50 protein-coding genes, 2 pseudogenes and 1 other annotated feature (2 of these 53 cut by a window edge) are annotated in these 57,671 nt (G+C 39.1%); of the genes and pseudogenes, 37 read left to right on the forward strand and 15 right to left on the reverse strand.

The window, feature by feature from the left end; all coding sequences use genetic code 11:
• Positions 1–309 carry the 3' portion of a prenylated flavin chaperone LpdD gene (lpdD, locus tag J2Z32_RS02620; RefSeq protein WP_245251116.1) on the forward strand. 21 nt of this gene lie to the left of the window's left edge, so 309 of the gene's 330 nt are visible here — the last part of the coding sequence; its start codon lies off the left edge, out of view; the stop codon is at positions 307–309.
• A 147-nt stretch (positions 310–456) separates the two neighbouring features.
• Here the strand turns inward: lpdD and xerS are convergent, their stop codons facing one another.
• The 3 genes from xerS to J2Z32_RS02635 all read right to left on the reverse strand — a co-directional run bounded on the left by xerS (position 457) and on the right by J2Z32_RS02635 (position 3,397).
• Complete coding sequence (gene xerS, locus J2Z32_RS02625) at positions 457–1,536, reverse strand: tyrosine recombinase XerS (protein WP_210087612.1); 1,080 nt, start codon at positions 1,534–1,536, stop codon at positions 457–459.
• Between the two features lie 18 nt (positions 1,537–1,554).
• Entirely contained in the window at positions 1,555–2,223 is a 669-nt protein-coding gene (locus tag J2Z32_RS02630) for a spermine/spermidine synthase domain-containing protein (protein ID WP_210087613.1), read from the reverse strand.
• Between the two features lie 247 nt (positions 2,224–2,470).
• A complete protein-coding gene (locus J2Z32_RS02635) occupies positions 2,471–3,397 on the reverse strand; it encodes an L-lactate dehydrogenase (protein WP_210087614.1) in 927 nt (308 codons plus the stop codon).
• Between the two features lie 384 nt (positions 3,398–3,781).
• On the opposite strand from J2Z32_RS02635, the gene J2Z32_RS02640 reads away from it, so the two are divergent.
• From J2Z32_RS02640 to J2Z32_RS02660, 5 genes are all read left to right on the forward strand, one after another.
• Positions 3,782–4,876: a polysaccharide deacetylase family protein gene (locus J2Z32_RS02640; protein WP_245251117.1), complete on the forward strand. Its 1,095-nt coding sequence runs from the start codon at positions 3,782–3,784 to the stop codon at positions 4,874–4,876.
• A 66-nt stretch (positions 4,877–4,942) separates the two neighbouring features.
• Positions 4,943–6,235, forward strand: a complete 1,293-nt coding sequence (locus tag J2Z32_RS02645) for a WD40/YVTN/BNR-like repeat-containing protein (protein ID WP_210087615.1) — start codon at positions 4,943–4,945, stop codon at positions 6,233–6,235.
• A gap of 155 nt (positions 6,236–6,390) precedes the next feature.
• Positions 6,391–6,579: a hypothetical protein gene (locus J2Z32_RS02650; protein ID WP_210087616.1), complete on the forward strand. Its 189-nt coding sequence runs from the start codon at positions 6,391–6,393 to the stop codon at positions 6,577–6,579.
• Positions 6,580–6,752: 173 nt separating this feature from the next.
• Positions 6,753–7,166, forward strand: a complete 414-nt coding sequence (locus tag J2Z32_RS02655; RefSeq protein ID WP_210087617.1) for a DUF2500 domain-containing protein — start codon at positions 6,753–6,755, stop codon at positions 7,164–7,166.
• A gap of 178 nt (positions 7,167–7,344) precedes the next feature.
• Positions 7,345–8,643, forward strand: a complete 1,299-nt coding sequence (locus tag J2Z32_RS02660; RefSeq protein ID WP_245251118.1) for a hemolysin family protein — start codon at positions 7,345–7,347, stop codon at positions 8,641–8,643.
• A gap of 78 nt (positions 8,644–8,721) precedes the next feature.
• Here the strand turns inward: J2Z32_RS02660 and J2Z32_RS02665 are convergent, their stop codons facing one another.
• Together J2Z32_RS02665 and J2Z32_RS02670 are read right to left on the reverse strand one after the other, a co-directional pair.
• Positions 8,722–9,954, reverse strand: coding sequence for an aminopeptidase (locus tag J2Z32_RS02665; RefSeq protein ID WP_210087618.1), 1,233 nt, complete (start codon positions 9,952–9,954; stop codon positions 8,722–8,724).
• A 96-nt stretch (positions 9,955–10,050) separates the two neighbouring features.
• On the reverse strand, positions 10,051–11,403 hold the full coding sequence (locus J2Z32_RS02670; RefSeq protein WP_210087886.1) for a TrkH family potassium uptake protein: 1,353 nt from the start codon (positions 11,401–11,403) through the stop codon (positions 10,051–10,053).
• Positions 11,404–11,508: 105 nt separating this feature from the next.
• Here J2Z32_RS02670 and J2Z32_RS02675 point away from each other — a divergent pair, with 105 nt between their 5' ends.
• From J2Z32_RS02675 to J2Z32_RS02710, 8 genes are all read left to right on the forward strand, one after another.
• Positions 11,509–11,784, forward strand: a complete 276-nt coding sequence (locus tag J2Z32_RS02675; protein ID WP_210087619.1) for a hypothetical protein — start codon at positions 11,509–11,511, stop codon at positions 11,782–11,784.
• Positions 11,785–11,808: 24 nt separating this feature from the next.
• Positions 11,809–12,924, forward strand: a complete 1,116-nt coding sequence (locus J2Z32_RS02680; protein WP_210087620.1) for an AI-2E family transporter — start codon at positions 11,809–11,811, stop codon at positions 12,922–12,924.
• 118 nt (positions 12,925–13,042) lie between these two features.
• Positions 13,043–13,510, forward strand: coding sequence for a hypothetical protein (locus J2Z32_RS02685; RefSeq protein ID WP_210087621.1), 468 nt, complete (start codon positions 13,043–13,045; stop codon positions 13,508–13,510).
• Positions 13,511–13,648: 138 nt separating this feature from the next.
• The gene (locus tag J2Z32_RS02690) at positions 13,649–14,092 is read left to right on the forward strand and encodes an Rrf2 family transcriptional regulator (RefSeq protein WP_210087622.1); all 444 of its coding nucleotides are present in this window, start codon (positions 13,649–13,651) and stop codon (positions 14,090–14,092) included.
• A 257-nt stretch (positions 14,093–14,349) separates the two neighbouring features.
• Complete coding sequence (locus J2Z32_RS02695) at positions 14,350–15,210, forward strand: VOC family protein (protein WP_210087623.1); 861 nt, start codon at positions 14,350–14,352, stop codon at positions 15,208–15,210.
• Positions 15,211–15,271: 61 nt separating this feature from the next.
• A complete protein-coding gene (locus J2Z32_RS02700; protein WP_210087624.1) occupies positions 15,272–15,910 on the forward strand; it encodes an NAD(P)-dependent oxidoreductase in 639 nt (212 codons plus the stop codon).
• A gap of 197 nt (positions 15,911–16,107) precedes the next feature.
• Complete coding sequence (locus J2Z32_RS02705; RefSeq protein ID WP_210087625.1) at positions 16,108–17,211, forward strand: DNA alkylation repair protein; 1,104 nt, start codon at positions 16,108–16,110, stop codon at positions 17,209–17,211.
• Positions 17,212–17,369: 158 nt separating this feature from the next.
• Positions 17,370–17,828, forward strand: coding sequence for a hypothetical protein (locus J2Z32_RS02710; RefSeq protein ID WP_210087626.1), 459 nt, complete (start codon positions 17,370–17,372; stop codon positions 17,826–17,828).
• Between the two features lie 4 nt (positions 17,829–17,832).
• Here J2Z32_RS02710 and pdxR read toward each other — a convergent pair whose 3' ends face one another.
• The gene (pdxR, locus tag J2Z32_RS02715) at positions 17,833–19,332 is read right to left on the reverse strand and encodes a MocR-like pyridoxine biosynthesis transcription factor PdxR (protein ID WP_210087627.1); all 1,500 of its coding nucleotides are present in this window, start codon (positions 19,330–19,332) and stop codon (positions 17,833–17,835) included.
• Between the two features lie 137 nt (positions 19,333–19,469).
• On the opposite strand from pdxR, the gene pdxS reads away from it, so the two are divergent.
• The 3 genes from pdxS (at position 19,470) to J2Z32_RS02730 (ending at position 21,777) form a co-directional block, all read left to right on the forward strand.
• On the forward strand, positions 19,470–20,351 hold the full coding sequence (gene pdxS / locus J2Z32_RS02720; protein WP_210087628.1) for a pyridoxal 5'-phosphate synthase lyase subunit PdxS: 882 nt from the start codon (positions 19,470–19,472) through the stop codon (positions 20,349–20,351).
• Positions 20,352–20,411: 60 nt separating this feature from the next.
• A complete protein-coding gene (gene pdxT, locus J2Z32_RS02725; protein ID WP_210087629.1) occupies positions 20,412–21,023 on the forward strand; it encodes a pyridoxal 5'-phosphate synthase glutaminase subunit PdxT in 612 nt (203 codons plus the stop codon).
• 148 nt (positions 21,024–21,171) lie between these two features.
• A complete protein-coding gene (locus tag J2Z32_RS02730; RefSeq protein WP_210087630.1) occupies positions 21,172–21,777 on the forward strand; it encodes a pentapeptide repeat-containing protein in 606 nt (201 codons plus the stop codon).
• 104 nt (positions 21,778–21,881) lie between these two features.
• Here J2Z32_RS02730 and J2Z32_RS02735 read toward each other — a convergent pair whose 3' ends face one another.
• A complete protein-coding gene (locus tag J2Z32_RS02735) occupies positions 21,882–23,558 on the reverse strand; it encodes an ABC transporter ATP-binding protein (protein WP_210087631.1) in 1,677 nt (558 codons plus the stop codon).
• Between the two features lie 172 nt (positions 23,559–23,730).
• Positions 23,731–24,013 (forward strand) — a binding site (T-box leader).
• Positions 24,014–24,080: 67 nt separating this feature from the next.
• Here J2Z32_RS02735 and J2Z32_RS02740 point away from each other — a divergent pair.
• Both J2Z32_RS02740 and J2Z32_RS02745 read left to right on the forward strand, forming a co-directional pair.
• Positions 24,081–25,736 (forward strand): 2-isopropylmalate synthase, encoded by a 1,656-nt coding sequence (locus tag J2Z32_RS02740; RefSeq protein ID WP_210087632.1) that lies wholly within the window; start codon positions 24,081–24,083, stop codon positions 25,734–25,736.
• A 75-nt stretch (positions 25,737–25,811) separates the two neighbouring features.
• Positions 25,812–26,195, forward strand: a complete 384-nt coding sequence (locus J2Z32_RS02745) for a hypothetical protein (protein ID WP_210087633.1) — start codon at positions 25,812–25,814, stop codon at positions 26,193–26,195.
• 71 nt (positions 26,196–26,266) lie between these two features.
• Here J2Z32_RS02745 and J2Z32_RS02750 read toward each other — a convergent pair whose 3' ends face one another.
• Positions 26,267–27,331, reverse strand: a complete 1,065-nt coding sequence (locus J2Z32_RS02750; RefSeq protein WP_210087634.1) for an ArsR/SmtB family transcription factor — start codon at positions 27,329–27,331, stop codon at positions 26,267–26,269.
• 226 nt (positions 27,332–27,557) lie between these two features.
• Here J2Z32_RS02750 and J2Z32_RS02755 point away from each other — a divergent pair, with 226 nt between their 5' ends.
• The 6 genes from J2Z32_RS02755 (at position 27,558) to J2Z32_RS02780 (ending at position 33,648) form a co-directional block, all read left to right on the forward strand.
• Positions 27,558–28,496, forward strand: a complete 939-nt coding sequence (locus tag J2Z32_RS02755) for a ring-cleaving dioxygenase (RefSeq protein ID WP_210087635.1) — start codon at positions 27,558–27,560, stop codon at positions 28,494–28,496.
• A gap of 29 nt (positions 28,497–28,525) precedes the next feature.
• Positions 28,526–29,140: a flavin reductase family protein gene (locus J2Z32_RS02760; RefSeq protein WP_210087636.1), complete on the forward strand. Its 615-nt coding sequence runs from the start codon at positions 28,526–28,528 to the stop codon at positions 29,138–29,140.
• Between the two features lie 14 nt (positions 29,141–29,154).
• Positions 29,155–29,757, forward strand: coding sequence for an alpha/beta hydrolase (locus tag J2Z32_RS02765; RefSeq protein ID WP_210087637.1), 603 nt, complete (start codon positions 29,155–29,157; stop codon positions 29,755–29,757).
• A 100-nt stretch (positions 29,758–29,857) separates the two neighbouring features.
• Entirely contained in the window at positions 29,858–31,474 is a 1,617-nt protein-coding gene (locus tag J2Z32_RS02770) for a protein adenylyltransferase SelO (protein ID WP_210087638.1), read from the forward strand.
• 132 nt (positions 31,475–31,606) lie between these two features.
• On the forward strand, positions 31,607–32,290 hold the full coding sequence (locus J2Z32_RS02775; protein WP_210087887.1) for a response regulator transcription factor: 684 nt from the start codon (positions 31,607–31,609) through the stop codon (positions 32,288–32,290).
• Positions 32,287–33,648 (forward strand): sensor histidine kinase, encoded by a 1,362-nt coding sequence (locus J2Z32_RS02780; protein WP_210087639.1) that lies wholly within the window; start codon positions 32,287–32,289, stop codon positions 33,646–33,648. Before J2Z32_RS02775 ends, J2Z32_RS02780 begins: the two co-directional genes overlap by 4 nt.
• Before the next feature lie 115 nt (positions 33,649–33,763).
• Here J2Z32_RS02780 and J2Z32_RS02785 read toward each other — a convergent pair whose 3' ends face one another.
• Entirely contained in the window at positions 33,764–34,885 is a 1,122-nt protein-coding gene (locus tag J2Z32_RS02785; RefSeq protein ID WP_210087640.1) for a GerAB/ArcD/ProY family transporter, read from the reverse strand.
• Between the two features lie 159 nt (positions 34,886–35,044).
• On the opposite strand from J2Z32_RS02785, the gene J2Z32_RS02790 reads away from it, so the two are divergent.
• The 4 genes from J2Z32_RS02790 (at position 35,045) to J2Z32_RS02805 (ending at position 39,212) form a co-directional block, all read left to right on the forward strand.
• Positions 35,045–36,547 (forward strand): spore germination protein, encoded by a 1,503-nt coding sequence (locus J2Z32_RS02790; RefSeq protein ID WP_210087641.1) that lies wholly within the window; start codon positions 35,045–35,047, stop codon positions 36,545–36,547.
• 14 nt (positions 36,548–36,561) lie between these two features.
• The gene (locus tag J2Z32_RS02795) at positions 36,562–37,782 is read left to right on the forward strand and encodes a Ger(x)C family spore germination protein (RefSeq protein ID WP_210087642.1); all 1,221 of its coding nucleotides are present in this window, start codon (positions 36,562–36,564) and stop codon (positions 37,780–37,782) included.
• Positions 37,783–37,787: 5 nt separating this feature from the next.
• Positions 37,788–38,018: a hypothetical protein gene (locus J2Z32_RS02800; protein ID WP_210087643.1), complete on the forward strand. Its 231-nt coding sequence runs from the start codon at positions 37,788–37,790 to the stop codon at positions 38,016–38,018.
• Between the two features lie 183 nt (positions 38,019–38,201).
• Positions 38,202–39,212 (forward strand): serine hydrolase domain-containing protein, encoded by a 1,011-nt coding sequence (locus J2Z32_RS02805; RefSeq protein ID WP_210087644.1) that lies wholly within the window; start codon positions 38,202–38,204, stop codon positions 39,210–39,212.
• Between the two features lie 125 nt (positions 39,213–39,337).
• Here the strand turns inward: J2Z32_RS02805 and J2Z32_RS02810 are convergent, their stop codons facing one another.
• Positions 39,338–39,970, reverse strand: a complete 633-nt coding sequence (locus J2Z32_RS02810) for a LysE family transporter (protein WP_210087645.1) — start codon at positions 39,968–39,970, stop codon at positions 39,338–39,340.
• A gap of 392 nt (positions 39,971–40,362) precedes the next feature.
• Here J2Z32_RS02810 and J2Z32_RS02815 point away from each other — a divergent pair, with 392 nt between their 5' ends.
• From J2Z32_RS02815 to J2Z32_RS02830, 4 genes are all read left to right on the forward strand, one after another.
• Positions 40,363–41,259 (forward strand): alpha/beta hydrolase, encoded by an 897-nt coding sequence (locus tag J2Z32_RS02815; protein WP_210087646.1) that lies wholly within the window; start codon positions 40,363–40,365, stop codon positions 41,257–41,259.
• Between the two features lie 308 nt (positions 41,260–41,567).
• Entirely contained in the window at positions 41,568–42,866 is a 1,299-nt protein-coding gene (locus tag J2Z32_RS02820) for an NCS2 family permease (protein ID WP_210087647.1), read from the forward strand.
• 213 nt (positions 42,867–43,079) lie between these two features.
• On the forward strand, positions 43,080–44,063 hold the full coding sequence (locus J2Z32_RS02825; RefSeq protein WP_210087648.1) for an alpha/beta hydrolase: 984 nt from the start codon (positions 43,080–43,082) through the stop codon (positions 44,061–44,063).
• Positions 44,064–44,334: 271 nt separating this feature from the next.
• Positions 44,335–46,626: a heavy metal translocating P-type ATPase gene (locus J2Z32_RS02830; RefSeq protein ID WP_210087649.1), complete on the forward strand. Its 2,292-nt coding sequence runs from the start codon at positions 44,335–44,337 to the stop codon at positions 46,624–46,626.
• 135 nt (positions 46,627–46,761) lie between these two features.
• Here the strand turns inward: J2Z32_RS02830 and J2Z32_RS02835 are convergent, their stop codons facing one another.
• Complete coding sequence (locus J2Z32_RS02835) at positions 46,762–47,127, reverse strand: ArsR/SmtB family transcription factor (protein ID WP_210087650.1); 366 nt, start codon at positions 47,125–47,127, stop codon at positions 46,762–46,764.
• Between the two features lie 226 nt (positions 47,128–47,353).
• Here J2Z32_RS02835 and J2Z32_RS02840 point away from each other — a divergent pair, with 226 nt between their 5' ends.
• Both J2Z32_RS02840 and J2Z32_RS02845 read left to right on the forward strand, forming a co-directional pair.
• The gene (locus J2Z32_RS02840; RefSeq protein WP_342453906.1) at positions 47,354–48,472 is read left to right on the forward strand and encodes an ArsR family transcriptional regulator; all 1,119 of its coding nucleotides are present in this window, start codon (positions 47,354–47,356) and stop codon (positions 48,470–48,472) included.
• A gap of 17 nt (positions 48,473–48,489) precedes the next feature.
• A complete protein-coding gene (locus J2Z32_RS02845; RefSeq protein WP_210087651.1) occupies positions 48,490–49,206 on the forward strand; it encodes a class I SAM-dependent methyltransferase in 717 nt (238 codons plus the stop codon).
• A gap of 858 nt (positions 49,207–50,064) precedes the next feature.
• Here the strand turns inward: J2Z32_RS02845 and J2Z32_RS02850 are convergent.
• From J2Z32_RS02850 to J2Z32_RS02865, 4 genes and pseudogenes are all read right to left on the reverse strand, one after another.
• Positions 50,065–50,214 (reverse strand): hypothetical protein, encoded by a 150-nt coding sequence (locus J2Z32_RS02850; protein WP_210087652.1) that lies wholly within the window; start codon positions 50,212–50,214, stop codon positions 50,065–50,067.
• A gap of 16 nt (positions 50,215–50,230) precedes the next feature.
• A complete protein-coding gene (locus J2Z32_RS02855) occupies positions 50,231–55,612 on the reverse strand; it encodes a sugar-binding protein (protein ID WP_210087653.1) in 5,382 nt (1,793 codons plus the stop codon).
• A 236-nt stretch (positions 55,613–55,848) separates the two neighbouring features.
• Positions 55,849–56,100 (reverse strand): annotated as a pseudogene (locus J2Z32_RS02860) (ATP-binding cassette domain-containing protein); the annotation flags it as partial.
• 237 nt (positions 56,101–56,337) lie between these two features.
• Positions 56,338–56,790 (reverse strand): MarR family winged helix-turn-helix transcriptional regulator, encoded by a 453-nt coding sequence (locus J2Z32_RS02865; RefSeq protein WP_210087654.1) that lies wholly within the window; start codon positions 56,788–56,790, stop codon positions 56,338–56,340.
• Between the two features lie 192 nt (positions 56,791–56,982).
• On the opposite strand from J2Z32_RS02865, the pseudogene J2Z32_RS02870 reads away from it, so the two are divergent.
• Together J2Z32_RS02870 and J2Z32_RS02875 are read left to right on the forward strand one after the other, a co-directional pair.
• Positions 56,983–57,417 (forward strand): annotated as a pseudogene (locus tag J2Z32_RS02870) (GNAT family N-acetyltransferase); the annotation flags it as partial.
• Positions 57,418–57,671, forward strand: partial view of a GNAT family N-acetyltransferase gene (locus tag J2Z32_RS02875; RefSeq protein WP_210087889.1) — the 5' portion only. It continues 187 nt past the right edge of the window; the window shows 254 of its 441 coding nt (coding positions 1–254); the start codon lies at positions 57,418–57,420; its stop codon lies beyond the right edge, outside the window.

The raw sequence follows: 57,671 nt of genomic DNA on the forward strand, positions 1-57,671 counted from the left end.
AAGCTAGAAGTGATTGAAGCGGGTAGAGATGTGTTATTGCTCATCACTGGGGGTGAAGCACATATTGGTGCCACTTCGACTGCATATTGGCATGATGGTCAATGTCAGGTTGAAACTATAGCTATTCCACATCATAAAGAACATACGTTAACTGAAAGTATCGCTGAACGTGCAGCTAATCAACTTCAATGTACCGTAAGCGTCGTGATGGGAATTCATTATGACAACCTCAACAAAGCACAGATTTTACAAATTTCAGATCGGGTGGAGGAATTGTTTCAACAATTCCTGCAATCATATAACCATTAATCAGTTCAATTAGATATTAAATCTGAATATAACCTTTCGTATCAAACAAGAATATGAAACGGGCTTCTTTGCTGTAATCACAATAAAGTAGATTACAACCAAGAAGCCCGTTTTAACGGCTACGCCAGAATCAAATGAATCAAATATTTAATCTCCCCGTCTTTCAATTGCCTCAGACATCGTTTTATCCGTAAGATGAGCATAAATTTCAGTTGTTTCTGTAGAAGCATGTCCTAGTTGCTCTTTTGTTTTGTAAATATCATTTTGCAAATAGTAGTCGGTTGCAAAGGAGTGACGCAATTTGTGAACGGTAAGATAAGGTTTACCAAAGCGTTTGGCATACTTAATAATCATCGCTTGTATCGCACGCTTACTCATTCGATTACCTTCTTGCTTACCATTTGGAATTGCGACAAATAATGCCTTTTCCTTTTTAGGTGTTTTGTATCTTGTTGTTCTTAACTTTAAGTATTGTGTTAAGTCGTCCTTAGATTGCTCCCGAAAATATACCGGTGTTTTAAACGTCTCATCATTATTGCCCTTACGGTATACATAGATCAGCTTGTTGTCAAGATCAAGGTCATCCAGATTCAAATTCACAACCTCTGATACACGAAGACCCGAATTAAGTATAAGACTGGCGATACAGGCATCACGTTCTTTATTTAGTTCATATGCGTATAGGGCTTGTTTATTATTTTCGATATCTACTCGGTACCCTTCTGCAATATAGCCTATAAATTCAATCAATTCATCTTCCTCTAATATTTTACCCCTTAGTTTAGCAGCAGTATCTTTAGGCTTGTGGGTACGTTTGATTTCAACCTTAGCCATAATATTACGTTTTAATAAAGGATAAAAGTCATCATCCTCTGCAATTTGACTCAAATAATGAAATAATGATCGTAACGAGGACATTTTACGAGAAATCGTAATTTTAGAATTTGTTCCCTCTAAACGGGTAGCCAGATGTAATCGATAAGCGACGATGCTTTCCATCCGTAAAACTTCAAGCTCGGTTAAGGTTACCTCTGTATTTGCAGATGCTTGGGATAAACCTTCAGCACGTAACCAGTTAAAAAATTGCTCATAATCACGAATGTATTCCAGCAGTGTAGAAGGGGAGAGGTCAGGGAGCTTATAATCAATAAATTGCTGAACAAACCACGGCATTTCTAATACATGCTTATCTACTTTTTTTCGATCAGCGATCTTCTGAATGCTCATATTTGTTAACCCTCCTTTTTACGATGGATTCACAATAAAAATATAGTCAGGTTCACCACGTTGCTGTGTTACTTCTGTAACTTCAACAGCATCTTTTCCAAAAAATGAACGAAGGAGTAGTACAAACTCAGGGGAGGCAGTTGCACTCCAGAACGTGATGCATCCGCCAGGACGCATTAGAGATTGTAATGTCTGTAGTCCTGCTTGATTGTAAAGGGAACAGTTCTCATCATAAACAACCCAGTCTGGACCATTGTCGATATCTAAACAAATTAAATCAAACTTCATCGTTGTTTCCTTCATCCAAGTAATCATATCAGCATGAATAAGATGACATCTAGCATCACCCGTCGCATTATGATTGGACTTAGCTAGCCATGAAGAATTCCATTTAATGACGTTTTCATCAATTTCTACGACCGTGACTTGTTTAAGTCGTTCATCCTTTAAAACCTCTTGTAGAGAAAAGCCCACGCCTAAGCCACCAATCAGCACATATTGCGGTGACTGACACCGATCAAGTGCAGCCTTGACTAGCAGACGTTCAGACTCCCCATTATATGTAGCCATTAAGAAAGTCCCATTACTAATCACTTCATAATATTCACCACGCCGCTGAAGCTGAATTTCTCCACGAGAAGAGGAACAACGTTCAATAAGTACCGCAGGTTCATTTAAATGATTCATAATAAAACACCTCCAAAGCTAAAAAAAGCGTTCCATATATCAGATTAGTACGTTAATGAACAACTGTCAATCTAACTGTTTATAATAAATCATTATATGAAAAATTCATAATAGAAAAACAATATTGGCTATGCTACATACTTCTTATAAGCTCATATTGCGCATTTACATGTTTAAAAGTCCTCATTGGCAAAATAAGAACCCAACAAGGACTACATATAAAAATAGTTTTCTTGTATTAGTGTAGTTACAAGGACAACTCAGCAATCGCACTTTTTAACTTTTCAGCTGACTGTTGGAATTGGGCTAATTCCTCATTGTTAAGCTCAAGATCAAGCACTTTACGGACCCCATTACGATCAACAATACTTGGGACACCAAGATAAACATCTGAAACCCCGTTATAATTTGTCAGTAAAGTCGATACATTTAATACTGAGCCCTCATCTTGCAAAATGGAGACCACAATCCGATCCAGTGCTAAGGCGATCGCATAAAATGTAGCGCCTTTTGCATTGATAATTTCATAGGCGGCATTTTTTGTGTTATTAAAAATTTCCTTTTGCTCTTCTTCAGTAAATTCCAAACCAATCCCTGCCACATTTGCTAGGCTCCACAGAGGAAGCTCTGAGTCACCATGCTCACCAATAATATGGGCGTGGATGCTACGTGGATTTATACCTTTGCTTTGACCAATTAAATAACGGAACCGGGCGCTGTCCAATAATGTACCTGAACCGATAACTCGATTGGAGGGGAAGCCACTTTTCTTTAAGGAAACATAAGACAAAATATCAACTGGATTGGTAGCAACTAAAATAATGCCATGATTGTTATATTTCACAATATTTTTAATAATTTGATCAAAAATATCTGCATTTCTTTTCAATAAATCAATTCTGGTTTCGCCTGGACGTTGAGAAGCACCAGCTGCAATAATAATAATATCCGCTTGGGCACAGTCACTATAATCCCCAGCCCATAACTTCACCCCACCTGTAAAAGGTAATCCATGATTCATGTCCAGTGCTTCGCCAAGTGCTTTCTCCTTGTTGGCATCAATAAGCACTAATTCAGAAACACGCTCCCTTAAAAATAAGGTATACGCTGTTGTGGTTCCGACTGCACCTGTTCCAATAATCACTACCCTGCTGGAGCGTAATTCAGTTGTCATTAATTTCATCTCCTTAATAATTAATCTGATTAATAAAAAGATTTAAAGTTTTTTAACTTTTATATTATAATCTCACTCTTATTGTACATTAATCACTAAAATTTTAAAGTAAATCTTACCAATTATCGAAACAAAACAAAAAAATTAGAGTACAAATATACAATCTAGTATAATGTAAAAGAAAAGTAGATTTCCTCGAAAAAAGAGGCGATGTGTCTATTAGAACTACTCAAAATGCGACATTTTACCAACGACTTTTTGTAGAAATATTGGTATTATGATGACATTGTAACCAGAGATGTAACTTTTCTGTAAGGACGATCATCATATTTTGTATTATTCTAGTAATAGATAAAAAACGGAGAGGATTTTGGTGAGAATCAAATGTCGTACATAAGTAGAGTAGAGACAAAAAAAGCATTAGATAAACTAAATGCACAAAATAAAAAAAAGAAAAAAACAGTGAAAATACTAGGGTTGTCCCTTTCAGTTATAGCACTAGTTTTTGTAGTTTTTCTAGCAATTAGAATGTTAGGAAATAATGATACGGTAAAGCAGGAAGCCACAGTAGTAACACCTAAATTAACTGCTCCTAACGAGTCTCCAACCAAGGAAGTAGATCCAAATAGTAACCCAAATGATCCAAACGAGGCTAGCAAAACACCAGCTGTAGATAATAAAGATCAAGATAAGGACAAAGACTCTGACAAAGAAAAAAATAATGACGATGAGTCTGAAAATGGGAAGGAAAATAACCCTAATAATAATGAAGCAATAAACGGAAGCAATAATGGATCACAAAATAGTCAAAATACAAATAACAACAACTCAAATACAAATCCGATCACGGATAAGGACAAAAAAGGACCAAAAACAGTTTATCTTACATTTGACGATGGACCTAATGAGCATACAGAAGCGATTCTTAAAATCTTAGATAAATACGGTGTCCATGCAACTTTTTTTGCAATTGGCTCTAATCTTAAAGGCAATGAACAAGCCCTAAAGGACACTGCTGCTGCTGGACATTATGTAGGTCTTCATAGTATGAGTCATAACGCTAAAAAATTATACAAAAGTGGAAGCTCAGCTAACTTTATTAATGAATTCAAAAAAGAACAAGGACTTGTAGAGGATATTATTGGAACTAAACCTGTTCTTATTCGCCCACCTTATGGTAGTGCGCCAAACATAAACAAAAAGTTTAGAGACGATATTGTAAAAGCAGGCTTTAAAATGTGGGATTGGACTCTTGATTCTAACGATTGGAGATATCCACGTAACCCTGATAAAATTGTACAGGTAGTGAAGAAACACCTAACGCTTAATACAGAAGTCATTTTAATGCATGAGCGTGAGCAAACGGTCAAAGTGTTGCCAGAGATCATCGAATATGCCCAGAAAAAAGGGTATTCATTTGCAGTGTATAAGCCTGACCATCATTTGTCAGTTAATTTTGCTAAAGACAAACGTTTATAAACGATATAAAGACGAGATTTAGATTTAATTTTTTTGAATCTGCATCAAGTATAGGAAGTGAGGTTTATGCTGTTGAAGCCATGGCGTAAATATATTGCATTATTCATTATATTTCAACTTGTAATCGTAGGCTGCAGTTCATCCAAGCCAGAAGCTAATGCTCCTGAACAAAAACAGGAGCCAGCAGAGGAAGGTCAAACGATTACTGTTACTAACTTAGAGCCATCACCAAGTAATATTTCTACAGGAGATACCAAGCCAGATGGCCCTAAATATCAGATTCAGACCAGATTAACTGATTTTCAGCTATTAAGTGCTTCTACTGGTTTGGCATGGGGAACAACAAGAGGTGAGCTTAGGTTATACTCCACGAAGGACAATGGTGTAACTTGGACCAATATTTCACCATCCTCTGCCATACAATTTCCAAGTAATCCAAAATACGGGCAAGAAATATATTTTACTGATCCGGATCATGGTTGGATTGTACGAAGATCCGTTGGCTCTGATCAAATCATAATTTTAAGAACAATAAATGGTGGTTTAACCTGGAAGTTATCTTCTATAGCTAATTCTTTAGAAATTGCGGCCATTGATTTTATTAATCCGAAGCATGGCTGGATTATGACGACGGCTGATCAAGGGTCTGAGAAGGAAGCGAAAATGTTATTTGAAACTGAAGATGGCGGGGCAACTTGGGTCGTTAATATGAAAAATGATACTTTACCGAATGAAACAAAACGAGAAAATGTTCTTCCTAAGGAAGCCAGCTTTATTTCTATGGATTTTAGTAATGCTGAGCGAGGTTATGCAACTGTTATAGAAAATGGTGAACCAAATTTATATGTTACCGATGATGGTGGTATTGATTGGAAGGTACAAGATAATTTCTTTGATCGCTCTAAATATGAGTCACAGGATCAATTTAAAATCGGAGTTATTTCTGCGTTTACGAAGCAAAGTGCTAATGTTTGGATTTCAGTGGGCTGTGTTCGTGGAGATAAGACGAAATATAACGGGTATTTTACGAAGGATGCAGGAAAAAGCTGGAGCTTTGTTAGCTTTGATTTACCTTGGCAATCTGGAGTGAATGAAAGCTTAAGCCCTGTATTTTTAAATGAGCATGAGGGATGGAGTATTCATAATGCTACAATCTATCATACGACGAATCAAGGTAAGAATTGGACAACCCTACCTGAAAGCTCAACATTAAAAAAGATTATGAAAGACTATCCAGAAGTCGTAAAGCTACAATTTTTCACATCTAAAGTAGGATGGTTGCTTGTTGCTAAAAGTGATCAAAAACGCTCTTTATTACTTCAAACTACCGACGGTGGAGCCAATTGGAGCGTGCTCTAAACAGCACGCCCAAAGCCACCGTTTAAATGTTCACACAATTGTGAAATTTATCACATGTATTACTTAAAGTTTGTGATATATTTAACTTGTAAGGAATAAGTGAAAAAAATCACATTAAGAGCTAAGCTATATAAATTAATTTAGGAGTGATTATAATGAAAAATAACAACCATGAAACTGTAGTTACTCGCAACTTACTTCAATTTTGCTATACTTGTGAAGATGCTCATTTGTGCACAACAGAGGATGCATGTATGGAATGTTGGACTAGACAAGGATTACTTGATAATCAAGCCGATAATGAAAATGAAACACAACAATTGCTACAATTCTACTATGCTTAATCTAAAATTATATAAGATTGTTCAATAGCCTTTGACCTTCATACAATGAAGTGCTCAAAGGCTATTTATTTTGTCATAAAATCGGTTAGGATCATCATTATTTTGTGCATTGCGGACAAGCAGGCGTGCATATACATCAGTGATTGGTACACTTGCAAGGAGGAGGAGAAGATATGCAGACATGGGGTGAAATGTTCGGGGTCATGAATTTGGCTTTTCCTATATTTATTGTTGTTATTTTAGGCATCATCGTTATCTTAGCCTCGAGCAGCATTAGACGATATTACTCTGACAGCAAGCAACCTTTACTTATAGTTAGTTCCACCATTATCGCAAAAAGAACTGAAGTATCTCATTATTTTGATTCAGATACATCTGTTAATCGTTCAGATAGTACTTATTATCTTACGTTTGAAGTAGAAGGTGGCGAACGTTTAGAATTTAAGGTGAGTGGCTCAGTATTTGGCCAGCATACAGAAGGCGATACTGGAAAGCTAACCTTCAGAGGCAAAAGATTTGAAGGCTTTGATCGCATCGTGAGAAGTTATCAGGACAATCTAAGGGAAATTCACAGATATGATGTTTAACTTCTTTTTGGTAATCATTTGAAGTTAAATTTGAGCTTAACATTAACTGCATACTGAGCAGTTTGACTATGTAGTGTATAATAGTATCAAATCAATAAAATTGATTACATAAAGGAGGTGCTCCTAATTTCTGGATAAGGAATTAGGGACTGTATTGAACGATGACCCTTTACCGAGTATGATGCTTTTAGGTTTTATGGTATTACTTATTTTACTAAATGGTTTTTTTGTTTCCATTGAGTATGCCATTGTCAAAGTACGTCACCATCGTATAAATGCTTTGGCAGAAGAGGGAAAACAGCGAGCCATCATTGTAAAAGGTATGCTTGGGCGGCTTGAGCAATATTTATCTGCATGTCAAGTCGGTATTACATTATGCTCCTTAGGCTTAGGTTGGCTGAGTGAGCCCATTATTACGTCACTACTATATCCGGTATTCGAAATGCTTGGGCTCCAGGGCGGAATAATGTCAGTAATCTCACTAACCATCGCATTTTTATTTATTGCTATAATGCATATCGTATTTGGTGAACTTGCCCCCAAAACCGTAGCCATTTTAAAGGCTGAAAGCATTGTAATGTGGTTTGCTAGACCGATGAAATTGTTTTTCAGTCTAATGTATCCACTTGTTTGGCTACTGCAAAAAATATCTACGACAGTACTTAAAATTGTAGGTGTTACGCCTTCTTCTGGGCAAACTCAGCTTCATACCGAGGATGAGATTAGAATCATGATGAAGGAAAGCAGTGAACGTGGATTACTCGACAGCACTGAAATGTCTTTGGTTGATAACATATTTGAATTTGCAGATACAACAGCCAAAGAAATAATGATTCCTCGAACGGAAATGCAATGCTTATATATTCAAGATACGTTAGAGGAAAACTTAAATGTAGCGCTCGAAGGAACGAGAACACGTTATCCCGTATGTGATGAGGATAAAGATCATATTATTGGATTTTTTCATATAAAAGATCTCATCAAGAGCAACGAGCAGCAGTATATGGAGTTTTTACGTCCAATCATGGCAGTGCCTGAATCCATTCCGATTAGTACACTAATGAAGAGATTACAACGTACCAAGTCGCAAATAGCAATTTTAATTGATGAATATGGTGGTACATCAGGCATGGTGACCTTAGAGGATATTGTGGAGCAAATTGTTGGCGAAATTCAAGATGAGTTTGATGAGGAACGACCAAGTGTTGAACAGACAGGAAATGCATATTCTGTGGATGGTTTGATGCTGATTGATTCCATTAATCATATCTTTGACTTAGATTTGGATTCTGAAGGGTATGACACGATTGGTGGTTGGTTATATTCACGGTTACCTGTATTGCCTCCAAGACAAGGGGCGAGCTTCCAATATAAAGACTTCCTATTTGCAGTAGAAGAATTGGATCACAAACGTATCGCCCGTATTAGGCTAATACGAGAAGAATCGTATGCTCAGCTTGAGGAATTAAGCAGTTAATCATTTCAGTATTGTAAAGCTAAAAAGATCAGGGCATCTGTTAGTACAGATAACACCTGATCTTTTTTTGAGCTTTCATTAGAATGCCCAATTACCTTTTGCAAAGATTTGTTCCTTTGTTCCATCCGCTGTAATTCCGAATATATCCATGTCAGCAGAGCCAATCATAAAATCTTCATGCGCTAAGCTTTGGTTCATACCAGCTTGCTCTAATTGCTCTTTCGCCATTTCTTTTCCACCTTTTAAATTAAAGGCATATGAGCACCCGATTGCTAAATGATTGGATGCATTTTCATCAAATAAAGTATTGTAAAATAATACTCCAGATTGTGAAATAGGTGAGCCATGAGGCACAAGTGCAACCTCACCTAAATAGCTAGAGCCTTCGTCGAGTTCAACTAATTGCTTCAATGAAGCTTCTCCAACCTTAGCAGAACAGTCAACAATTTTTCCATCCTTAAACGTAATTGTAAATTCATCAATAATGTTGCCACTATAGCTAAGTGGTTTAGTGCTAGATACTGTTCCATTAACACCTGTTTTCAAAGGTGCTGTGAACACTTCTTCTGTTGGTAAATTAGCTAAGAATGAATTGTCATCCTTATTGATGCTATCCGCAGCTACCCACAAATGGCCCTCTGGCAATTCAATCGTTAAATCTGTTCCTTGTGCAATATAGTGGAGCTTTTTATAATTTTTGTCGTTTAAATATGCTGCTTTACTGGACAAATTCGCAATATGCTGTTCCCAAGCAGCAATCGGATCCGGTTGATCAACCCGCACAGCTTTGAAAATAGCTTCCCATAGTGCGTCCACCTGTTGATCTTCAGGAAGGTGGGGGAACACTTTAGCAGCCCAAGCTTTACTTGGAACAGCAATAATAGACCAGCTGAATTTATCGGACATTTGTAGCTCACGATACGTGGTCATTGCTTTTCTGTACGTAATCTGATGATTTTGTAGTCTTTGGGTAGACACACCATTTAATAGGTCTGGATCAGAAGAGACGATATGTAGCACAGCCGCGCCTTTTTGAACAAGCTCAAGCATTTCACCCGCATACCATTTAGGCTCATCAAGAAACGATTCCTCTGCCGCCATATCATAACGTAAACGAGTAACTGTATCATCACTCCAATTTACCTTAACATGGTAAGCTCCTTGTTCATACGCTTGTTTTACAATCAGACGTACTAGCTCCGCTGCATCAAGAGACGTATTAATGATAAGGGTTTGTCCCTTTTGAACATTCGCACCTACCTTAACAGCAAGTTCTGCATATTTGTGTAAGCTTTGCTCAAAGTTATCCATAAAAATACCTCCAAACCAATTTTTTAACTTAACTTTACTAGTGTACTACGTTTACGCTTTCGTATCTATTTTATTTTGAACAATGGTTAATTTTTTTTATCCAATAGTAATTTTGCCCTCAGGTAAGCGATATGATTCCTTCCCAGAGCTAGCAGTAATGGCATACGCCATCGTCATCGGGCCAACACGTCCAAGGAACATCACCAGACACAATATAATTTTACTTAAATTTGTTAGATCTGGCGTCAAATCAAGCGTTAGTCCTGCCGTACTAAAGGCAGAGGTCGTTTCAAATAACAGAACGAGAAAATCTCTAGATTCAACAACGGATAAAATCATCGCTATAAATACAACTAGAAAAAGCGCTAGCCAAGTTTGCGTAATCGCCCGTAAAATGGATTCCTTTGATAGCCTTTTGCGAAAGAAGACGATATCCTGTTTTCCTCGTAGCATCGCATAGATGGCACCAAGCAATATGGCAAACACCGTAACCTTAATCCCGCCGCCTGTAGAACCAGGAGCAGCCCCAATAAACATTAAAATAATAAGTAAAAATTGAGTAGAATGACGTAAGTCTGAAATCGATAACGTGCTTACACCACCTGATCTAGCACTGATGGAGTGAAAGAAGGAGGCAAGAATATCATCCTTAAGCGTAAGAAGCTTAAGTGTTGCTGGGTTAGACCATTCCATAATTAAAAATAGCATTGCGCCAACAAGTATTAAAGAGCCAGACATCGTTAATACCACTTTGGAGTGGAGCGACAATTGCTTAGTTGTACGATAATTTAACAGATCAGATATGACAATAAAACCAATCCCACCTAGAAAAATAAGCACCATCAAAATGACATTGACAAAGGGGTCCCCAATGTATTTACCCATGCCTGAAAATGGACCATGTATTTGTCCAAACAAATCAAAGCCAGCATTATTAAAAATTGAAATACTATGAAATAATCCGAAGTATAGAGCTTTTCCAATCGGCATATCAAATGACCAGCGAGCCGCTAATAAAACTGCGCCCACACCTTCGATGACAAGTGAATATAAGAGTACTCTGCGCATAAGGGTAATGAGTCCCCCCATAGAGTTGTAATTCATCGATTCCTGCAAAACAAGTCGTTCTCGCAACGAAATACGACGGTTAAATGCAAGCGCGATAAGTGTACCTAGCGCCATAAAGCCAAGTCCACCAATTTGGGTAAGAACCATCACAACAAGTTGTCCAAAGACAGAAAACTGAGTGCCAATATCAACGACGACAAGCCCTGTGACACAGGTTGCAGACGTTGCGATAAAAAAAGCATCAACAAGCTTGATTCCAGAACCGTTGATAGAAGCAATATCTAAGGAAAGCAAAAATGTGCCCAAAATTATTATAATCGCAAAGCCATAGGTTAAAACTTTCGCCGGCGAAAGATAGGAGATTTGTTTTTTTGATTTTATGTTCAATTTTTATTCCACCTCTAGGATAACATCTTGATATTAGTATAAAACATGATAAGATATTGTAAGCTATATGGAAGAAAAGATAAAGGAGAATCATAAATAATGAAAATAAATGTTGTCGCAGCTTCCATGAAAAAAGAGGCGGATGGTTCATTTTTAGGAAAAACAATATTTCAGGCGAATGAGGATCCTACGAAATATGAAATCACTTTTTTCAGCAAAAGGGGAAAGGACTGGGACTATAGCTTACATTATGCCGATGAGCCTGGTAATGAAGAGTTGCTGTTAGCTGTAGATGCTCATATTGAACAAAGTGATGAAGATTTTGATCAATTATTAGATGCTGCTTGGAACAGTATGGATGAAACAGACATTTAAACTTTACTAGCTGGAGGTGGTTCTTTGCTTGAGAAGCGGTTTTTTCGAATAACTTTAGGAACGATTATGATTTTAACTATCGTTTTTTTGTTGTCTAAAGTAAGCTTTATTTTTAACCCGTTCGTTACATTATTTCGTATAATTATCGTTCCACTCACAATTTCAGGTTTTCTATATTATTTATTAAGACCTGTAGTGGGCTTCTTAACGAACCGCAAACTAAATAAAATAACATCTATTTTGTTAATTTATTTATTATTTGCAGGTGTGATCACGTTGTTTTTGATCGTTATTTTACCGCCTTTGCAATATCAAATTTCAGAATTCATTAACAACCTTCCTAAAATTATTAAAGAGCTGCAAGTACAACTCGATTTGCTTAGAGATAGCAAATTGTTCTCTTATTTTGTTGGTGAGGGAAAAGATGTAAATACAGATTTAACTAAAAAATTGTCAGATTATGTAGGTACAACGTTCCAATTTGCAACAGGCTACATGTCACAAGTATTTTCATTTTTGAATGATTTTATTATCATTATTGGTACTGTCCCGATTATGCTGTACTATATGCTCAAGGATGATGATCGGGTTAATCCACTCCTAGTCAATATGTTGCCTGTAAAATATCAGGAAGAGGGCAAGGAAACAATACACGAGATGGATGGGGCACTAAAGGGCTTTATCGCAGGCCGAATGTTAGGTGCATTATTCCTTGGTGTGTTATCGTTTATTGGATTTGCGATTATTGGTTTGCCTTACGCTCTTTTGCTCTCCGTCGTTGGGGCATTATTTAGCTTTATCCCTTATTTTGGGGCACTGCTTGGAGCGATTCCTTCTGTCATTGTCGCATTTACTGTATCTCCATCGATGGCACTGTGGACCATTGTTGTTGTCGTTGCAGCACAGCAAATTGAAGGGAATTTGATCTCACCTTATATTTACGGAAAAACAGTGAGTATTCACCCTTTGACTACAGTGATCTTACTCCTAATCGCAGGGGATTTTGGTGGTATTTTAGGATTGATCCTTGCCATACCTGCCTATTTGATCGCAAAAATATTAATTGTTCAACTATACAAAACATTTTATTCTAACAAAAAAGTCGAGCCAGAAATAGAAGAAATATTGCCTAAATCATAGTTCAAGTTTCTTATTTCTAAACAAATCGTGATGAAAATCATATCAACTTCCCCTTAGCTACGAGATGATTAATCTAATGAAAGACTGATTAACATTTAGTTCTTGGGGGATGATATAAGTGGCTATAAATGCCAGAGGTGCAAAGTATTTTTATGCATGGAGCAAAATACTCCCAGATGGATCTTTCTACCTGCCAGAACGTGCCTTGCAGGAGTATAATATTAAACCAGATTCCAAAATCATTTTAATGACGGGACGTAACACCAATAAGGGCTTTAGTGTTGTGTGTAAGGAGCTTATTGCTAATTCACCTTTAGCGTCTGTTTTTTCGAGCCTTCCTAATTTGCTTAATTTTAGTATCCCTGAAGGACAGACGATTACATTTAAAGAACGAACCTTTTGTTGGACATATTTAAATAGGGACCGTTATATTACTTTGCCTGCAAGTACTTGGCATCAATTTGGTGTGAATGTAGGAGATAAATTGTTAAGCTTACGTGCAACGCATTTGGCTTTTAATAATTTATCTGAAGGGCCATATATTGAACAGGCAAAACAACTAAAGGATATTTTAGTATACGAATGATGCTGTATTAAAATTGTGGAGAGAATAACACTAGGGAGCTTAGCTAAATGGTGTTATTCTTTTTTCGCATTTGACAATTCTATTAGTTGTAACTAAGATAGTTACATATTTAATTAGCTTAAAAAGGGGAGGGAGATTATGACAATCAGCTCTAGATTTGCGGTTGCTATTCACATTTTAACATTACTCGAATTTAACAAAGATGGCATAAGCACTTCAGAATATCTTTCTAGCAGCGTCAATACCAACCCTGTTGTCATTCGTCGAATCATTGGAATGCTTAATAAGGCAGGACTTGTTGATGTTAAACCAGGTGTTGCGGGAAGTAAACTAGCAAAACCACTTCAGGAAATCAACCTGCTTGATATTTATCGTGCCGTTCAGGTCGTGAATCAGGATGCCTTGTTTGCTGTCCATGACAGTCCGAACCCGGATTGTAATGTGGGTAAAAATATTCAAAGCTCAATTGAACCTATTTTTACGATGGCACAAAGAGCGATGGAAGACCAATTAAAGCATGTGACATTAAAACAAATTGTAGATGATATCGCGGATAAATCTGCCCAATTTGATGAAACATAATAATAAGCCAGTATTGGCGAACTACCATAGAAGGTTATCCTAGACGGATGGCCTTCTTTCTTTGAATTTAATTAAATAAAAAATCGGTATAGGAGTATAACTCAATATATTGACAAACAAAATAGTTGTAACTATAATAGTTACAGGAGTTGTAACTAACGAAGTTACAACCGTAATACTTACTACATCTCGATATGTAGCTAGCTTTTTCAAATATAACTTTATTCACTTTGTTTATAAAATTAGGAGGTGTTTTTATGTCAAAGTCATTGCATCCTGCTACAAAGCTTGGTCCAGTGCATATTAAAGTGACAGATCTTGATAAATCAGTTCGGTTTTATGAGGACGTGATTGGTTTACGTGCGATAGAGCGCAAGCAAAATATTGTTGAATTTGCGACCATAGACAATCAAACCTTGCTAATTATTGAAGCAGATCCTACTTTTGAAATTTTACCAGCGCAATCTCATTCAGGTCTGTATCACTTCGCTATTTTAGTACCTGATCAGGCTTCATTAGGATTAGTGCTACGAAATTTAGCGAAGCATAATGTTCCACTTGGTCAAGGAGATCATGAAGTAAGTGAAGCATTATATTTAAATGATCCTGATGGAAATGGAATTGAAATCTACAGAGACCGCCCTCGTAATACTTGGCATGTCAATCTCGATGGAAGCGTAAGAATGGGGACTGACCCTGTGGATGTAGACGGCTTGCTTAAAGCATCTGGGGGCTTATCATGGCAAGGGCTACCTGCGGGTACTGTAATTGGCCATGTCCACTTCCATGTTGGAAATCTTGACGTGGCTAAGCAGTTTTATTGTGATGTATTAGGCTTCGAGCAGACATCCACCTATGGAAATCAAGCGTTGTTTATCGCTGCCGGTGGGTATCACCATCATATCGGACTGAACATATGGGCAGGAAAAGATGCTCCACCTACCCCAGAGCATGCCGTTGGAATTAAATATTTCACCATTGTTTTACCTAATTCAGCAGCATTAGAAGAGGTCGTTGGGCGTTTAAACCAAGCAAATATCAGCTATGACCAAAAAGGGACTAACGTGACATTAAATGCACCTTTTGGCGTAGGCGTAAAGCTAAGTGTAGAAGCTTAAATTTGAGTTGATTTACAGCATTTTATCATCAATTTACTATTATTCTTAGGAGGAATTATAAATGGCAAAAATCGGAGTAATTGGCGCAACAGGGCGAGCAGGGAGTAGAATTGCACAAGAAGCTAAAACAAGAGGCCATGAGGTTGTGGCAATTGTGAGAAATGCCTCCAAGCTTGCCGATCCATCTTTAGCAGTGATTGAAAAAGATATTTTTGAGTTAACAAGTGAAGATATCGAGCATTTTGATGTGATTGTTAATGCTTTTGGTGCACCATTTGGGGAAGAGCATTTACATGTAGATGCGGGTGACAAGCTAATTGATATTTTAAAGGCTGTACCAAATACGCGGCTCATTGTGGTTGGTGGTGCGGGTAGCTTATTTGTAGATGAAGAGAAAACATTGCGTGTCGTAGATACCCCTGATTTCCCAGACCTTTTCAAGCCTACAGCTTCAAATCAGCTTAAAAATTTATTAGCGTTACAAGATACAAAAGGCATCACTTGGACATTCATAAGCCCATCCGCTAACTTTGCAGTAGGTGAACGCACCGGTGCATATGAAAAGGGAATGGATCATTTACTTGTAAATTCCAAAGGCGAAAGCTATGTTAGCTATGAGGATTTTGCTGTAGCGGTCATCGATGAGATTGAACAACCCCAGCATCTTAACCAACGCTTTACAATTGTGTCGGAATCTTAATAAATAATACTTAGATATTATCACTTATTTTAATTTTCTAAGTATGATATGTAATTGTTAGCGATCTTCTAATGTTTAGCACGTAGTTAAACGTTTGGGAGATCGTTTTGTATAGACAAACAAAGTGGACTTCTATATAATATAGAACAAATGTTCCGATATCTAATATTAAGCAATAAAGGAGTTTGGTTGCTAACATGGCTGAAGCTTTAAAGGATATGTATCATCTTGACTTTCTAACTGAGTTTGGAGAACAGGTACGAGAAGTCTATGCTTCGTTTGATATTAAGCAGTTTGTCCAGTTAACGATGGCGGAGGATTGGGACAATTTAGCACTCAAGGCTCGTACACGCCGCATCACTGAAAGTTTAGGCAAATGCTTGCCTCAATCCTATCCCGGAGCAATTGAAATATTACTTCAAGTTACTGATGATTGCACGCATTTAGCTTATTTATTTTTCCCTGACTTTGTTGAGGTATATGGTCAAGATGAAGCGCATTGGGATTTATCCATGGAAGCTTTAGCCTCTTTTACAAGTGGTTCTTCAGCGGAATTTGCAGTACGTGCTTTTATTTTGAACAATCCAGATAAAATGATGGCTCAAATGTTAAGCTGGGCAAGTCATCAAAATGAACATGTTCGCAGATTGGCTAGCGAGGGATGCAGACCACGTCTTCCATGGGGACAAGCATTATCTATTTTTAAGAGAGACCCTGCTTTAATCTTACCCATCTTGGAATTATTAAAAGACGATCCTTCCTTATATGTTAGAAAAAGTGTCGCCAACAATCTTAATGATATTGCAAAGGACCATCCTGACCTTGTTGTTCAGATCGCAGCACGCTGGCAAGGGGCAAGTGAACGCACAGATTGGATTATTCGTCATGCTTGTCGCACATTAGTACGTAAGTGTCATCCTGGTGCAATGGCTTTATTTAATTACCTACCTTCTCAAGACTCATCTTCTATTATTGCAAAGGCAGCGTTACAAGTGAATCCACAAAAAGTATACATTGGTGAAACCACTGACCTTGAATATAGCATTGAGTTCAATAACGATAAGCCGGTTCATTTACGTATTGAATACGGGATTGACTTTGTGAAGGCAGGAAATAAAATCTCACGCAAATTATTTTTATTATCCGATAAAACTATAGCTCCCCACACAAAAATAAAGAGCAAACGACGTCATAATTGGAAGAACTTAACGACACGTCGCCATTATGCAGGGAAGCATAACATCGTTTTAATTATTAACGGTTATGAGGCAGCCAGTGCAGCCCTTCAGCTTGAAAATTAAAGGTTGAATAAACAATTAACACAAATAACAAAATGAATTTCAGTATGAAATCCCTTCAAATATGATAAATCACATAGTGCATTCATTACGTCCCATGCAATATAAATGTAATATGATTAGTCAAATATTCATAGTGCATAGGGGAGGGACGAAGGGGAATGAAAACAAAGGCATCAGATATATCTATCGTATTAATTGTGTTACAAATTTTCTTAGCACTAGGCGCAATCTTTGGTGGAGGTATGCTTATTATTGATCCAAGTGGTGAACTGCTTAAAATGCCACTATCGCTTTTAGAGCAGTCACCTTTTCCTAACTATTTTATTCCAGGTGTATTATTGTTCTTCATTTTAGGAGTGATCCCAATCTGGATTAGCTTAGGATTAATTTTTAAGAGAGCCTCCAGTGTTGCCAATAAACTGAACGTGTTTCCTCAGCAACACTGGGCTTGGAGCTTTACCTTGTATACCGGCTTTGCATTACTAATATGGATTTTTGCGCAAGCTTATTTTTTCCAAGCGGTTTATGCTGTACATTTGGTTTACTTCACATTAGGGATTATTATTCAAATTGTGACACTTCTTCCTGGTGTGCAAAAAAAGTACCGGTTATCTTAATACCTTAATCACAAAGGTCCGTACAATGTTGCATAGCTTGGGTTAGACGACGTACCCCCTCTGTAATTTCATCCTCTGTTAAATGGGCAAAGGCTAAAATGATACCGTAGCGAACTTGGTTTGCTTCGGTACTTTTTGCTTCCGCAAAAAAAACTCCTAATTGCTTTGCTGCAAGAGCAAAGAGGTCATAACTCTGCTTATCCCTTTTCCACCACCCAAAGATGTGTAACCCTGCATCATTTTCGATCCAATCAAAGAAATTACTAAGCTGCTCTGTTAGAAGTTGAAACAAGAGTTTGAATTTTCGACTGTATAACCGATTCATTCGGCGTAAATGACGCTCATATTGTCCGCTATTCATAAAGGCGGCTAACGCACGTTGCTCTAGTAAGTTAATGGGCTTAGGTTCATAGAGCGCCTGAGCCTTGCGAAACACGTCTGCTAAAGCCAATGGCAATACAACATAACCTAACCGCACATCTAACGGCAATGTTTTGGTAAAGCTACCTAAGTAAATTACACGATCCTCCTTATCTAGTGTTTTAAGTGGTTCCACATGGACACCACGATATCTAAACTCACTATCATAATCATCCTCTACAATGACCGCATTTTGCTTACTTGCCCATTGGAGTAATGTTTGTCTACGCTCCAAGCTTAATACTTCCCCCGTTGGGAACTGTCTGCTAGGTGTTACAAACAGCATACGTGCATTCCAATCCTTAGGCACAAGTCCTTGACCATCCAGACCCGCTTCAATGAGCGTTGCCCCAGCAGCCTTAATCGCTAAGGATATGCCTTCATAACATGGGCTTTCAGCAACAATATGATCCCCTGAATCTGCTAACAATTGCGTTAAAAGAGCAATCGCCTGCATCGATCCTGCGGTTACCGCAATTTGCTCTGGTTGTGCAACAATGCCTCGCATTCGTCGTAAATAAGCGGAAATTGCTTCCCGCAAAGAGAGGTCACCAAGTGAACGATGTGATGCATTAGCATCATTTTCCTGCGCACGAACCTCTGCATATAAACGATTATTCCATTCATCATAAGGGAATTTAGTTAAATCTGGAGCATACCGACTAAAATCAATGTGATCTGGCAATGGATTGTCTCCAAAAGTCTGGGTATAGTTGGCAGCCGGTATAGTCAATGTAGAAATTTGTTTTCCCCATGATGATAAATAATATTCTGTATTGTTAGAATCAATGAATTCAGTACACTTTTCATGCGTAGCTTCTTCTGTCGATTCAGTGCGATAGGCTACAAATGTACCACTTCCATGTATAGAGCTTAAATACCCTTGGGAAGCTAACATATCATACACTTGGTTAACAGTTCCTCTTGAAATTTCATACATAGCAGCAAGCTCACGAGAGGAGGGAAGCTTATCCCCATACACAAATAAGCCACTTACAATCGCATCACGAATGGCATGATATAATGCCTGAATTTTTGTACTATAACGCTCTAAATAGTTACTATAGGCAAGCTGAAAATGCATATAAACCTCCTAATTATATATCCGTATTACGGGATTATTTAAAAGTGGTACATTAAAAATAGACTATATTGGATCTTTTTATATGTCAATATTGAACTATACTAATACTTAATTAAACAATTGGAGGCAGATAAAGGATGAAAACAGGAACAGAGCGTGTTAAACGAGGTATGGCTGAAATGCAAAAGGGTGGCGTCATTATGGACGTTATGAATGCGGAGCAAGCAAAAATCGCTGAAGCGGCTGGTGCATCGGCAGTAATGGCACTTGAGCGTGTTCCTTCAGATATTCGTGCAGCAGGTGGGGTAGCACGTATGGCGGACCCTACAATTGTAGAGCAGGTCATGAAGGTGGTTAGTATTCCTGTTATGGCAAAGGCGAGAATTGGTCACTTTGTTGAAGCAAAGGTGCTTGAAGCCTTGGGCGTAGACTATATTGATGAGAGTGAAGTGCTAACGCCTGCTGATGATATTTTCCATCTTGATAAATATGATTTTACTGTGCCATTTGTATGTGGGGCTCGTGATCTTGGAGAAGCGCTTCGTCGGATTGGCGAAGGGGCAGCGATGCTTAGAACAAAAGGAGAACCTGGCACAGGCAACATTGTGGAGGCTGTACGTCATATGCGTAAAATTAATGGGCAAATCCGCAGAGTGCAAGGTCTGTCCAAGGATGAATTAATGGTAGAGGCTAAAGAGCTTGGTGTACCTTACAACTTATTATTACAGGTGCATGAAGATGGGAAGTTACCTGTCGTTAACTTCGCAGCAGGTGGCGTAGCAACACCTTCAGATGCAGCACTCATGATGCATTTAGGCGCGGATGGTGTCTTTGTTGGTTCAGGCATTTTCAAATCAGATCAGCCTGAAAAGTTTGCAAAGGCGATTGTAGAAGCGACCACACATTATACAGACTATGCACTTATTGCAGAGGTATCTAAAAACCTAGGCACACCGATGAAAGGCATTGAAATTTCTTCACTCCAAGGTGCAGATCGTATGCAGGATCGTTCAAAGTAATGAAATTAAGAGGGTAGTAGGTTATTAGGTTTATCAGGTTAGGTAAGAGGGGGAACTACGGTGCTTAAAGTTGGTGTATTGGCACTTCAAGGAGCAGTGGCTGAGCATATTAGCTTGATCGAACAAGTCGGGGCAACAGCCATCCAAATTAAACGTAAAGAACAATTAGCTGATATTGACGGCTTAATTATACCTGGCGGGGAAAGCACCACAATTGGTAAACTCCTTCGTCGCTTTGATTTCATTGAAGCTATAACGCAATTTTCCGACCAGAAAAAGCCAATTTTAGGCACTTGTGCTGGGATGATTGTACTAGCGAAAAGTGTGGAGGGACAGGAGCCGCATTTAGGACTGATGGATATCCATGTTGTTCGTAATGCCTATGGCAGACAGCAGGAAAGCTTTGAAACAAGTCTTTATCTTAAAGGGTTAGAGCGTCAGCTCCAAGCTGTGTTTATACGTGCACCCCTTATAGATTCTATTGGCGAAAATGTTGAAGTAATTGCAGAGCATGAAGGTCGTATAGTTGCTGCAAAACAAGAACATTTACTTGCAGTATCTTTCCATCCAGAATTAACAGATGATACAGGCCTTCATCAATATTTTGTAAATATGATTAAGCAGTATTCCAAAGAAACTCATCATACTAAAGCTTTAAGCATTACAAATTAATTGCAACATAACGAAGTACTACATTTTTTATATTGTGGTGCTTCGTTTTTTATTTAACTTCGCCTATTTGTCAATTTCGCTATATGCTTCTTAGCCATTCATTATGATAAACTGAAGCTATCTTAAATATAAATAAGGCGGGAAGTCGATGTACCAATACACTGGGGAAAAATATGAAGCCGTTGATTTTAGTGGACGAGAGATGAGAGAAGGCGAGCTTGTACAATGCACCTTTAGAGATTGTAATTTTACTCGTGCTTCTTTAGAGGAAATTTCTACATATCGTTGTCATTTTGAGCATTGTAGCTTTGAAGAAGCAGCTTTAAATGCTTCACTTCATACAGAGTCCGCATTTGTAAATTGTAACTTTATGGGTGCTAATCTTTTTGTATCTAAGTTTACAGCTTGTAAAATGACTGGCTCAGATTTTTTAAAGACCTGTATGGATGGGATTACGATCGAAGGTGGAGACTGGTCTTATACCAATTTAAGGAACCAGCTACTAAAGAAACAAAATCTACAGGGCATTAACTTTTTAGAAGCAGATTTAATGGGGGCAAATTTAGAAAAGGCAGATTTACGTCGTTGTGATCTCACTCGTGCCTCTTTAGCTCAAGCTACACTGAAGGGTGCTGATCTAAGGGGAGCTACGGTAGAAGGTGTTGACTTCAAACTGTTAGATGTGCGTGGTGTACGTATGGATACGATGCAAGCGGCTAGTTTTTTACGTGCTTTTGGCGCGAAGGTAGATTAATTATAAAAAAAATACCATCCTCTTCGGCACGCAATTTTTGGTGCGCAGATTATACTTTTGTGACCGAAGGGGATGACTTTAAATTTTCTCTGTTTATTATGCGGCTAAGCCGTAATACTTTGAAAACGACAAAAGCTAGGACTATGCTCTCTTAACTGGGCAAATGAACCTTGTGCCACGATTGCACCTTGATTCATATAAATAATTTCATCGTATAAGCTTAGTACATCGGGGTTTAAATTATGTGTAATCGTAATTAGTGTTAAGTCCTCAAGTGTAAGCAGCTTGCTTTCAATCTCATACGCAGTTTGAGCATCAATCGCGGATGTCCCCTCATCTAAAATCAAAATAGGTTTGTTACGAATTAACGCTCGTGCCACTGCAATACGTTGTCGTTGTCCACCTGATAGATTAGCACCATTTTCACCAACCAAAGACGATAATCCGTTTGGCAGCTGACCTTCAAATCGATAAATTCCACTTAACTGAATGACCTCTTTAATTGCTTCCTCTGAAAATTTCTCGTACAGGCAAATATTTTGCAATACATCACTATCAAACATATATACCTGCTGATGAATCGTTGCAATCATCCCTTGTAATTGTGAGATATCTACTTCTCTTTGGCTCAAACCATCAATACTAATCGTGCCTGAGTAACCAGCATAATAACCACTAAGAAGCTTGATTAATGTCGATTTACCACAACCACTTGGCCCAACAATCGCATACTTTTTCCCCTTTTCGAGGGTTAAATTTATATCATTTAATACCTGTTGCTCTTGGTAGGAGAAGCTCACGTTTTTTGCAATCACATTTTTGTTAAATTGGGGGGAAGCTTTGCCCTTAAATGAATGATCCTCATAGGTCATAAATGCCTCAAGCCGCGTAATAATCGGTTTAACTCCTTGCAGCTTTGATACATTTTGCATAATAACTAGAACAGGACCCACAAAACCACCACTTAACTGAACTAAAGCGACCAGCATACCAACTGATAAATTGCCACTAATTATTAAATACCCAGCGACAAAAATAACGATAAATTGCGTTAAAAAGCCTACTAGCTCAGATACACTTTCATTTACGGCAAATATACGATCAGCCAAAAATTTTGTTTTTGCTGTTTTCATGTTTTGCTCTTTGAAGTCCTCTTCTGTATGTCGCTGCATCCCATAAGATTTAATAATCTCATGACCAGATAATAAATCCTTAAGTTTAGTCGTAAACGTCGACATCTGTGATGAAACGTCAGACTGCCTTTGTTGCATTGCTTTACTGAAAAGAGCAGGAATTACAAACATTAATCCAACACATAAAAGTAAGATTAGAGTGACTATCGGACTTAAATACAATAAAACCGTTAATGAGATGATAAAAATAAATATATTTTGCAAAGTAAGTAAGATCGGCTCAAAATAATTTTCCTCTGCAAGCTTAATATCGTTGCTCATTGCAGAAATATAGTCAGCTGTATTGCTGAAATCCTCCATATTGCGTTTAAAAATTCCTTGAAAAACTTCCTTACGCAACTGTATCGTTAAATTTCGGATTAGTGCACGTGTGCTTAAGCGGTATAAATAACCTATGGTCCCAGTTAGTACAAGAAATCCAATGGACAGAAATACCATTTGCATAAAGGCATGGATATCCTTTTGGGTTGCGGTATCAATCAACCTTTGAATTACAATCGCAATAAAAACAACGAGTGCAGAGCTGAGGATACTAATGAATACGGTCAATAGAAATAGCAGTTTATTTTGCTTTAATAAGGTTTTCATTTTTGCCCTTCCTCTCCTTTTGTTAGATTTATATCTAATTTATAAGATTAATATAACATCTAAATTTAACATGTGTCAAAGTAATTAGACTGTTATCTAATAAATAAAATAATTAAGCGTGACACTAGACAGTTGAGTTCGAATTTGCTAATATGATAAAAAATGAATATTTATAAATGCTAAGAAAAGGAATAGTAACTGTGGATCGGTCATCAGAAAGTTGCTGGTTGATGCGAAGCAATAGAAGAGAGACAGTGAACTCACCTTTGAGCAGCCTTAGAGAAATCGTTAGAGAGTATTTAAGGACGGAGAAACCACCGTTAGTAGGGGAGGATATAAGGCATAATAACAATAGCTTGTGAACAAGGAATGCCCGTATCTGATCAAGAGCATAATAATAGTAATTATTATGAATCGGAGTGGTACCGCGGAAGAATAAGTCTTTCGTCTCCTAGTCAGTTGGCTGGAGATGAGAGGCTTTTTTAGTTTTTAATTTAGGATATAAAAGGGAGGAACACGTAAATGTTTAACTATCAGAAATATGAAAAGAAATTCTTTTTGCCGCCTACACTTACTTATGATTGGGTAAAAAAGGACACTATTGAAAAAGCACCAATCTGGTGTAGCGTTGATTTAAGAGATGGCAATCAGGCATTACCTGTTCCAATGACATTAGAAGAAAAACTCGATATGTATAAAATGCTCGTCGAGATTGGTTTTAAAGAAATTGAGGTTGCATTTCCAGCCGCATCCGATACCGATTTTAATTTTTTAAGAATACTCATCGAAAATAAAATGATTCCTGATGATGTGACGATTCAAGTCATTACACAAGCAAGAGAGCATATTATTAGAAAAACCTTTGCAGCGATTGATGGTGCGCCAAAAGCGATTGTCCATCTTTATAATTCGACTTCGGTCTCCCAGCGCAAGCAGGTATTCCAGAAATCCAAAGAGGAAATCAAGCAAATTGCGTTGGATGGTGCTGTGTTATGCCGTGATCTTGCTAAAACGACAAAAGGAGATATTTATTTCCAATATAGTCCTGAAAGCTTCCCTGGTACTGAGGTTGATTATGCCCTTGATATTTGTAACAGTGTCCTAGAAATTTGGAAGCCAACTAAGGATCATAAAGCAATCATTAATATACCAACCACCGTTGAAAATGCAATGCCTCACATCTATGCGGGTCAAATCGAATACATCCACAAAAATATTATTGATCGGGATGCGGTTGTGTTGTCGTTACACCCTCATAATGATCGTGGTTGCGGGGTGAGTGATGCCGAGTTTGGTATTTTAGCAGGTGCAGATCGTGTAGAGGGTACGTTGTTCGGTAATGGAGAGCGCACAGGGAATGTTGATTTAGTTACTTTAGCGATGAATTTGTATTCACAAGGGGTAGATCCAGAGCTTGATTTAAGTCAAATGGACGAGATTTGCAAGACCTATGAACGAATTACGAAGCTAAATATCCCAGAAAGACAACCATACTCTGGTTCTCTTGTGTTCACTGCATTTTCTGGTTCACATCAGGATGCGATTTCTAAAGGGATGAAGCATCGGGAGCAGCAGCAATCCGAGAAATGGGATGTACCTTATCTTCCGATTGATCCAGCTGATCTTGGCAGAAATTATGAAACAGATGTCATTCGGATTAATAGTCAGTCTGGTAAAGGTGGAGTTGGATACGTACTACAAAATGGCTATGGCATTCAAATGCCTTACAAGATGAATGAGGAGTTTGGTTATGCGGCGAAACGAACCTCTGATGCCAAAAACAAAGAGCTATCTGCAGATGAAATTTATAATATTTTCCAACAGGAGTATATCACTTTTGCGCCTAAATTTAGTATCCATAAATACGAGGTGAGCACTGGCGAGCAGCATAAAGCTCAGTTGCAAATTTCAGTAAATGGAGAAAATACAACGCTGTATGGCGAAGGTACTGGTAGCCTTGATGCTGTTAGCAATGCATTGAAGCAGCATTTTAATTTAGACTTTGATATTGAAGTGTATGAGGAGCACTCTTTAGGTAAAAGCTCAACAGCTCAAGCCTCTGCTTATATCGGGATTTCACAGCATGATAAGCTATATTGGGGAGCAGGCATGGATAAGGATATTATGAGAGCAACGATCAATGCGTTAGCTGTCGCTGTGAATAAGCTGGAGTTTTAAACAGCTTTAATCATTAATAACCCATGTGCTATAATCGCTACAAGCATGTAATAATTTCGTAGCTGGAGGTTTGACATGAAAAAGGTATTTGTCGCTTTTCTTGCCATACCACTTTTTCTAATGGGCTGCTCAATGTCAGCGCAAAATAATGTAGACAAACAAGATGTTGCGCAAAGTAGCTTGCAAAGCTGGGCCTATTCGTTGGTTACTTGGAATGGATACGTATATAAAATGACAGATGAGGTTGTTGCTGAGGTTGGAAAGCAAATTGGCACGATAAAAAACTATTCTTCAAACGAATCCAGTACAATCCCAAACTTATTTTCTAATAAGTATCCTAAAGGAACAAAGCTTTTTAAAATTAAAAACGAAGGAACAGATACTTCTATCGCCGTTCAGGATGATCAAGCATTTTATAAAGCAGTAAAGGTAGAAGGTATGAAAACAGCAGCCCAATAGGACTGCTGTTTTTTATACTATATGGGCTATAAACTATACGCAGTAAGGATATGTGGTGATTTGCTAGACATTTAAAGCAAAAAAGACTCCAGTTCTTTTACAAACTGCTCCACACTTTCTATATCTACGGTATAGTAGACCTTCCCACTTCTTTTCTCAATTTTAACTAACTTGCAGGCTAAAAGGACATTCATATGGTGTGACATCGTGGCAGCGGTTAGTCCAATCTGCTCCGCAATTTCAAGATTGTATTTGGGACTTGATTTCAAAGACTGCATAATTTGTAGTTTACTTTGATCACTAAGCGCTTTGAGACGTGATAGCAATAACTCGTTACTTTGACTTGCATTCTTTTTAAATGCCGGCAATAAATAGACCTGTAGTCCACAGTAACATAGATTGCTAATCTCAACTTGGCCTAATGGCATAATTAATGTAGGGAAAATAATTTTTTTCTCAGCTAATAGGGTGGCGAAATCTAATGGCTCGAAGTTTCCGTTTACGATCATTTTCTCATAATTTTTTAATAATTTTTGTAATGTTTTGTCAATATCCTGTTTAGCCTGCTCAAAAGCGGGCAGATTGCTTTGGACTAACTGGATTAGTTCTTTGATATAATATTTCGGACGTTCGAGAATCATCATGAGCTTCCATTTTAATGACTCACGGAGAGTAGTTTGATTTAAATAGGAAATGATATACGAGAGATCATCCAGTTTGCCCTCCTGAAGTGGAAATGGAAGGGGGTCGTTACCACTTTGCTCCTCTATTAAAAAGTTAAGTAGCTGCAACCTAATTTCATGATCAGAATTGAGTTGAGAACCTTGCGATGCGGGTTGGAGCCAATGCCTGTTCATCCCTAACAGACCCGCAAATAGGATAAATAGCTCATCCTCATCCTGTCCGAAAAAAAAGAGCTCAAGCTCATGCGGTATTTTGTGACTATTAAAGCTTTGAATGTATTTTTCTAGGTATTTCAAATGTTTATTATAAAATTCCTCACCATTAATCATAAATTTATCTAATTCTTCAATAGCATTATCCTTATGCTGCTTGTGCAAATTATTTGATATAAACAACAGACCTAGTGTTTCAAAAATAGGGTCAAGCTCTAACATCGTATTTTGCTCCTTCATAACGCCTCCACATAATCTCATACATATTAAATACTCATCTAATCTATTATATTTTGATTAAATTCCATTAGCAAGTTAAGGATATAAAAACAAGCATTAAGTAAATTATTCATAATCAAAGGTTGACATTTCATTAAAAAGGGTTTAAATTTATCTCAACATAAGTTAACTTAATATTAAGATAAATTATTTAAAAATAAATTCAAAAAGAAAGTAGGGTTTTAAAATGAGTAAAAAAACGATGGGTATTCATCACATCACCGCAATTGTAGGACATCCTCAACAAAATATTGATTTTTATGCTGGCGTATTAGGCTTACGTCTAGTGAAGCAAACGGTAAACTTTGACGATCCGGGAACTTATCATTTATATTTTGGAAATGAGGGTGGCAAACCAGGCACCATAATTACGTTTTTCCCATGGGCAAATGCTTATCAAGGAAAAATAGGAGATGGGCAAGTAGGGGTCACTTCGTATGTAATTCCAGTTGGCGCGATGTCATTTTGGGAGCAACGTTTAAACCATTTTAATATTGCTTATACGAAAACAACACGATTTGGTGAGCAATATGTGCAATTTAACGATCCACATGGGTTACAGCTTGAACTAGTGGAGCGTGCAGAGGGTGAGCAAAACACATGGAGCTTCGGTGGAGTCACTCCAGAGGTTGCGATTAAAGGTTTTGGCGGGGCAACGTTATTTTCTGCATTACCTGAGAAAACTGCGGACTTGTTAGAAAACGTGATGGGGCTTCACTTTGTTGGTGAAGAAAATGGTTTAGCAAGATATCAATCCACTGCGGACATTGGAAACATTATAGACCTCAAATTAAATGCAACTGGTCTAGGTACAATGGGTGTTGGCACTGTTCATCATATTGCATGGCGCGCCCACGACGATGAGGATCAATTAGATTGGCAAAAATATGTCGGTGAGCATGGGTATAGTGTTACGCCTGTACAGGATCGGAACTACTTTAATGCTATATATTTTAGAGAGCGTGGCCATATTTTATTTGAAATCGCGACTGATCCCCCAGGCTTTGCTCATGATGAAACAAGCAACACAATGGGACAACAATTAATGTTACCTAAGCAATACGAACAGCATAGAGCGAAGCTACAGGAAGTATTAATTCCAATTGAAGTTAGAACGTTAGATTAATACACTTTTCTAGGGGGTGCGAATAAGACATGATCTCCATCGATCCTAACATGCAAACCGAAAGAGAAAACTATAAACTTCTCATTGGAAGCATTATTCCTAGGCCCATCGCCTTTGTTACCTCTTTATCAGCAGAAGGGCAAGGGGTGCTTAACGCCGCACCCTTTAGTTATTTTAATATCGTGTCATCCAAGCCACCAATGATCTCCTTGGCGATTCAAAGAATCAATGGTGTTTCAAAGCACACAGCTGCAAATATTAAGCAAAATAAGGAGTTTGTTATCCATATTGTAGATGACGGAATTGTTGAGCAGGTAAACGCAACAGCCGCTAATCTCCCCCAAGATGTCAGTGAATTGGATTTAACCACTTTCCAGTTGGCAAAAAGTAACCGAATCTCTGTCCCAGGTATAAAGGAAGCGAAGATACGTATGGAGTGTGTTCTGGAGCAGATCGTAGAGTTAGGGGAAGGTGACCACATTCAAACCGATCTCATCATTGGAAAGGTTGTTCAATTCCACATTTTGGACACGATCTACAAGGAGGGTAAAATTGATTCTGATCAATTAGGAGCTGTCAGCAGGCTTGCAGGCAACAACTATGCGAAAATTGGTTCCATTTTTACGATTGAAAGACCACAATAAGGGGGTAATTATAAATGAAGCATATTTTTCAAAAGGGAAGGAATTTAACTGGGCCAACTTTACTACTATTACATGGTACAGGCGGAAATGAGCGTGACTTGCTCCCATTAGCAGAAGCAATAGACCAAGAAGCAAATATCCTCAGTGTAAAAGGGAATGTACTTGAAAATGGAATGCCTCGCTTCTTCCGAAGATTAGCAGAAGGGATATTTGATGAAGAGGATTTGATTTTTCGTACCAACGAGCTAAATGCTTTTCTTGATGAAGCAGCTAAGGAATATCAGCTTGACCGCAATCAATTTATTGCAGTTGGCTATTCAAATGGCGCAAATATCGCTGCCAGCTTGTTATTCCATCATCAGCATTCACTTTCACATGCTATTCTATTTCATCCGATGGTCCCAAGAAGAGGAATTCAGCTTCCAGACCTAATGAACAAATCCATTTATATCGGTGCAGGTACAAATGATCCCTTGTGTCCACAAGCAGAAACCTCAGAATTAGTACAACTACTCGAAGCAGCTAACGCAAATGTGCATATTCATTGGGACAATCAAGGTCACCAGCTATCACGTAAGGAATTGGATGCGGCGGCACAGTGGTATCGTACATTATAATTATCAATATCAATATGCATTCTTTCCCCTTCATGAAGGAAACAATAAAGCTAAGTGGTGAAATGACTACATTATTTTTGCCATCATGAAAGGAGATATAATGAACAATCAAATAAATGACCAGTCAAACGTTCTGGGTCTTGAGCTAGATACAACTTACTTACAATTACCTTCCACATTTTATAGCATCGTTAAGCCTAATCCTGTTCCAAATCCCAAACTGGTATTATTTAATGAAGGGTTAGCACACGAGCTTGGCTTAACAAAGTCTAATTTCCAAAGTGAGAGGGGACTTGCGGCACTAGCAGGGAACTATTTCCCAGATGATGTAACACCTATTGCTCAAGCTTATGCAGGACATCAGTTTGGTCATTTTACGATGCTGGGTGATGGCAGAGCCATGTTAATTGGGGAGCATCTTACGCTAGATGGAGAGCGGGTTGATTTACAGCTTAAAGGTTCTGGCAGAACCCCTTATTCTCGTGGAGGTGATGGTCGAGCTACACTCGGACCTATGCTTCGAGAGTACATTATAAGTGAAGCAATGTGTGGGCTTAATATTCCAACCACCCGTACGCTTGCTGTTGCTACTACTGGTCAAGAGGTTATTCGTGAAACAGAGCTACCAGGTGCAATTATGACAAGAGTGGCGCAAAGTCATATTCGCGTAGGAACCTTTCAATTCGCAATAGCTAAAGGCGATAATCAGAAATTAAAAGCATTAGCGGACTATACCATTCATAGGCATTACCCACACATTGAGACATTAACGGAATCAGATGAAAACCGATATGTCATTTTCCTCAAAGAAGTGATCAAGCGTCAAGCCTTCCTCATCGCAAAATGGCAATTGGTTGGGTTTATACATGGTGTGATGAATACAGATAATATGACGATTAGTGGGCAAAGCATTGATTACGGCCCTTGTGCTTTTATGGATGTGTATCATCCAAATACGGTTTTTAGTTCTATTGATACGCAAGGCAGATATGCATATGGTAATCAACCTAAGATCGGCTTATGGAATTTAACAAGATTTGCCGAGGCGTTATTACCGCTGCTACATGAGGATCAAGAAAGAGGAATTTCGTTAGCGGAAGAGGCATTATCTAGCTACAGGGAACATTTTGATGAAGCATGGACCACTGGCATGTGCAATAAATTAGGACTGCTACCAGAATCCAAACAAGAGAAACAAAATAAAAAAGAGCCAACGTCAAATGATACAATAATACAGACCTTGCTTAATCTAATGCAAAAGTATAAGGCAGACTACACAGACACGTTCCTTCATTTAATGAAGTTGTTAACAGAGACTACCTGGACTAAGGACAAAAATCATCATCATGGTGAGGATCATGACGATATTGATCATACTCATCGTTCTAATCATGATCCTAATCATTCGATCCTTGAATTATTTGGTTCTGATGAATTCAAACATTGGAAATTAATTTGGCTTCACAAGCTAGACAAGCAGGACTTAGCAAGGGAAGAAAGCCTGACTTTGATGCGGGAGAATAACCCCGTTATTATCCCTCGCAACCATCTGGTGGAGGAAGCATTAGAGGCGGTTCTACATCGCGATGACTATAGTAAGCTGTTAGGGCTATTGAAGTTGCTTGCAAATCCATTTGATCATAAGATGGAAATACCAAGTGAATACTCAAAATCTGCACCAGCAAATTGTAATTATCGTACGTTTTGCGGAACTTGATTTATCGCATTACACACATAAGTTAGACAAAACATAAACGATAAGCTACAATTTTGATTAATACTTTTGGCTCAACCTCAAAATCAGTACTTGACAATGAAAATTACAACAACAAAAGGAGTGCAGGCAACTTTGCCAACAATACTCGTCGCTGATGATGATGTAAACATCCGAGAACTCGTGTGTTTATTCTTACATAATGATGGTTTTACAACGTTTCAGGCTGCAAATGGACAAGAAGCGCTACAGCTCTATAAACAAGAACAAATTGATCTTGTTGTGCTTGATATTATGATGCCAATTATGGATGGCTGGGCTTTATGTATGGAGCTACGTAGAGCCAATCCCGATCTTCCATTACTTATACTTACTGCCCGAGGAGAAACTTGGGAAAAGGTAAAGGGCTTTGAGCTGGGTACTGATGATTATTTAACGAAGCCTTTTGATCCACTGGAGTTAACTGTTCGAGTTAAGTCTCTGCTCAAGCGATATCACATAGGCTCCATTCAGCAAATACAGCTTGGCAAAGTGCGCTTAGATCGACAAACATATAAAGTAAAGATGGATTCAGATTCAAGCTCTACAACACTTCCATTAAAGGAATTTGAACTCCTGTATAAGCTTGCAAGCACACCTGGGCAAGTATATACGCGTGAGCAATTAATTAATCAAATTTGGGGAATCGATTATACAGGTGATGATCGGACGGTAGATGTCCATGTTAAACGTCTTCGTGAGCGGTTTGCTAATATACAGGATTTCCAGATTGAAACGGTACGCGGACTTGGTTATCGACTAGAGGTAAATGAAGGATGAAATCAATATACACTCGTGTTGTTGTCACCTTCATCGCCTCTATTTTGTTAGGCTGCGTTATTTCATTTTTTTTCGTCACATGGTTGTATGAAGACGAGCTAAATGACAGCCTACAAGAAACCCTCCTTGATTTTGCCCAAGATGTTGCACAGATTTACGATATACTTCCAGCCAAAGACGCCGAGAAATTCGTAAGCGAAATGAAGCAATTAAACTCTTTTTACATTCGAATTTATAATGAGGGTGGTCAAATTGATCAGTCCTTTGGCATATTTAAAGGCGATGAGCCAATCCCTGTCACGCAGGCGCAATTAGATACTGTATTTAAAGGGTATATATCAAAAATGGAGACAAACGGGATCAATGCTGTACATATCGGTCTACCTATAAAAGTGGGGATAGAGCGTAAGGCAATGTTTGTTGAACGAAGTGTAGCATCATCCTCTGCTTTTTTAGTCAAATGGGTATCTTTATTTCTACTTTATTTCTTTATTTTTGGAAGTTTATTAATTGGCCTCGCCGCGATGTTTTTAGTTAGACCTATTAAAAAACTAACCTCCGCCACCAAGAAAATTGCTGGGGGAGATTTCGAGGTACGCTTAGATATTAAACAGGGTGGCGAAATTGGGACTTTAGCGGAAAGCTTTGAAAATATGGCCTACGATCTTCAGCAGCTTGAACAGATGCGTAAGGAATTTGTAGCGAATGTGTCCCATGAGGTACAATCTCCGTTAACCTCAATTTCTGGTTATGCAACGGCACTAAAACAAATGAATATCAAGGATGAGGATCGGGAGCGTTATTTAAATATTATTATTGATGAAGCAAAACGAATGTCCAAGATGAGTGACAGCTTACTTAAGCTAAGCTTACTTGAATCACAATCACACCAGCTACAGCTAACCTCCTTTAGTCTAGATGAGCAGATTAGACGTGTCATTGTAGCCCTTCAACCTGGTTGGTCTGCTGCAAATATACAGTTTGATCTCCATCTACAGGACGTAAGCCTCAGTGCAGATTTTGATTTATTAAACCAAGTATGGACAAATATTATTAGCAATAGCATTAAATTTTCTGAGCAGGAAAGCTGGATTACAGTTCAACTTGAGCAAAAGGGGGGTAATGCTATTGTACGTATAACTGATACTGGGATAGGGATATCATCTGAAGATCAGAAGAGAATCTTTGAACGATTCTTTAAAGCAGATCGCTCGCATAGCCGTAAATATGCAGGGAGTGGTATGGGGCTAGCGATCGTGAAAAAGATCGTGGCATTACATCAGGGAGAGGTTACAGTGGAAAGCGTGGAGGGACAGGGAACTACATTTATAGTAGTTTTGCCTACAAGTAAAGATTAAAAGTAAAAACGATGGCGGCATATTAATCTATATCATCTTTTCCAGGTTCATATACCGCTTTTTTATTGTTCATTTTCCATGATTTAATATTTTGCATCTATTTTTTTGCTTTTGATTATTGCTCTTGCTTTTTTAGCTTCTTTTGACTATGCCTTTTTCGAATTTTATTGACCAAAATAAGCATTAATGGAAAAAAGAGCCCATGTGTAATATCCCAGTCTACCCACGACTTCGGAATACTTTTCAACAAAAATATGATGTTGGGCGAAATTATTTCTGAAAGTCCATATAGTAAAAAACTGACTGGAATGATTAAATATTTATAGCTATTAAGCTTAAGCAATTGGGCAAATCCTAAAACGAAGGCATAATAATATAGGACTGTTTTAAAATAAGTACTTATTATCCAAGCTGTAGCTATAAGTGCTTCAAGCCTTTGCAGAAAGTTCCCAATGTTAATTTGACGTGCTAATATGTAAGTCGAATAAAATTGATGGTGTGACAAATAGGGACTTAACACCGTAAGTGATAAAAACAAAATAATATTAAGTCCAAGCGCACCCATCGCGACCATGAAGAGGAAATTTCGTTCCGTTTTTTGTTCCTTCTTTACATAGGGGAGTACCATCAGGAACACACACATTTCTCCAAAGGGATAAAATAAACCAAATAAAACCGTCTCCCAAAAGTCTAAAGGGGATCTATCCAGAATCGGATAAATTCGCTTAATATCCATTTCAGGGAATAAAAGTACAACCAATAAAACTAGAAATAAAACAAAAAAAGGATACATAATTTGACTAGTCCTGCCTAATGTATCGATTCCCTTTCTTAATCCATAAGCCAGCAATATAATTGCCATTCCCCGTATGACCCCACCAGGGGTATTCTCATAAATTTGTGTGGTTAAGAAATCTTCAACTTCCTTGATATAGGTTGACCCAGCAAGCAGAAAAAATATTAAATAACTAATCGCAACAAGTCCACCAATCCACTTACCAAATACCTCAAGTGATAACTCAATTAATGTTTTTTCCGGATCAATATTAGAGGTAATCAGTAAAATTTTGATGATGATAAGACCAAATACAATTCCAACTAAGCCAGCAATCCATGCGTCTTGCTTAGCGCCACTTGCCATCGTTGTAGGATAAACAAGTGCCATGTCTCCAATTAACACAAGCATTCCTAATATCGATAACTGTCTAGAACTAAGGCGACTTTTTTCTATACTCATAACAAGTTTCCTCCATGGATTACATTATGACACTTAGGATGTCACTATAAAATCCTAATTATGTATTTTTTGCATAATGATCAATAAAAATGTTTTGAATAATAAACCAAGCCTCTCTTCATACTAATTGGAAAATACGTATAGTTTGGAGGGGTAGACATGGATGCATCATCTTCATCATTAAAGTTATCAAACCGGCTTGCTGATAATATGGATTACCTAAAAAAAGAGCTAGGACAAAGTGCGGATCTTGTTATGAAGGAAATTCAGCTGGGTAAAGCAGCAAAAATCGCAGTTATTTATATAGACGGTCTTATCGATACTCAAGTATTACATAATTCTATTTTGTATTCACTGCATGAACCTACAACTGCACTTTTAATCGCTGACCAAGAACCACATCATCAGCTTGAGCTACTAAGAACTCATTTGCTGGTTGCAGGCGATGTTTCTGTTACTAAAGAAGTAGATCCTTTTCTTCGCGATTTAATGTCTGGTAATGTCATGGTGATGGTAGATGGCAGCTATGAAGCCATCCGTATCGGTTTACCAGGATGGGAGGATCGTAACGTAAGTGAGCCTAGCTCACAGTCTGTTGTTCGGGGCCCAATGGAGGGGTTTACCGAAAATTTACGTACGAATACTGCTTTAATTCGCAGAAAAATTAGGGATAGTCAATTATGGCTTGAAACCTCACAAATCGGCAAAGTCACACAAACAAATGTTTCTCTGATGTATTTAAAAAACATTGCTGATCCAGAGCTGGTCAAAGAGGTCAAGCGAAGATTAAAGCAAATTGATACAGATAGCATCTTAGAAAGTGGGTATATTGAAGAATTTATTCAGGATACGGCACTCACCCCTTTTCCAACGATATATAACAGTGATCGGCCAGATACGATCGCCGCAGGCATTTTAGAAGGTAAGGTGGCAATCATCGTAGATGGCACCCCATTTGTATTGCTGGTGCCTGCTTTTTTTGTTCAGTTTTTCCAATCAGCAGAAGATTATTACCAGCGCGCAGACATTTCAACCTTATTACGCTTCATTCGTTATTTAAGCTTTTTTATTACTTTGTTAGCTCCATCCTTTTACGTAGCGTTAACGACCTACCATCAGGAAATGATTCCAACAAGTCTTGTTATTAGTCTTGCAGCTCAGAGGGAAACCATCCCGTTTCCCGCGTTTGTTGAGGCTTTAGCTATGGAGCTAACTTATGAGATCTTACGTGAGGCAGGCGTTCGAATACCTAAAAATGTTGGTCAAGCTATTTCGATTGTTGGCACGCTTGTTATCGGTCAAGCCGCAGTGTCTGCTGGTTTTGTTTCTTCGGCTATGGTTATAATCGTGTCCATTACAGCTATAGCTAGCTTTGTTATTCCCGAACCAGGATTAGCCATCGCTGCAAGAATAACACGGTTTGCTTTAATTGGGTTAGCAGGTTTTATGGGGCTTTACGGAATTTTGTTTGGCGTATTCTTCATTGTTTTGCATTTGTGTAGCCTACATTCCTTTGGTTTACCTTATATGAGTCCGTTTGCGCCTTATCGAGCTTCAGATATGAAGGATTCAATTTTCCGCTTGCCATGGCCATTTCTTAGAACAAGACCTGTGGAGGATCGACCACAAAACGTTCAGCGACAATCTCCTTCCTCTAAATAATAGGAGTGATTAAGATGACCTTTAATAAAAATAAAATAATCTCTGTTCTAATTTTAACTATCGCTAGCTCTATAATGCTAACTGGCTGCTGGCAACGTGCAGAATTAAATGAGACCGCATTTGTGATAGGGATGGGCATTGATAAAGCGGAAAAGGGCTTTAAGGTTACGTTGCAGGTCGTTATCCCTTCCTCTATTGCCTCCCAAGCAACAGGAGGATCTGGTGGTGGTGTCCCCATTCAAACCACTACTCAAACAGTGCCAACGATTTATGAAACACAACGCAAGTACTCCTTGGGGAATTCTAGAAATGTATATTATGGTCATATTCGTGTGCTTGTCATTGGTGAAGCTTTGGCGCGTGATGGAATTGGTGAAACGCTAGATGTGTTTATAAGAAGTAGAGAACCACGTTCTGACTTCTATGTTATGGTTGCTAAAGAAACAACGGCGGAAAATGTATTAAAAATATTGACACCGGTAAATAAACTGCCAGCAAATAAATTGTTTGAATCCTTAGATAAATCTCATAAATTATCAGCGAAAACTGCCGCGGTTCCGTTAAACAGATTTATCGAAGATTTTATAAACAGAGGAATAAGTCCCGTTCTAACTGGGGTCAAAGTAATAGGAAATGTTGAGGAGGGGGGGAGTGAGGATAATTTAAAGCACAGTACCCCGCCTACTGAAACTATGTATGATAATGTAGCTGTATTTCGCAAGGATAAAATGGTTGGATGGCTAGATGATGTGCAAACGATCGGCTATAACTATATAACCGACAACGTTGTTAACTCCTCTGGTATTGTTAAGGGCGCAGATGGCAATCCCATTGTAATAGAAGCGATTAAAACAAAGACAAAAAAATCGGTGAAAATGGAAAAGGGAGAACCGCATATTTACGTTGAAGTAAAAGCTTTATGTAACGTGCAAGAGGTTATGAGCTCAGATAACTTAGAGGAAGAGAAGGTCATTAAAGAGTTGGAAAAAAAATCGGCAGAAAAAATAATTGAACGTATGCAGACTGCGGTGACCCAAATTAACGATAAATTTAATGTAGATATTTTTGGATTTGGGAGAACGATTTATCAATCAAAACCAAAAGAGTGGAGAAAACTGCTGAATAAATATGGCCATAACTATTTAAAACAGCTTCCGATTCACTATAACGCAAAGGTGATTATTAATCGAATTGGACTGGTAGACAAGACCTTTATTCTAGATGTGAAGGAGTGAACCTAATGGTCAATGCTGTCGCATTACTAGTGCTTACTAGTATTTTTGTCGTCGTTGATGTTCCTTTTTTTAAAGGTAAAAAAATGAGGCGTGACTTAATAGTATGGATTGCAGTGTGGATCGTTAGTGTATGCTCGGCTGGCATTGCTTTATTTAAAATAAATGTTCCAAGTCCATTGATATTGATGAAAAATTTTTATGAGCCAATTAATAAATTCATCACCTCCTTATTTTAGCCTGAATTATAACCTAAATATTTCATCTCCAAATTCCATCCTCAACAAAATATAACGATTAAAAAAATTAATTAAAAACTAAGTGTTGATAATTATTTTTAATCATATTACACTTTTGTCCAAGGAGGTTATGAAACAAAAAGACCTGCTTGAAAAATTGTTGAAATGGAGATGAAGAATCAAATGAAACAAGATGGAAATGAAGTTAAAGAAGTTAAGAAAGTTAAGGAAGAATTAAAGAAACTTGAGGAAATCATTTTAAAAGAGTATGGAAATATCGCTGGGATTGTTGTATTAAAAAATGGGGACATACGATATGAACAATATTTTAACGACTGCTTGATAACAAGTCCTATTCATGTTTTTTCAGTCACCAAAAGTATCATCTCAGCATTATTTGGGATTGCGATTGATCAAGGGTTGATTAAGAGTGTAGATCAAAAAGTACTAGACTTTTTCCCAGAATACGAAGTGGAGCAAGCGGATCATATCATTCAAAATGTAACAATAAAACACCTGCTCACGATGACAACCCCTTATCAATACGAGGAAGAGCCCTATATACAGTATTTCTCAAGTCAGGATTGGGTAAAATTTTCTCTTGGTTTAGTTGGAGGTCAAGGGGAGATTGGACAATTTAGATATACACCGCTAATTGGTCCAGATATTTTATCGGGAATCCTTGTTAGAGCAACTGGAAAAACCGTGCTTGATTTTGCAACCGAGAACTTATTCTCTCCATTAGGGATTTCTGTGAAGCAAAATATTTTTTTCCATAGTCAAGAGGAGCAACTTTCATTTCTAGCTGCTAAGGATCGAAGTGGATGGGTTACTGATCCTAATGGCGTAAACACTGCGGGCTGGGGGTTAACTCTAACGGTGATGGATATGGCAAAATTAGGTCAGCTTTACTTGTATAAAGGCAACTGGAATGGAAAACAGCTACTATCAGCTTCTTGGATACAGGAGAGTACAAGGGAGCACAGTCGAGCCACGCAGTTAAATCTAGCATATGGGTATTTATGGTGGATAGAAGAGGGAAAAAGCTTTGCAGCAGTGGGAGATAGCGGCAATGTGATTTATGTGAATACAGAAAAGCAAATGGTCGTTTCTATCGCTTCCCTTTATACGCAAGAAACAAAGGATAGACTGGAATTTATTAAAAAATATGTAGAGCCTTTATTCTGTATCTAGTCTTGATAGGTAAAACCTATAAATAAGATGATATTAATAATTTAATGTGCTTTACACCACTATACAAAAGGAAGCCAAAATAAAAATGGCTTCCTTCAAATACTTTAGAGTCATAACATATGCATTTAGAAAAGCGCTTGTATAGCTGAAATAAACTGGTATACAAAATAGAAAGAAAAACTAATTAACAGAACACCAGCAATGATCGAAACTATCTGAATCGCTTTTCGGCTCATCACTTTACGTGTCACAGAAACGATAGATAACAGTCCTAAATCATGAGCAAGTATACCACTTAACACACCACATGCTGCAAGTACAAAGCTTCCAACATTAGACGAGATATAAGAGTCTGACAATACCGCTCCAAATACAGAAATCCAAAAAACTAAATTTCCGGGAGAAACCGCAACCAGCAATCCGTTCCGATATGTATGCCAAAATGACTTTTTAGTTTTTTCATCAGGGAGTGTGATGTCTTTATCAGAATTTTTAATAGAATCATAACCTAAATAGGCTAGAAATCCTGCACCAACAATCCACAGTGGGATCTGAACAAATGGAATAGAGAGGATGGAGGCAAACCCAAAAATCATCGCTAAAATTAACAAAAGATCAATCGTCATGCCACCTAAACCAACCGCCCAGCCATGAATAAATCCATTTTTCAAACCTTGCTTTGTCATCTCAACCGTAATTGCACCAACAGGTAATGCTATGGTTAAACCAATAAGAAAATATTTTAGATACAGATCCACGCTATAAGTCATCCTTCCGTATGATAAATATCACCTAGTTCTAGATACATAGATTTTAGTGTATTACACTGCTGATGTGAAAGCAATAAAATTGCTATTGTATTAAGTCTATTTTTGCTAAAAATAAAGAGATTATGAAAAATAATAAATTTTTTAAGGAATACATTTACATAATATATTATAAATGGTATTATAAACGTGAATACGCTTCCATTTTTTAACTACTCATACTACTTTTGTTTTGTCATGTTTTGTGCGCCGTAGTATGAGACTTAAGAGGAGGAGTGATACTAGATTTGAAAGGGTTTACAAATAAGAGATTTGCTTCTGAGAGAATAACTTAAATATGGATTTATTAGATCCAGCAAATTAATTAGGGAGATGAATATGAGATGAAGAAGAAAAGTTTAACTAAAGTTTTAGGACTGGCTTTGACCATTGCACTACTAGTACCAACTATGGCATTTGCTGCTCCTGAAGTACAGCCACTAACTGATGTTTCACCCACAGCGGCTAATCACAACATAACTCCAGCACCTTGGGGATATGATGGTTATCGCAATAATATTGCTCATGGTAATGTACAACAAATTTCCTATTATTCATCCACAGTAGGAAAGATGCGGAACGCAAATGTGTACACACCTCCTGGCTATAATCCTTCCAAAAAATACAACGTACTTTATTTGTTGCATGGTATTGGTGGGGACCAAAATGAATGGTTAAATGGGATGAACCCTAGAAATATTTTGGACAATCTATATTCTGAGAACAAATTGGAGCCAATGATTGTCGTATTCCCGAATGGCCGTGCGATGTGGGATGATCGTCCAGTTGGTGACATTTATGCAGCAGATAAAGTAGCTGCTTTTGAGAGATTTGAATTTGACCTAACCAAAGATCTTATTCCTTATATCGATTCTAAATTCCCAGTTCTCACAGGTAAAAATAATCGTGCCTTAGCTGGTTTGTCAATGGGTGGGGGGCAATCGTTGAACTTTGGTCTCAAACATTTGGACAAGTTCTCTTATGTTGGCGCGTTCTCTTCTGCACCAAACACGAAAGCAGCAAATCAACTCATTACAAATCCATCCTATACTGCTAGCCAATTAAAACTCTTATGGCTCTCATGTGGAGCATCTGATGGTTTATTATGGGTAAGCCAAAACTTCCACAATGCTGTAACTAGCATGAATGTTCCTCACCAATGGTTCCTAGATGTAGGTGGTCATGAAGGAAAAGTGTGGAGCAGCGGCTTGTATCACTTCGCTCAACGTATTTTTAAGTAATATTTAAGTAAATAGTTTGAATCGTAATAGAAACTGGGCGGAGAATATGTTGTTCTCCGTTCCAGTTTTTTATTATACTTTTAGTTATCTTCATATGTATTATAAGTGACTTCGTTGACAAAGAATGCTATTTTTATTAAAATTCGATATGGATAATAAGTTTAGATCGAATAAATCCTAACGAGAATATAGGAGCGATTATATTACCATCCTATATGTAGATTAGGATTTTTTTGTTTTTGCTTTTATCTTTTCTGTTTCACTATGGAGATTGGAGAATATTACATAAGTTGGAGGCTAGCTTTATTATGGACAATTGGTTCAAGCTGAAGGAAAGAGGTACAACGGTTTCAACAGAAATTATCGCAGGAATTACGACCTTTTTCACAATGGTCTATATCGTAATTGTAAATCCGGGAATTCTTAGTAGCACTGGGATGGATTTTAACGGTGTATTTATTGCAACAGTATTAGCAAGTATTGTCGGAACGCTTATTATTGGAATTGGGTCTAATTATCCTATCGTGATCGCACCTGGCATGGGACTCAATGCATTTTTTGCTTATAGTGTTGTAGCTGGGTACGGCGTATCTTGGCAAGTTGCACTTGGTGCAGTATTTATTGCAGGGCTTTTATTTATTGCTCTATCGTTGACATCTTTCCGTTATATGCTCCTAGATGCTATTCCTGCAACATTAAAGCATGCGATAACCGCAGGGATTGGATTGTTTATTACAACAGTAGGACTACAAAATGCAAAAATTATTATCGCTTCAGAATCTAATTTGATTTCTATCGGAAATTTAGCGGAGCCAATGACCTACCTAACGATTATCGGTTTAATTGTGACGGTTGTGCTAATGGCTTACAATGTAAAAGGATATTTATTTATAGGCATGGTCATTACAGCGATCTTGTCATGGATTATGGGGCTCTTTCAAATGCCGGCATCCATCCTATCCTTACCAAAGGGATTGTCATCCACTGCATTCGAGCTCGATATCGCTGGTGTTTTTTCAAGTGGTCTATATACGATCATCTTTACCTTTTTGCTGATCACGTTGTTTGATACAACAGGCACAATGCTTGGGGTAGCAGAACAAGCTGGATTACTTAAAGAAGGTAAATTCCCACGGTCACGTGGTGCTTTATTGGCAGATGCCGTAGGGACGACTACCGGTGCTTTGCTCGGAACAAGCCCTACCTCGGCTTATATTGAATCCAGTACAGGTGTTGCGGCAGGAGGAAGAACAGGCTTAACCGCAGTAACTGTAAGTGTGCTAATGGCCTTAACTTTATTTTTCACCCCCATTGTCAGCGTGATTTCAGGCATACCTGCAATTACTTCACCTGCATTAATTATTGTCGGATTTTTTATGATCAGCACGATAAGTAAAATTGATTGGAAGAACGTTGAAGAAGCTTTTCCTGCTTTTTTGATTATTATACTTACGCCTCTGACACATAGCATTGCAACAGGGATTGGTGTAGGGTTTATCTTTTATCCTGTACTTAAACTGCTTCGCGGAAAATATAAAGATGTTCATCCGATTTTTTATATTTTTGCTATTTTATTTTTTATTCAGCTCGTATTTCTAGATCACTAAAACCAAAACTAAAATAAAATGATGTATAAAAGGAGTACTGCTTGTAGAACGGTTACAGGTAGCGCTCTTTTTCGTGCTTGTTCATATTCAGTTCATATTGTCATCATGATGAGGACACAATGCTTAAGTATACTTTCACTATATTACAAGGCTTATATTACAAGCTAAGCTGGATATACAGATACTATAGCTATAGGAATGGAGAAGATGGATATGGAACAAGTGGAACAATTTAAAGGGAATCCAGAGAAGAAAAGCCGTAAGAAGTGGAGCTTATGGTTAAAAATAGTTGTAGGACTAGTGGGCACGATTGTCCTGTTTATGGTGACTTTATTTGTGGTTAATGCAATCAGTACAAGTGTTGAGAAAAAAAATATCGAGCAATATGGTCAATATGTCGATGTGGATGGCAAAAAAATGAATGTATCGATTCAAGGCAGCGGTGAGCAAACGATTGTTCTTCTACCAGGGCAAGGAACACCATCGCCAGTGCTTGACTTTAAATTGTTAATTGATGAATTGACCCCAGAATACAAAGTCGTGGCAATTGAGCCTTTTGGTTACGGTTTAAGTGATAAGACGGATAAGGAAAGAACAACCGAAAATATTGTCAGTGAAATCCACGAGGCTGTGCAGCAGTTAGGGATCAAACGTTATATTTTGATGGGGCATTCCATCACAGGCTTATACGGAGTACCCTATGTCAACAATTATCGTGATGAAGTTATTGCTTTTGTTGGTATCGATAGCAGTGTGCCAAACCAACCTGGTATGGATGTCAAATTACCACTGACTACAATGCAATTTATGCAAAAATCAGGTTTAATGAGATTAATCAAAAAAGTGAGTGACGATCCCTATAAATCAATGGCATTTGATGAACATACAAAAGAACAAATGAATTTGATTTCCAATCAAGTATCCAGCAATTCAACGTTGATTAATGAGCTAGAGCACCTTGGCTCCAACTTTAAAAATGGAGAAAAGGGAGTTTACCCACATGATTTGCCAGTGCTGCTTTTTGTTCAATCCAACAACGAACACAATCCGCAATGGGTTCCATTACATGAAGCACAGGCTAAGCAATCAGCACAGGGAAAAATGATCCCAATGGAAGGGTCACATTATCTGCACCATACAAAGTTCAAAGAAATTGCCCAAGAGTTTAAAGCTTATATGAAGGAAATTCAGAAATAATGCCAGGCTACAGTACACACTTCATAGTGGTGCTGTAGCTTTTTTTATCTAAAATTGAAACGTGAAACTGTAAAAGTGAGTCTACTCCGTTGATTCTAGTTATCAATTTGAATAAACGCCTTGAATAAACGAATGACTTAAGGGAGATAATTTACACAATAGTGTACCCTGAAAAATGTACGTTCTAACTCTTGACGAAACTAAATTAAGCAGGATATAATTAACATATGAATATTTGATCATATGTTAATTATCAGGGAGCTGAACGATTATGCAAGGTAATATAGCTACTGTAAAACGAAAAGTTATGTTAAAGGGTCTAGATTGTGCCAATTGCGCGATGAAGATTGAAAATGGAATCGAAAAAATTGAGGGTATTTCCTCATGTTCAGTGAATTATGCTAATGAAACATTGATGATGGAATTCGATGCATCAAAGGAAGTCGAAATTATGGATGCGGCTAAAAAGAAAGTTAAGCAGCTAGAGCCACATATCAAATTTATCGAACAGGGGAAGGGTAACTCTAGTTCTAGGAATGGAGGAGCTTTAACTCATAATAAGCCTCATACCCATGATCACTCAGACGCTAACCATCAGCATAGTCACGAACATAATCATAAGCATCACGATCATGGTGAAAGCAAGTCACATAATCATGACCATGCTGAAGATGACGGACATGGACATAGCCATGATCACGGTGACAGTAGCGTTCGAACAATGATGATACGGTTAATAGCTAGTGCTGCAATAGGTGCTGCAGCAATTCTTCTTTCCTTAAATAGTACAGTTGAACTTATGCTCTTTATCGTTGCTTATCTTATTATAGGTGGAGACATTGTTTTAAGAGCAGTTAAAAATATTATAAGAGGACAGGTTTTTGATGAATACTTCCTAATGTCAATCGCTACGATTGGTGCATTTGCAATAGGTGAGTATCCAGAAGGCGTTGCTGTAATGTTGTTCTATCAGGTTGGAGAACTATTCCAAAGCATTGCGGTTAATCGTTCACGTAAATCAATTAGCTCATTGTTAGATTTACGCCCAGACTTTGCCAATTTAAAAATTAACAATGAAAGTAAGCGTGTTAGCCCTGAAGTGGTTAAGGTTGGCGATATGATTATTGTTCGGCCAGGGGAACGGGTACCTCTTGATGGTAAAGTTGTAGATGGTAACTCGTCTATGGATACCTCAGCATTAACTGGAGAATCCGTGCCACGTGAAGTAGCTATTGGCGATGACATTTTAAGTGGATTTATTAATAAAAATGGGGTTCTAACTGTAGAGGTTACTAAGGAATTTGGTGATTCTACCGTTGCTAAAATTTTAGATCTTGTAGAAAATGCAAGTAGTAAAAAAGCAGAAACAGAAAAGTTCATCACAAAGTTTGCTCGTTATTATACACCAGTTGTAGTCATTGTTGCGTTATTGCTTGCAACGATTCCACCCCTATTAATTAGTGGCGCAACGTTCTCAGATTGGTTATACCGTGCATTAGTTTTCCTAGTTATTTCATGTCCGTGTGCACTCGTTATTTCGATACCACTTGGCTTCTTTGGTGGGATAGGAGCTTCCTCTAAAAATGGTGTGCTTATAAAAGGAAGTAATTACTTGGAAGGTCTTAATGACGTGAAGTATGTTGTGTTTGATAAAACAGGCACACTTACGAAAGGATCGTTTAAAGTAAATAATATTATTGCCACAGCACAATGGGCACAAGAGGACATTTTGAAATACGCTGCTTATGCAGAGATGCATTCTACTCACCCGATTGCTCAATCTATCCGAGAGGCTTATGGGCAACAATTAGATGAGCAGCTGATTTCGAATTATGATGAAATTTCGGGTCATGGTATTTCAGTTCACTTTGATAATAATGAAGTACTAGTAGGGAATAGTAAGCTAATGAAGTTAAAACAGATTCCTTTTTCTGAGCCTAAAGAGGTAGGAACGATCGTTCATGTCGCGATTAATACACAATATGCTGGTTATATCGTCATTGCAGATGAGGTTAAGGAAGACGCATCAAAAGCGATTCGGTTACTTAAACAGCTTGGTGTAAATAAAATTGTGATGCTAACTGGGGATAATAAAGCTGTAGGGGAAGATGTTGGCCGTAAATTAGGTGTTGACGAAGTCCATGCTGAACTGTTACCTCAGCATAAAGTAGAAGAGCTAGAGAAACTGGATGCTGCCAAGGGTCCTAAAGAAAAAATTATTTTTGTAGGTGATGGTATTAATGATACACCAGTATTAGCTCAAGCAGATATTGGTGTTGCAATGGGTGGCCTGGGATCTGATGCAGCGATTGAAGCTGCTGATGTCGTTATCATGACAGATGAACCCTCCAAGTTGGCTTCAGCAATGCAAATTGCTAAGAGCACCCGCCAGATTGTGTGGCAAAACATTATTTTTGCTTTGGGTGTAAAAGCTGTGTTCCTTATCTTTGGGGCATTTGGTATCGCAACGATGTGGGAAGCGGTAATTGGGGACGTTGGAGTCAGCTTAGTTGCCGTTCTTAACGCAATGCGTGTATTAAAAGTTAAACCAAATTTAGATTAATTGAACTTAGGTAATCTGTAGTATAAGGTAAACAAGTAGGACTGTTCCTAAGCCATGAGGGCTGGTAGGGACAGTCCTTTTTTTGTTAGTTGCTTATTCGTTGTTAAATTACTACTGTCGTACGCTTCAACAGCATTATGCGTGCTTCGTGTGCTGAAGTGTTTGCAAAAATATTTGTTCGATATGACTATCATCAAGTGAATAATACACTGTTTTTCCATCCTTGCGTCTTTTCACAATTCTAAGGTTCCGCAAATAGCGTAGCTGGTGAGAAACAGCAGATTGTCCCATTTCGAGCAGCACTGTTAAATCATGTACGCAAAGCTCTCTTTTTAGTAAGGCACTAATGATTTTGACGCGCGTTGGGTCACTAAAAGCCTTAAACCAATCCGCAAATTTCACCGCTTCTTGCTCATCAATAAGCTCCGCCTTGATCGCATCTAGGTCCACAGCTGCACCAGAGCAATTGACATCACATTCTTCGACTGTCTTTTGTATCATAAATGATCACCTTTCTGTTAGGCGTTGTCATAATTATATCAAAAACAAAAGCTAAACGGAAATATTACAATTAAGCGATTTCTATTGTCATCACAATAACATATAAGATCTCTATGGGCAAGACGCGGGGGATAATATCTTTTAAAAAAATATTCGTCTAAATGGTAACTATTTACATGGTGTCGATATTTCGATAAAATAAATACGTAATTACGTATTATTGGAGGTGCTAGTTATCAATAACGAAGAATTACGTATTGAAATTAACGAATTAAAAACACAAATGGCAGAATTAGAACGACTTGTTCGAAATTTTACGGCCAGTCGCCCTTATGTTGAGTCTCCGAAAGAAATTAATGAAAATAATAACAGGAATGAGGGGGATGACGAGAATTCTGTAGGTTACGTTTATTATGCTGGTCATTATCAATCCAATGGGCAATCATTGCGTTGGGAACCAAAACAAAGACAGTTAAAGCAGCTACTTAGTATAGGCAATGACAAAATTTCTAAAATACTCTCAGCTTTAGGCAGTAAACCACGTCTCGATATAATAACATCCATTCTTATAGAGTCACTTACAGGCGCAGAAATTGTAGAAAAATTAGGGTTGGGAACCACTGGGCAGCTATATCATCATTTAAAGGCATTACAAGGTGCTGACTTGTTAACACAGGACAAAAGCGGACGTTATACCTTGCCTGATCACCGTAAATTATCTCTACTTTTATTGCTATCAGCTGTAGTGGATATGTTAGATACGAGCGATTATTTAGATATGCTCGAAGTAAAAAATTCAGCAGGTTCATATCTTGGAGAAATAAGTAAGGATGGTTTTGATGCTAACTTACTTTTATGCGCAGTATTGGAGAATTCAGTACTCGAACACGTTGCTGGTTATGTAAATGAAGTTCATATTTTCTTACATCAACACGGTGCTGTAACCATTAGTGATAACGGGAGAGGGATACCCGTAAAAGCATTTCAAGACAACGATAAATCAACTGTTCAAACTATACTAACTGACATCGAAAGATTTAGCAGTGAGGCGCCATATCAGGTGCCTGGTGCGGAAAAAGGAATTAACATCGCAATCGTCAATGCTCTTGCATACAGTCTTACGGTTGAAGTCAAAAGGGAAGGTTATATCTATCGTCAAGATTATAAGCATGGTATTCCACAATCCGATTTTATGACGGTAGGTGTTACGAAATCTAATGGTACTAGTATAACCTTTAGACCTGATCCTGAAATATTTGTCAAAGGATTCGATAGGGATACACTTCATCAACAATTAGAAAAATTAGCTTTGTCGTATCCGAACTTGACTATTTATTTACATTGATAAGGGGGAGGTACGTTGTGACTGAGAGTATTTATACCAATGAGGATATTCTTTATATGCTAGATTCTTTATTAAAAGAACAAACTAAATTTAATTGGGATGTTTTCTATTCTGATCGTGCTAAGCCGATTCCTTTTTTCGTGAGTACTCCAGATGAAAACTTGGTTCAATATTTTAAGAATAGTTTTCTTACACCAGGAGGTACAGTTCTAGAACTGGGTTGTGGAGCGGGAAGAAACGCGATTTATTTTGCCAAACAAGGTTATGACGTCGATGCAGTAGATTTATCGAGTGAGGCTTTACAATGGGGAATTGAGCGAGCTAAAGAGCAAGGGCTCAGTATTAATTTTATTTTTAAAAACATTTTTGATTTAGATATTCAAAAGACAAAATACGATGTAATCTATGATTCTGGTTGTTTCCACCATATTGCTCCACATCGAAGGATTGATTATGTAAACCTGATTAATCGAGGCTTAAAACCAGGTGGGTTCTTTGGAATCACTTGTTTTGCTGAAAATGGTAATTTAGGAGGTTCTGATATTAGTGATTGGGAAGTGTATCGCCAGCGTAGTTTAAGAGGTGGACTTGGATATACACCTGAAAAATTAAAGATGATATTTAAAAACTTTCAAATTGTTGAAATTCGGAGAATGCGCGATTTTGAACAACCAAGTAATTGTTTTGGTAAATCAGGTTTGTGGGTAGCCTTGTTTGAAAAGAGAGTAGATTAATATCGCTAAAAACAAAAAACTACAGTATCTATAAGAGAATTCATCCAGTGTGGTACTGTAGTTTTTCTAGTGACTCCGAGCTAATGATTAAATGAGATCAGGTGCAATTTTACATACATATTCACAAAACTCGTATTTTGTACATATGTCCTTTTTATTTGATGATTAAATTCAAGTACCTTATTCTTTACAAACTTCTCCAGTCAGTGTCTGTTCTTCTGCTGATGACTAGATTGGCAGATAAAAAAATGGGACAGCCCCCTTTTCTTATCCCTTGATACTTATGATTAATTATAATGCTCCTCTATAGAAAGAATCATTTTATACTGTTCTACACATAATGTCACAATAAAAATATTCAGCTTGTTCATCTGTTTTTTTGAGTTCCATTAGTTGAGAAATACAATGTCTATGTTCATCCAAAACAGTTGTTAGTAGTTCTTCTTCTACTCTTTGGTATGTAGCGGAACCAACACGCAATAATCCATTTTGGAATGGCATGGGGAAATATTTATTCTTAAGAATATTTTAAGATAATTTACTAAAAATTCAAATTCCCTTTTAAAGCATCAAACATATACATTATATTTCCAAAAAAGCTGCCCGCTGGTATCAAATACCGGAATGGGCAGCCTCTTGTAATGATATAACCTGCTAACAGATTGAGTTACGCCAGCAACGCGCGAACACCTCACTAAGCGGGATAAGCGGACGGTTCAGTAGCTTCTCAAGATCGCAGCTCTCGATATTCAGTACGCCATCACGGATGGATGCCTGAACGTCAACGACGAAAGATTAAAATTCCTTATCGATCCTTCATGCACATAAACCATTATGAATCTAACTTTTTTGCTGCTTTTAATTAGATATTCCGTCGCGACGAAGAATAACTTCCTTCGGAAGAGCATGAGACAGAAAATGAACATAGCCGCAGGTTAAGCCATATCCCTGCATGGAAACGTGATCCAATCCCCCGGCTGGATCTTGCCCAGCCGAAAGGGTCCGCATGCTTCTGTTTACACTTTTACTTAGCCAGATATTCGATGAACTTTATAAAGATAGTAGCTACTTCAGCGCGGGTGGCGTTGGCTTGGGGGGCAAAAAAGTTGCCCGGCTTGCCCGAGACAATTCCGATGCCCTGCTGTGCCTGAACGGCCTTCAACGCCCATGAGCTGATCTGACTCTCGTCCGCGAAGGACTTCGATTGATTTTCAGGTATCTCATAGCCCTTGTACTTCATGTAATTGTACAGCATCACCAGCATCTGCTCGCGTGTAATCGGTGAATTGGGTTCAAACAGGTCTGCGTTTATACCGTTGACGATGCCGCTTTCGGCTGCCCACTCGACTGCCGCCGTGTACCACTCCCCATCCGCAACATCGCTAAAACGGGAATTCGTGTAGCCGGAGCGGTTGACGTGCTCAAGAGTGGCCAGTACCTGCACGTACATCGCACGCGTCATTGAGGTGCCCGGTGAGAACGTCGTAGACGTCGTCCCGTTGAAAAGACCGTAGGTGTAGACGGAGTTTACGTAGCTGTAGAACCAGTCGTCCATGTTTACATCCTTGAAAGGATTGCCAGACACCACAAGGAAGCCCAGCGGGGTGTCGTCATCGAGCACAAATACCGTACGCTCATGGATGTTCAGCGACATGCCTTTGTCTAAGCCGGCACTCGCACCGCCGTGTAGTGTCACTTCGGCGCTCTTGCCCGCCGGAATGGTCACCTTACCTTTTGAGTCAATAGTCGTGCCTTCGGGTACCTTAATCTTCGTCCCACCCTTGGTCGTAATCTCGCCGCCGCCGGGCAGGGTGGTGTTGCCGTTCTTGTCCGTGACCGCGGGCTTATCCTTCGGTGTGTTCACTGTGTAGGTCGGCTTCAACGATCCAGTGACTGTCCCGGTGCTCGTATTGCCGGTATTGCTCATATTGCCGGTATTGCTCATATTGCCCGAATTGCTGGTATTGCCCGTATTGCTGGTATTGCCCGTATTGCCGCTATTGCCACCAGAAGGATTGTGGACGCTCGTTTTTCTCTGCGCGAACATCCAATCAAAGACGTCAGTGTAGTCATTGTTCCAGGCCGGCAACTTAGAGGACTGCGCCGTAGGCTTGAGACTCCACTCCTTGTTGGAACCTACATTGGACAAAGTATCCGTGTACCCTGAAATATTGTTCCACAGAACTGAAGCTTCCATCTCATGGCCAGAAGGAATCCAATTGGTTCCATTAACAGGTGCTTCCGCCTTTGTCCATTGGTCATAAGGCCAAACGAATATTTCATTTCTGTCGATGAACGTGTGCCTAGCGTTGTCCAATAGGGGCATTATATTCGCTATATAAGTTTCCGCCCCTGTTTTTATTGTTGAAGAATCAGTTGTGTTCACGAATGACCAGTAGGCAAAGTTTTTAAGAGTTTCGGCTTGTTTCGCGTTGATTGATGGTGGAAAAGACATAGGTGCCGCGGCTGCGAGTAAATCGGGATATGTTGTCAAGAAAGTATTCGTATAAGCGGATCCCATAGAGAAGCCTGCCATGTAAATACGGTTGGGGTCAACAAGTCCCTTACTTACCAGATCATCGATATAAGCCTTTAAGGTAGCGGGTGTTGCCTGAACGTTGTTTTGAGCCCGCAAAGCGATGATATGACTGGCGTATTTAGCGTTCTTCTCCATTTTTTTCATAAGCGCGGTGGCTCCGTTGGCGGACCTGATGGGCGCAAAGGTATCCCCGTCCTGTGTACCGCCGCGGGTAGAACCGTGAGCGTAGATGTACAGGGGAAGCCCTTTTACCGGAACGTCGTTGCCGTCCTTATGAATATAGAGTCCATACTGCATCGCTTCCGCTTTGTCAATTTTGGGACCAACCTCAAATTTGTCGATGATTTCATTGACGGTACCTGACTGTGCGAAAGACGACTTAACAATGGCAGCCTTGCCATCAAGCTTGATATCGCCACTAGATACAATGTTGTAATTCTGGACGGTGGATTTGGATGCTTCCAAAGTGGACTGTCCGCCGGTTAACGTCCAAAATTCCAATTCTACAACGATGTAGCGGCCTTTAGTAAGTCCAGCTTGATAATCAGGGGAGTTCTCGTTCACACCCTTATACCCTCTGGGTCTAGGTTCGTCATTGACGTATACTCTATTGACAGTGCGTGTGCCTTGATATGCCGGGTCACCGTCCAGCAGAGTATTCCTCGCCGAGACTGTAAACATTTTTGAACTAAGGTCGGCACCCACAGCTTCATTTCCCGCACCCAGATCGATGATAACGGCTGTGGTAAATTCACCGGTGGCAAAGTTATCGTTGTATACGATAAAGTTAAATAACGTTGCAGCCGGATCGGGTTTGAAGGTAACATGGATTACCTTGTCATCGGTGTTCACGTTTTTCAAGGTATAGGTATTGTTTGCAATCTCTACAGATTCTCCATTTACAGTTACGGTATCCACGACATAACCGCCGATCGGAGTGAATGTAAAGGATTGGCTTCCGCCGTCAGCTACCCGAATCAAGCCGGATGGCGAGATGGTGCCGTTTAATCCTGCCGTGGCGTTAACGGGGTGTCTGGTTACCGTGGGGCTCCCAAGCAGCAGCAAGCTGTTCTTGAAGCTGTCAGAACTGCTATAACCCGCGTCGGGCTTACCTAAAGCGGATACAACCTCATAACGGTCATTCCCTGCAGCAGTTGAGTTATTGATGTACACATCAAACGTAATCGGGGAATTGCTCGTGAATTCAATGGTTCTTCTAGGTATCTTCACTTCCGCGATATACCCGGTGTCCGTTCGTGTAACTGAACCGTCGCGGCCCGCAGCGGCTTGACCTGAGAAAATACCGCTTGCACCAATACGCCACTGGTTTGAGCCGCTTTTTCCGTCACCGACATAAAATTCCACGCTGTCGGTCATGTACTCCGTGCCAGGCGTGTGACCGGTGCACACATTCGGGTCTGTAACCACAACGCGTGCATACAGGAAGTCTTCGTCCCACAATACTTTGGCTTTGCCGGTGGCCTTGGGGCCTATATTCTGGTCGGGTGCGCTACTGTTGTTGATGTCAAACGCCGCAGCTTGTTCCCACAGCTTGTCGTTTGTGCCGAGTACAGGTGAACCGTATCCGGCAACAGGCCGATGGTTTGCTGCGGTCTGCGCAAACATCCAATCAAAGACGTCAGTGTAGTCATTGTTCCAAGCCGGCAGGTTAGAGGACTGCGCTGTTGGTGCTATGCTCCACGTCCCCATTGTTATGTCATTGTAAAGAACAGCCGCTTCCACTTCATGCGCCACCGAATCACTCAGGGCAGGTGAATGGTTCGGATTCGGCTTCTGATTCGGCTGATCATATTGATTGTAAGGCCATACAAGAGCCTCATTGCTCTCAAAGCGCGAAGCTCTCGCGTTGATCATTTTCGGCATATTGGTCGTTATGAAGTTAGCGAGGTTAGTCTGGTATACTCCAACGTTATACTCATTGATAAACATCCAATAGGCCAGGTTGGTGTGAACGTAGTTGGCGTTCGCGTTCGGTGAGCCGCTTACCGGAGACATAGGTGCGGCGGACGCGAAGAAGCCGGGATAAGCGTTAACTAAGCTGTTCGTATACTGACCGCCCCATGAGAAGCCCGCCGCGTAAATACGGTTAGGGTCTACTGCACCGCTGGCAACCAGGTCGTCTATAACCTTCTTAACATTGGCTGTAGAGGGAGTACTCGTGCCATTATAGGAAATATTCAGGATATGGCTGGCGTATTTATCGGGATATTTTTCCATTTTTTTCATCAGAGCGACCGAGCCGTTCGCGGATTTCATGGCCGCTTTTGGGTCAGTCGCAGCGCTTGTGCCACCGCGTCCCATGCCGTGGGTATAGACATACAGCGGCAAGCCCCGCGACACCTCACCGTTTCCATCCTTGTGAAGGTAGAGTGCGCGATTGACCGAATTGCCCGTAGGTGCTGTAAATTGGTCAAGGATCGGATTCACAACTTTTTCCTGTTCAAAAACTGCGAACTTAAGCCGATCTCCTTCTGTCAGTACGAGCTCGCCGTTTTGGACGACGCTGTAAACCTGTTTTGTTGAGTTCATATTGCCATCCAGCGTGATATTGCCGCCGCTCTCTGAATAAAATTCAAACTCAACTACGATGTAACGTCCGCTTTCCAGTCCGTCCTCATAATCCGGTGAACGGCTTACCGTCCCCAGATAGCCGCGTACCTTCGGTTCGTCATTGGCGTATACCCTAGTGATCTTGCGCGTCCCTTCAAAGGTTACCGAGTCGCCGTTCAGGGTAGTGTTCCTAGCCGAGACGGTAAACAAGTCCGGATTAAGCTTGGAGCCTTCCACTGCCTTCCCTTCGCCTAAGTCAATGATGACAGCCGTCGTATACTCGCCACGGGCGAAGTTGTCATTCCATACAATAAAGGGGAGCAACTCCGCGGTCGAATCATTTTTGAATGTCACTTGAAGGGTATGGTTAGCGGCAACATTTGAAAAGGTATAAGTGCCATCATCGGATAGAGCCGCGTCCTCTCCGTCTACCTTTACGGTATCTACAATTTTGCCGTAATCGGGGGTAACCGTAAAGGTTGTGTCTGAGCCGCTGGCTATTCTCAGAACATTGCCGGGTGCGTTCGGCGTTATCCGGCCGCCCGATTCCGCCGTGGCGGTGATTGAGAATCTGTCGTCCGCTCCACTAGCGGCAATGAGATTCAGGCTGTTTGTAAAAGAAGCAGAATTGTTGTAAGCCGCGTCCGGAGTTCCGAAACAGGAAACGACTTCATAGCGGTCACCGCCCTTTTCCGACGAGTTATTGATATATACTTCAAAGGTAAACGGGCCTGCCTGCAAGTTCAAGCTTCTTTTCGGTATTCTCATCTCCACGATATATCCTGTGTCTGTGATCTCAGTCCAAGCAGCTCTGCCCGGAGCGTTTTGCCCTGAGAACACGCCCGTCGCGCTGATGCGCCATTGATTCGCGCCTTGGGTTCCAGCGCCGGCATAAAACTCCAGGCCGTCATACTGATAATAATTGCCGGGTCCCTGATATAGATTGCTGTCCTGCACGACTACGCGGGCATACAGGTAGTCTTGGTCCCAAAGGATCCTGGCTGTGCCTGTGGAATGGGGCCTTGGGTCGCCGGGCACAGTGCTTTTGTTGATGAGATGCTCCATTGTCAGGGCCCACAGCGGGTCGTCTGACCCAAGTTCGGGTGTTCCAAAAATGGCGGTCGGCATTTCATTTGTCTGCAAGCTTGTAAGAGCTGTAGAACTGCTGTCGCCATTAAGTGCTTCTGTATACTCGTTGTTGTCAGTGGCGGCGGCAAAGCTGGTAGGAATTAGTGACGCCACCATTAGCAAGCAACAGAGGAACGCTAGCACTCTGCCAAATCGTTTTGACATCATTGAAAATCCTCCTTTTTTTCGATCCGTGTACCCACGGCTTACCCATATCGTAAACACCAAGGCTTCAACAGCTTACTTCATCGTAGTGGATATAATAGCGCTTTCATAATTTCCCTCTCCATAAATTTGTTGTTATTTCACCCTATGCAAAATTTCACAATTTATTCAAGTATCAATCTACAGTGTTGTTATCGAATGTTTATAGTTTCGCTTGGGACGAGATCCAGTTTATTTCAGCGAAAATCTGAAAGCTTCTCTTCGTCCATGGTAGCAATGTTTTGTCCATCTATTGTAATCTCACCAGAGGTAGGTGTATCAATAGTCGAAAACATATTCAGCAGGGTCGATTTTCCCGCTCCAGATGGGCCCATGATGCCAACATATTCTCCTTCTTCAATGCTTAGATTAATGTCTTGCAATGCAGTATACTGATTTTCTTTCGTACCAAAGATTTTGTTTACCTTTGTTGATTTCAGTATGATTTTCATGTTGTCACTCCTCGTGAATTAAAGATAAGTCCACTTTACACTGCTCACCTTACACCGTGATAATCTCAACCTTACAGCAACCTTACAGTTAGCTGTTGTGTATCAGCACTCGAAAAGGAGGATTTAAAACCTTTGCATTAACAAAAACAAAGGCAGACCAAGACTTTGTAAATAAAGTCTTAGCCTACCTCTATAGTCATTCAACTAACGTTTCGCGTTAGCTCAAATTAAACGTTACTAATATGCGCGTTTATTGCCTTTCTTTACAAAATCCCAGTCAAACTCGACATTTTTCCTCACCCGTTGAAGTAAGTGAAGCAATACTTCCCTCTCCTCTTCATTAAGCCCTGCTAATGCAACTTTATCGGTGTGAACCGCCTCTCTTTCTAGGAAAGAATACGCCTCGTCACCTTTCGTTGTGGTAAATAATCGTTTGATTCGCTTATTTATCGTGTCGTTTCTCTTTTCAATAAGACCTTGCGATTCAAGTTTTTGTATCGCACGGGCTGTTGTTGTACGATCCACTTTCAACATCTCAGCTACTTTTTCCTGAATAATCCCTTGATTCTCAAAGATACGGACCAAATAAAGATATTGGCCTTTAGTTAACTCAATTTCCTTAAACTCCACATTGCTTATCGAGTCCAAGGCCCTCGCTATCATGCCAACCTCTCGCAGAATTTCTCGCATTTAATCCACCAACTTTCAAAGCACATTAACTATATATCGTTATTATGCTGGATATATTCTAAAAACTCAACGCTAGCCCAAGCAGTCACAGCAGGAAGGTTTTGTGCAAATTATCTCATGTTTAATAATATTGCATTTGCAACATTTTTAATATATACTTGCGTTACTTCACAGAAAGGATTGAAGAGTAGCATGGAGATTATAATCATTAAGGTTTCCAATTCCATTGAACTTGAACATGCGTTTTCTATAAGAAAGAAGGTATTTGTTGAAGAGCAAGGTGTTCCGCTGGAGGATGAGTTTGATCAGTTTGACACGTTGAATGGAACGTGTGAACATGTACTGGCCTATATTGATAGGGTACCGATTGGAACAGGAAGAGTACGCTTCATTGATGGGAAAGGAAAACTTGAACGCATATGTATTCTAGAACCATATCGCAAATTTGGAGTTGGAAAAAAAATAATTAACTCCTTAGAAGAAAATTCAAGGGATAAGGGACTTTGGCAGGTTAAATTGCATGGACAATCACAAGCAAAGGGGTTCTACGAGAAATTAGGTTACACTGCAATCTCAGATGAATTTATGGAGGATGGAATCCCACATTTTTTGATGATCAAAGACTTAATGAAATTAAAAAAAATAGACTCAGTTGAGGAGCTCAACATCGCTTTTCAAATAAGAGAAGAAGTGTTTGTGAGAGAACAAAATGTACCAATTGAAGATGAGTTTGATGATTATGATACTTTAGATGGACAGTGTAAGCACATCCTAGTCTATTATAATGAACTACCCGCCGGAACAGGTAGAATTATTATTCGAGATGGCGTAGGTAAATTAGATCGAATATGTATTTTAAAACCTTATCGTCAATATGGTCT

It is taken from the genome of Paenibacillus turicensis (assembly GCF_017873435.1).
Classification (GTDB): domain Bacteria; phylum Bacillota; class Bacilli; order Paenibacillales; family Paenibacillaceae; genus Fontibacillus; species Fontibacillus turicensis.

Bases quoted from the DNA above. Each gene is read 5' to 3' on its own strand.
- pdxS (WP_210087628.1), top strand. From the start codon at position 19,470: ATGAAAACAGGAACAGAGCGTGTTAAACGAGGTATGGCTGAAATGCAA.
- J2Z32_RS02630 (WP_210087613.1), bottom strand. From the start codon at position 2,223: ATGAATCATTTAAATGAACCTGCGGTACTTATTGAACGTTGTTCCTCT.
- J2Z32_RS02640 (WP_245251117.1), top strand. From the start codon at position 3,782: ATGTCGTACATAAGTAGAGTAGAGACAAAAAAAGCATTAGATAAACTA.
- J2Z32_RS02735 (WP_210087631.1), bottom strand. From the start codon at position 23,558: ATGAAAACCTTATTAAAGCAAAATAAACTGCTATTTCTATTGACCGTA.
- J2Z32_RS02710 (WP_210087626.1), top strand. From the start codon at position 17,370: ATGAAAACAAAGGCATCAGATATATCTATCGTATTAATTGTGTTACAA.
- J2Z32_RS02805 (WP_210087644.1), top strand. From the start codon at position 38,202: ATGAAACAAGATGGAAATGAAGTTAAAGAAGTTAAGAAAGTTAAGGAA.
- J2Z32_RS02790 (WP_210087641.1), top strand. From the start codon at position 35,045: ATGGATGCATCATCTTCATCATTAAAGTTATCAAACCGGCTTGCTGAT.
- J2Z32_RS02835 (WP_210087650.1), bottom strand. From the start codon at position 47,127: ATGATACAAAAGACAGTCGAAGAATGTGATGTCAATTGCTCTGGTGCA.
- J2Z32_RS02635 (WP_210087614.1), bottom strand. From the start codon at position 3,397: ATGACAACTGAATTACGCTCCAGCAGGGTAGTGATTATTGGAACAGGT.
- J2Z32_RS02825 (WP_210087648.1), top strand. From the start codon at position 43,080: ATGGAACAAGTGGAACAATTTAAAGGGAATCCAGAGAAGAAAAGCCGT.
- J2Z32_RS02650 (WP_210087616.1), top strand. From the start codon at position 6,391: ATGAAAAATAACAACCATGAAACTGTAGTTACTCGCAACTTACTTCAA.
- J2Z32_RS02655 (WP_210087617.1), top strand. From the start codon at position 6,753: ATGCAGACATGGGGTGAAATGTTCGGGGTCATGAATTTGGCTTTTCCT.
- J2Z32_RS02750 (WP_210087634.1), bottom strand. From the start codon at position 27,331: ATGAAGGAGCAAAATACGATGTTAGAGCTTGACCCTATTTTTGAAACA.
- J2Z32_RS02705 (WP_210087625.1), top strand. From the start codon at position 16,108: ATGGCTGAAGCTTTAAAGGATATGTATCATCTTGACTTTCTAACTGAG.
- J2Z32_RS02770 (WP_210087638.1), top strand. From the start codon at position 29,858: ATGAACAATCAAATAAATGACCAGTCAAACGTTCTGGGTCTTGAGCTA.
- J2Z32_RS02675 (WP_210087619.1), top strand. From the start codon at position 11,509: ATGAAAATAAATGTTGTCGCAGCTTCCATGAAAAAAGAGGCGGATGGT.
- pdxR (WP_210087627.1), bottom strand. From the start codon at position 19,332: ATGCATTTTCAGCTTGCCTATAGTAACTATTTAGAGCGTTATAGTACA.
- J2Z32_RS02780 (WP_210087639.1), top strand. From the start codon at position 32,287: ATGAAATCAATATACACTCGTGTTGTTGTCACCTTCATCGCCTCTATT.
- J2Z32_RS02855 (WP_210087653.1), bottom strand. From the start codon at position 55,612: ATGATGTCAAAACGATTTGGCAGAGTGCTAGCGTTCCTCTGTTGCTTG.
- J2Z32_RS02755 (WP_210087635.1), top strand. From the start codon at position 27,558: ATGAGTAAAAAAACGATGGGTATTCATCACATCACCGCAATTGTAGGA.
- J2Z32_RS02830 (WP_210087649.1), top strand. From the start codon at position 44,335: ATGCAAGGTAATATAGCTACTGTAAAACGAAAAGTTATGTTAAAGGGT.
- J2Z32_RS02765 (WP_210087637.1), top strand. From the start codon at position 29,155: ATGAAGCATATTTTTCAAAAGGGAAGGAATTTAACTGGGCCAACTTTA.
- J2Z32_RS02850 (WP_210087652.1), bottom strand. From the start codon at position 50,214: ATGCGGACCCTTTCGGCTGGGCAAGATCCAGCCGGGGGATTGGATCAC.
- xerS (WP_210087612.1), bottom strand. From the start codon at position 1,536: ATGAGCATTCAGAAGATCGCTGATCGAAAAAAAGTAGATAAGCATGTA.
- J2Z32_RS02665 (WP_210087618.1), bottom strand. From the start codon at position 9,954: ATGGATAACTTTGAGCAAAGCTTACACAAATATGCAGAACTTGCTGTT.
- J2Z32_RS02785 (WP_210087640.1), bottom strand. From the start codon at position 34,885: ATGAGTATAGAAAAAAGTCGCCTTAGTTCTAGACAGTTATCGATATTA.
- J2Z32_RS02760 (WP_210087636.1), top strand. From the start codon at position 28,526: ATGATCTCCATCGATCCTAACATGCAAACCGAAAGAGAAAACTATAAA.
- J2Z32_RS02815 (WP_210087646.1), top strand. From the start codon at position 40,363: ATGAAGAAGAAAAGTTTAACTAAAGTTTTAGGACTGGCTTTGACCATT.
- J2Z32_RS02660 (WP_245251118.1), top strand. From the start codon at position 7,345: ATGATGCTTTTAGGTTTTATGGTATTACTTATTTTACTAAATGGTTTT.
- J2Z32_RS02795 (WP_210087642.1), top strand. From the start codon at position 36,562: ATGACCTTTAATAAAAATAAAATAATCTCTGTTCTAATTTTAACTATC.
- J2Z32_RS02695 (WP_210087623.1), top strand. From the start codon at position 14,350: ATGTCAAAGTCATTGCATCCTGCTACAAAGCTTGGTCCAGTGCATATT.
- J2Z32_RS02740 (WP_210087632.1), top strand. From the start codon at position 24,081: ATGTTTAACTATCAGAAATATGAAAAGAAATTCTTTTTGCCGCCTACA.
- J2Z32_RS02800 (WP_210087643.1), top strand. From the start codon at position 37,788: ATGGTCAATGCTGTCGCATTACTAGTGCTTACTAGTATTTTTGTCGTC.
- J2Z32_RS02820 (WP_210087647.1), top strand. From the start codon at position 41,568: ATGGACAATTGGTTCAAGCTGAAGGAAAGAGGTACAACGGTTTCAACA.
- J2Z32_RS02690 (WP_210087622.1), top strand. From the start codon at position 13,649: ATGACAATCAGCTCTAGATTTGCGGTTGCTATTCACATTTTAACATTA.
- J2Z32_RS02645 (WP_210087615.1), top strand. From the start codon at position 4,943: ATGCTGTTGAAGCCATGGCGTAAATATATTGCATTATTCATTATATTT.
- J2Z32_RS02730 (WP_210087630.1), top strand. From the start codon at position 21,172: ATGTACCAATACACTGGGGAAAAATATGAAGCCGTTGATTTTAGTGGA.
- J2Z32_RS02745 (WP_210087633.1), top strand. From the start codon at position 25,812: ATGAAAAAGGTATTTGTCGCTTTTCTTGCCATACCACTTTTTCTAATG.
- J2Z32_RS02865 (WP_210087654.1), bottom strand. From the start codon at position 56,790: ATGCGAGAAATTCTGCGAGAGGTTGGCATGATAGCGAGGGCCTTGGAC.
- J2Z32_RS02700 (WP_210087624.1), top strand. From the start codon at position 15,272: ATGGCAAAAATCGGAGTAATTGGCGCAACAGGGCGAGCAGGGAGTAGA.